The following is a 57,281-nucleotide window of genomic DNA, read 5'->3' as shown; positions in this document are numbered from 1 at the left end:
TCATCACTGCGCTGGAACGGTTCTTCAACGGCGATCACCGACTCGAGCGCCGCATGATCCTCGACGTGGCCGCCAACGGCGTGGTGCGCCGCGCGCTCAACGAGGCCGTGCTCGAGAAGACCACGAGCGGCCACACCGTGCATCTCGGGCTCACCATCGACGGCGAGCCGCTGGTCACCTACGCCGCTGACGGGTTGATCGTGGCGACGCCGACGGGCTCCACGGCGTACAACCTGTCAGTGCGCGGCCCGATCTGCTCGCCGACGCATCGCGGCATCGTGGTGACGCCCGTGTCCGCGCACATGCTGTTCGACCGCTCGTTGGTGCTCGACGCGGATCAGGTCGTCGGGGTCGAAGTGCTCGAGGGACGCGAGGCACGCCTCGTGGTCGACGGCCAGGTAGTCGGCTTGGTGACGTCGTCGCAGCGAGTGGAGTTGTCGGCGTCGAAGATCGACGCCGCCCTCGTGCGCTTCGGGCCGCCGGACTTCAACCGCGTGCTGCGCTCCAAGTTCGGGTTGGCCGATCGCTGATGCTCGTCGAGCTGCGCGTCCGCAACCTCGGCGTGATCGCCGACCTCGAGTTGGTGCTCGGGCCGGGCATGACGGCGGTGACCGGCGAGACGGGCGCGGGCAAGACCCTGGTCGTCGATGCCATCGAGCTCCTCGTCGGCGGGCGCGCGGACGCCTCGATGGTGCGCGCCGGCGAAGGCGAGGCGGTGGTCGAAGGCCGGTTCGTGCGCGGCGACGAAGAAGTCGTCGTGCGGCGCGTCGTCTCCGCGCAGGGCCGCTCCCGGGCCTACGTCAACGGGGCCATGGCGACGGTGGGCGAACTGGCGGCACTCGGCGCCGAGTTCGTCGACCTGCATGGTCAGCACGCCCACCAGTCGCTGCTCAGTGCCGCGGCGCAGCGCGACGCGTTGGACGCGTTCGCCGGCATCGACTTGTCGGCGCTACGCGCGGCGCGGGCCGAGCGAGCGCAGCTGCGGGCGCGGCTCGACGAGCTCGGGGGCGATCCGCACGCGCGAGCGCGCGAGATCGACTTGCTGGCGTTCCAGGTCGACGAGATCGCCCAAGCGGCCCTCGACGACCCGAACGAGGAGGCGGCGCTGGAAGCGGCCGAGGATCGTCTGGCCAACACGGTGGCGTTGCGTGAGGCGGCGGCTACCGCCTACGCCGAATTGCGCGACGACGGCGCTGCGGGCGACCGAGTGCGCGCCGCACTGAGCGCGCTGGGCCATCACGCCACCTTCGCCGGCGTGCGGTCGCGTCTCGAAGGATTGGTGGCGGAACTGGACGACGCCGCCGCCGAGCTGCGCACCACGGCCGAGGATGTCGAAGACGATCCGGCTGCACTCGCCGAGGTGCGCGCCCGGCGCCAGCTGCTCGTCGAGTTGCGCCGCAAGTACGGCGACACCGTCGAGGAGGTGATGGTCTTCGGCCAGCGCGCCGAGAGCCGCTTGGCGGAGTTGCGCGGGCGCGACGCCGAAACGGCCACGCTGGCCGTGCAACTCGACGACGCGGCGAAGGCCGAGCGGCGGGCGGCCTTGGCCGTGGCGAAGGCGCGGCGCGCCGCAGCGGCGCCGGCGGGGGCAGCCATCGAGTCGCATCTGCACGCGCTCGCCCTGCCCCGCGCCGAACTGTCGATCTCGGTGGAAGGGGATGCGCCGGCGGACGACGTCGCCTTCGTGTTCGCTGCCAATCCGGGCGAGCAGGCGCTGCCGCTGCGCAAGGTGGCCTCGGGCGGTGAGTTGGCGCGCGTGATGCTGGCGCTACGGCTCGTGCTCACGTCGGGCCCGCCGACGATGGTGTTCGACGAGGTCGACGCGGGCATCGGCGGCGAGGCGGCAATCGCCGTGGGACAGGCGTTGGCGTCGCTGGGTGAGCAGCGCCAGGTATTGGTGGTGACGCACTTGCCGCAGGTCGCGGCGTTCGCCGACGCGCAGGTGCAGGTGGTCAAACAGGACGCCGGTGATCGAGTCGTCGCCGCCGCCAGCCGGTTGGACGACGCCGATCGCGTGGTGGAGCTGTCGCGCATGCTCGCGGGCGACTCGGAGAGCGCGGCGGCGCGCAAGCACGCCAAGGAGCTCCTGGAGTCGGCGCGCAAGCGGAGGGCGGGATGAAAGCGCGCGCCCTGCCACGTGATCCGGTCGTGACCGGTCCGGCGCGCCTCGGGCCCCGGACCAAGCTGCTCACGCCGCACCTGCAGCCGGGCGAGGTGGCGGTGATCAACCACGAGGACCTCGACCGCGTCGCCGCGGAGGGACTCGTCGAGGCCAACCCGGCGGCGATTGTGAACGCGGCGCGTTCGATCTCGGGCAAGTACCCGAACGTCGGCCCGCTCCTCATCGCCGCGGCCGGCATCCCGCTCGTCGACGGTGTCGGCGAAGAGGTCATGACGCGGTTGCACGACGGCAGCGTGCTGCGCATCGACGACGGCGAAGTATTCGCCAATGGTGAGCACGTCGCCACGGGCACGCGCCAGACGCTGCAGTCGCTCGAAGCGGAATATGAAGCCGCCAAGGTGACCGTCGGCGAGGAGCTCGAACGGTTCGCCGAGAACACGCTCGAGTTCATGCGCCGCGAACGTCAGCTGTTGTTCGAGACGCCAGCACTGCCGGACCTCAAGGTCGACATGCGTGACCGCCAGGCCATTGTCGTCGTGCGCGGTGCCGACTACCGCAGCGACTTGGCGACGCTGGGCGAGTACATCCGCGAGATGCGACCGGTCGTCATCGCCGTCGACGGCGGTGCCGACGCGTTGCGAGACCAAGGCCACCGGCCCGACCTCATCGTCGGCGACTTCGACTCGGTGTCCGATGCTTCGTTGCGCAGTGGAGCGCAGTTGATCGTGCACGCGTATCCCGACGGGCGTGCCCCCGGTGCCGCGCGGCTCGAAGCACTCGGGTTGTCGTATTCAACGATCGCGTTCGCCGGCACGAGCGAAGACGTCGCGCTGTTGCTGGCCTACGAGAAGGGCGCGGAGCTCATCGTCGCCGTCGGGCTGCACGGCTCGATGGTGGACTTCCTCGACAAGGGACGCCCGGGCATGGCCTCGACCTTCCTCGTGCGGCTCAAGGTCGGCCCGATCCTCATGGACGCCAAGGGCGTGAGCAAGCTGTACGAGCGGCGGCTGCGCAAACGCGACATCGCGCTGTTCCTGCTCGCCGTCGCGGTCGCGTTCCTCGTGGCGGGCTATACCGTGCGCGACTTCCTCGCCGAAGTGCTGCGGTCCCTCTTGCCATGATCTCGTTTCGCTTTCACATCGTCTCGCTCGCCGCCGTCTTCATGGGCCTGGCGCTCGGCATCGTGCTCGGGACCGCGTTCATCAACGACGCCACCATCAACCGCCTGGAGACGAGCATCAAGCGGTATCGCGCCGAGCGCGACGACGCGCAGCACAACGTGGGCGTCTGGTCGAAATTCGCCGACGACGCCGAGGCGTCCTTGGTGGCGGGCCGCCTCGACGGTGAGCGCGTGTTCACCATCGTGCCGGAAGGATTGAGCGGGTCGCTGACCGACAAGATGCACGCGCTGCTCACGACCGCGGGCGCGGTCGACGCCGGGCGCCTCACGCTGGCCAATGCGTGGGCCGACGATCCGGCACCCACCGACGACATCGCCAAGGCGCTCGACATCGTGGGTCCGAGCAACATCGATTCGGTGACCGACGCCGCCGCCGAGCGGTTGGCCCGCGAGTTCGCCGCCGGCGGCGGGCCGACCCTGCCGGCCCTGGTCGACGCCAACCTGGCTCGCCTCGACGCCGGTGACGCGGCCAGCGCGCCCGGTCTCCAGGCGCGGTTCCTCGTCATCGACGACGGCGCGCCCGCAGGCCTGCTCGAACCCTTGACGCGCGCCCTGGCGGCGCAGATCCCCAAGAGCGTGCTGGTGGCCGACGCCAGCCCCGACGACACCATCAGCCAGTCAATGGTGGTGGCCATGCGCAACAAGCCCGAGTCGGCGCTGTTCAGCACCGTCGATCATCTGGACACAGTGCCGGGCCGCCTGGCCGCGATCCTGGCGCTGCGCGACTTCGACCGCGGCGCCACCGGCGATTACGGCAGCGGACCCGGCCACGACCGCGCCGCTCCCGCGCCCGGCTGACGTGACCACTGTCGCGCTCGTCGCGGCGAAGGACGCGTCGGCGTCGATCGCCGCGACCGTCGAAGCACTGCTCGGCCTGCGCGGTGTCGGCGAGGTGTGGGTCGTCGACGACGGGTCGACCGACGACACCGCGACGCGCGCCGCGGGCGTTGGAGCGCACGTCGTCCGGTTGGAGGTCAATCGGGGCAAGGGCGGCGCGCTGGCCGCGGGTGTGGCGGCGACGCCGCACGCCGAGCGCTACCTCCTCGCAGACGCTGATCTCGGCGCCACCGCCACCGGACTCGCGCCGCTGCTCGACGGAGACGCAGCGTTCGTGGTCGGGGCCCTCCCGTCGGCCGGGGGACGCGGCGGGTTCGGGACGGTGAAGCGACTGGCCGCGGCGGGCATCCGGCGGGCGACGGGCGTCACCGCCGCCGCGCCACTGTCGGGCCAGCGCGTCGTCGACGGGCCGAGCCTACGGTCGCTGGTGCTCGCTCGACGCTTCGGCGTCGAGGTCGGCATGACGATCGATCTCGTGCGGTCCGGCGTCGCCCTCCACGAGGTCGCGGTCGACGTCGAGCACGATCACCGCGGGCGATCGGTCGGCGGGTTCGTTCATCGTGCTCGCCAGGGCATCGACATCGCCGCCGCGCTGACGACGCGGCTGTGGACGCAGCGCCAGCGGGTCGTGGCCGTCGTGCTCGCCGGGATGACTGCTTTCGCGGTGCTGAGCGCCATCGCCTACGTCCGGCGGCCTCCAGCCGGCGTGGCGATTCCGACGACGTCGCGCGTCGAGCTGTTCGCCTACGACGGCTTGCGGCTGTCGGATTTGGATGCCGCCGACCGTCCGGCGTTGCGGGCGGTAGCGCGGCGCGGCGCCGTCGGCGCGCTGAGCGTGCGGACTTCGGATCGGCGCAGCCTCAGCCGACGGTCCAACAGCGACCGCCCGGCGCCTGCCGATGCCTACGCCTCGCTGGGGGCATCGGCGCGCGTGCGCGCCGGCGCCGACATGGTCGCCAGTCGCAGCCTGGCGCGACGCGACCACGCTGACTCGCTGCCCGGCACGCTGGGCGATGCCCTGCGCGCCGCCGGGAAGCCGCCGACGGTGCTGACCCCTGACCGGGCGGCGTGGTTGGCGGTGGCCGATCGAACCGGCCACGTCGACGCCGGCTCGGACGGCGCCGTGGTGCTCGAAGCCCCGACAGCCGATCCCGATGCCGCGCTGGCGCGCGCGGTGCAGCGTCTCGGCCCCCACGATCTGCTCGTCGTCTTCTCACCGACACCTCCGGGCCGGGACTGGGAACTCACACCGATTGTGCTGGTGGGCGACGGCATCACCCGCGGGTCGATCCAGTCCGCCACGACGCATCGGGCCGCCCTCGCGGGCCTCGTCGACATTGCTCCGACGGTGCTGCGCGCCTTGGGGGTCGATCCGCCGGCGTCGATGACGGGCGCGGCGTTGCGAGTGAGCACGCATCCGGCGCACCTGGCCCCGTACGAGCGCCTCGAGGTCGACGGCGCGGCGCGCAATCGCTTCTTCCTGCCGGCATCGGTTGCGTACACGGTCGCCGCCATCGCGTTCTACCTCGGGCTCTTGGCGGCGCTGCGATGGGATGGCGGCCACCGCTGGCGCGGCCTGTTGCGTGTCGGCGCGTGTATCGCCGCGGCGTTTCCGTTCGCGCTGCTCGTGACGGGGGCGATGCAGCACTGGCTGCGGTTTGGCGGTGAGTCGCCCCTGCTGCTGGTCGCCGTGACCGTCGGACTCGGCGCCGCCGCGGCGCGCCTGCGTGGCCTCGCGCCTGTTTACGCCCTCGCCTGGGCGTGCCTGGTGGTGATCAGCCTCGACGTGGCGGCCACGGGCCCGCTGCACGCTGCGAGCCTGCTCGGCTACACCATCCAGACGACCGGTCGGTATTACGGCCTGCCGAACGCGTCGTTCTCGATCTACGCCTCGAGCTTGTTCCTCGTCGCCGCGGCGCTCGCCGGTTGGGAGCCGACGCCGACGAGCGCCAGCGCGGCCGCGACGGTGATGGCCGTTGGCACGGCCTTCCTGGCTGCGCCCTGGCTGGGTAACGACGTCGGCGGGTTCCTGACGTTGTTGCCGGTGAGCGCGGCTGCCGCGTGGGCGCTCTTCGGCGGTCGGTTCACCCGCCGGACGCTGATCGTCGGGGCGATCGTCGTCGGCGTGCTGTTCGTCGCGGTCGCCTTCGTGGAAGCGCGTACCGGCGGGTCCCATCTGAGCCGCGCCGCGTCGGAAACGGCGTCGAATCGCTCCGGGCTGCGCAACACGCTGACCCGTCGGGTCGACGCCAACCTCGGGTTGCTCGTCGATCAGTGGTGGGGCTTCGGGTCGATCGCGCTGGCTCTCGTCGGCATCGCGCTCCTGGCGCGGGCGCAGCGGTTCGCCAATTACCTGGCGCCGCGGTCGGGACTGCGCGTCGCGGCATTCGCCGTGTTGGTGACGAGCATCGTCGGCTTCCTCGTCAACGACTCGGGGCCGGTCGTGAACGTGCTGTGCCTCGTCGTGTTGGCGCCAGCCCTTGCGCTTACGGCGTTGGCCGGGCCGCGTACCGCGTCTGTTGGCGTGTGAGCACTTTGAAGATCCACGTGGTGCGGCCTTCGGAAACAAACGTGTGGATGGTGGCGAACCCGTCCCGGGAGTGGTCGCGGCCGTCCATCAGCGGCAGCAGATCGCGGCGCCACAGCTGCGTCGTCGGGTCGTAGACGAAATACGTGACGTTCTGGTACCGGGCGTAACGCCACACCTGCTCGAGCGTCCCCACCGGCGGCACGATGAGCTTGTTGTGCGGCAAGTAATACGGGAGCGCCGTGCTGCGCGTCATGACGCGCGCGGACGGCGGAATGTGTTGTTGGCGCAGCCACCGCGCCGCGATCTGGAGATCGGCGCGCTCGCGCACGATCTGGGGACCGTGCGGGCCTTCGAAGTAGGTGCAGATCGACATGATCGACGCCACGATGCCGATGGTCACCCAGATGCGCCGCTGGCGCTCGGGCAACTCCGCGAGTCCAACGGCGGCGAGCACGGCGAGCGCGGCGACGACCGGCGGCAGGTAGCGGTTGAGCACGAAGAAGCCGATGACGATAGCCAGGGTCACGAGAAGCACGCCGAACACCGCGACGACCGTCGCCTGCGTGCGGTGCCTCCACAACGCCCACAGCGCAAACGGGAAGAGCGGCAGCGCGAACAGCCGCCAGCCCGGCATCGTCGTGGTGTTGAACGACAGCAGCGACTTGTAGAGCTGGCGGAGGTTCTCGCCGACGATGTCGAGGTACTGCCGCGGGTTCTGGCGCGCCAGCACCGTAAGCGGGTACGTCTTGTGCTCGGTCGAGTGTCCGGACGGATCGAGCTTGTACAGGTACGTGTCGCGAGTCACGCGGTCCTGCGCCGCGAGGGCTCGCCACGCCTGGATGTTGACGTCGACCGACTTGGCGGTGAGCTCCCAGTGACCCGACTTCGCGTGCAGGAAGGCGACGTACGGCCCGGCGAGCACGCCGACGCCCACGAGGCACGCGGCAGCCACCGCGGCGAAGCGGCGGAGACGGGCGGCGGTGAACGCCTCGCGGTTGAGCCGGCCGCCGAGCGCCCGCAACCCGAGGATGAAGCCGAAGAAGGCAGACACGAGAATGCCTTCGGGGCGCAGGAGGTAGGCGGCACCGATCAACAGACCGACCGAGAGCGAACGCAGCAGCGAAGGCGGTTCGTCCCAGGTGCCGCGACGGCCGACGCACACGAGCGCGGCGCCGCACAGCAGCGCCGCGTAGATCGCCTCCGATCCGCCGGTGCCCCGCGCCAGGTTGACGCCGATGCCCGGTGACAGCGCGGCGATCCACAGCGCCAGGATCCCGGCGGTCCGCCCGCCGATGCGCCAGGCCAGCGCTCCGAGGATGCCGAGCAGCACGCAGCTCGACACGAACGTGACGATGACCGTGGCGTGGTGCGGCTCAGGGGTGAGCTTGGCCAGGCCGCCGAGGATGATCGGCAGCAGCGGCGGGAAGTGCAGTTCGGGGCCGTTCTGATAGGTGATGCCGAGGCCGCGCCAGATATTGCGCCCCGTGCCGAGGTAGGCGGCTTCGTCCGGGCCGACGACGTTGTCGGTATAGGCAGCGACGAGGCGCAGGAGGACGCCGACCGCAATCGGCACGGCGACGGCCATCGGTACCTCGCGGGACCCCACGCGCACCGAGCGCGCCATGAACGCTTTCAACTGCGGACGCGGCCTCGGATCATCGTCCAGGGCACTGGCCGCAGCACTTCCTCGACGTCGATGGCTTCACCCACGAGGCGGGTGAAGCCGCGGCGGGTGAAGTGCTGGATGTGGCCCGGGGTGTTGCCCAACGCGGACACGTAGCGGCCCCGCGCCAGATTGCCGAGACGCCACACCGGCTCCCACGGCACTGACAAGACCACGGCTCCCGACGCGACACGCGCGATCTCGCGCAGGGCCTGCCGCGGATCCGGCAGGTGCTCGAGCACCTCGATGGCCAAGACGAGGTCGAAGCTGCGGTCGGCGAAGGGGAGGGCGAGCGCCGAGCCCTGCACCATTCGCGACTCGACGCCGTCCCACGCTTCCATCAGTTCGACGTCGGGCAGGTCGAGGCCCACGAGTTCCGCGCCCGGGAAGCGACCGCCGATGGCGGTGAGCTGGCGGCCTTCGCCGCAGCCCACCTCGAGAACGCGCTGAGCCGTTGCCGGCAGGCAGCGCTGGAGCGCGGCGCTGAACCCGTCGACCATGCGGCGCTCGATCGGATTCTTGGTCGCCTCTTTGTGGACGACGTTGCCGGTGGGAACCGCGGTCATACGCCGCCGTCGGAGCCATGGCGCGTGCGGGCCACGACGAGGTCGGCGAGCAGAGCCAGCACCACGATCTGGAAGCCGGCGAACAGCAACAGCATTGTGTCGATCGCGATCCGGAACGGGTGCGCGACGAGGTCGTAGACGACTTTGGCGCCGCCGAGCCCGAGCAGGGTGAGCCCGACGGGCATGAACACGGTGAGCGGGTTGAAGAACGTCACCATCCGCAGGATCTGCATGATGTACACGTAGGTGTCGCGGATCGGATGAAACTTCGACCGGCCCGTGCGCTGCGCGTAGTCGATCGGCGTGTAGATCACGCGCTTGCCGTCCATCAGCATCGTGAGCGTGATGGTGGACACGTGCGAGAAGCCGCTCGGCAGCAATGGCAGGTACGGCAACGCCGCCTCGCGACGGAAGGCGCGGAAGCCGGTGTTGAGGTCGTGGATCTCGCTCTTGGTCAGGATGCTGGCGAACTTCTTGATCACCCACTTCACCGGCTTGCGCAGCAGGCGCATCGTGCCCTCTTCGGTCCGGCGGGCGCCGATGACCTGGTCGGCGTCGCCGAGCGCGTCCACGAGCTGCGCCAGTTCGTGATTGGGATAGGTCATGTCGGCGTCGGTCCACACGACGATGTCGCCCTTGGCTTCCTGCGAGCCGACGCGGCGCGCCGCGCCCGGGCCCCGGTTCACCGGGAAAGTGATGCGCCGGATCCACGGGAACTTGTCGGCGATCTTGGGTGAGTCGTCGGTGGACGCGTCGTCGACGAGCACCAGCTCCCACGTGTACTTCGACGCGTCCAGTCCCTCCTTGATGCGGAGAATCTCCTGCTCGATGCACGCCTCCTCGTTGTACATCGGGAGGACGACGCTGATATCGGGTGCCACGGACACTGAGTCTCGCAGGTCGTTACCGCGAGCGGCGAGTCATCCACAGCGCGCCGAGGGCAGCGCCGGCGCCGTCGGCGACGACGAACGCGAGGCGGGCAAGGAGGGCGGCGGCGGCCGCGTCGTGGGCCGCCATGCCGCTGGTGAGCACGAAGATCGACTCGCGCACGCCGATGCCGCCCGGCGCCGGAATCGCCAGGAAACCGGCGCACCAGGCCACGGCGCTGGCGAAGGCCACGTGCGCGATCGGAGCGTGCATCCCCAGCGCGCGTACGCAGAGCCACTGCGCTACCCCGACGCCGATCCACGCGGGGAGGTACCCGACGACGAGGCCGACGCCGTCGCGCCAGGACGGAACGATGACGTCGACTTTGCGTCGGGCGACGCGCTCGATGAGCGCGATAGCCCGGCTGATGACCGCCGGATGCAGGGCCGCCACGCCCACGACGAGGAAGGCGATCACACCGAGGACCGCGCCGGCGCCCTTGGCCCCGGCGGCCGCGGGCAGCAACACGACGGCGGCGAGGGCGCCGGCGAGGTACAGCCCCGCCAGCGACGCCGCCACCGACGCGTAGGCGGCGGAGCGGGCGACGCCGTTGCGTACTGCCAACTCACCGCGGCCCACGACGGCCCACACCGCGCCCGGCAGGTACTTGCCGACCTCGCCCTGGTAGTAGAGCGGAACCGCGTCACCGACGGGGAGTTCGGCACCGACGAGCGTCGCGGCGGCCGACCAGCGCGCCGCCACGTAGGTCATCGTTGCGATGGCGACCGCCCCGCCGGCCCCGACCCAGCCGGCGCTGAGGTGGTGAAACGAGCCGTCGTGGATGCCCTGTGCGAGGGCGCGACCGACGAAGGCCAAGCCGGCGGCGACGAACACCAGCCGTAAGACGAGGCGCCCACCGCTAGGAATGCGGCTGATCTTAAGAAACGCGAGCGAAGATCTAGGGATGCAGGAGGCGATCTGGGCGATCGGTTGTGCGTTGCTCGCCGGTGTGGCCGCCGTGGCGTTGACGCCGACCCTGCGCGTCCCGCCGTTGTTGCGCACCAACTACGCGGGCCGTGATGTACCGACCGCCGGCGGCATCTGTGTACTGCTCGCCTTCGGCGCCATCGTCGCCGTCGCCATCGCCTGGAACCCGACGCGCAATTGGTACTTCGTACCGCCGCTGCTGGCGCTGGCGTTCGGCTTCGGGCTCCTCGGTCTCTTCGACGACGTGGTCGGCACTCACGCGGCGCGCGGCTGGCGCGGCCACTACCGCGCCCTGCAGGAAGGACAACTCAGCTCCGGTGCGGTGAAATTGATCGGCGGCGTGCTCCTGGCGTGGGCCGTCAGCTTTCCCTTCTCGGAGTCGTTGTTCGGTCGCCTCGTGTGCGTGGTGATCGTCGCCGGGTGCGCCAACGCCGCCAACCTGCTCGACCTTGCGCCGGCGCGCACGACCAAGGTGGCGGCGCTTGTCGTCGTCGTCACCGCTCTGTTGCGCGGTGGCCTCTACGCCGGGCACCCCGCGCTGTGGTTCGTGGCCGGTGCCGTCGGTCTTGCCCCTTTCGAACTGCGCGAGCAACTGATGCTGGGCGACACCGGCGCCAACGCCCTGGGAGCCGTCGTGGGCTTCGAGCTGCTCTTCACGTCTCCGGGCGTCCGATTGATCATCGCTGCGATCGTGATCGCGTTGAACGTGGCCGGTGAGCTCGTGAGTTTCTCCACGGTCATCGAGCGGGTGGCGCCGCTGCGCGCCCTCGACCGCCTCGGGCGCCGCCTGTGAGGTTCGTGCGCGCCGTGGTCGTACTCGTGGTCGTGCTGGTCGTTTTCGCGGTGCTCTTCGCCAAGGTGACCTCGGACAACGGGACACGCGTGGCTACACCGCGGCTCGGCAAGGGGATCGAGGCCCTCGACGTCGGCACAAGCACGAAAGTGCGGTTGTCGCCGGACGGGTCGCGTATCGCGGTGGTCGAAGACGGCGCGGTGACCGTCGTCGGACTCGACGATGCCCACATCGTGACCCGTGCCGGTAACGACGTCGTCGACGCGACGTGGATGCCGGACGGCACGCGTCTTCTGGTCGTCGAAGGTCCCATCCCGACGGGGCAGGTCGACACCATCGACCTGCGCGGACATGTCGACGGTGTCGCCACGCTCGACCCGTCGATCGGCTTCGGCAACGGCGACGGCGTGGCGGTGAACGATCGCGGGACCGAGGCCGCGGTGATCGCGGTCAGCCGCGACGCCATCGGCGGCACCACCCACACCGACCTCGCCACGGTCGAACTCCAAACCGGCAAGGTGCGCGTGTATCGCACGACGCGCGACGAAGCCCGTCCGGTGTTCCTCGACGACGACACGGTGGCGGTGGCGTCGCAGGGCCCCACGGGTCCGGCGCGCCTCGACACCGTGGACTTGGTGTCCGGCGGGGTGCAGGCCGGCCGGCCGATCGTCGACGGACCGTACGGGCGCACGTTCGGCGGCGACGCCGTCGTGGCCCGGCGGGCGGCGCAGGGTGCCTACCGCCTGCTCGCCGTCGCGGCGGACGGGCACGAAGCCACGCTCCACGTGACGAAGCCCCACCGCCACGTCGTCGCCGTCAACCGCGAAGTCACTCGCTGCCTGGTGCGCGTCGTCGATCCGGGCGGCAGCGCCCACCTCGCGATCGAAGGCTTCGACTAAGGATCCCTGGATGGGGCCGGCCGCGAGATACGATGGCCTCCCGTGGCGAAGCACATCTTTGTGACGGGTGGCGTGTCGAGTTCGCTGGGCAAGGGTCTTACGGCCGCTTCGCTCGGCCGACTGCTCAAGCAGCGGGGCCTGCGGGTCACTATGCAGAAACTCGACCCGTATCTGAACGTCGACCCGGGGACGATGAACCCCGACGAACACGGCGAGGTATTCGTCACCGACGACGGCGGCGAAACCGACCTCGACCTCGGCCACTACGAACGGTTCATCGACGAGTCGCTCAAGCGCGAGTCCAACGCCACCACGGGTTCGATCTACTCGACCGTCATCGCGAACGAACGCCGCGGCGCCTTTCTCGGCAAGACCGTGCAGGTCATCCCGCACATCACCGACGAGATCAAGAACCGCATCAAGCGCCTCGCCACCGACGACGTCGACATCGTCATCACCGAAGTCGGCGGCACCGTCGGCGACATCGAGATCCTGCCGTTCCTCGAGGCGATCCGGCAGTTCCGCAAGGACGTCGGCCGCGACAACGTGCTGTACCTCCACGTCACCCTGATCCCTTATCTCGACCCGTCGGGTGAGCTCAAGACCAAGCCGACACAGCACTCCGTGACCGAGTTGCGCAGCCGCGGCATCCAGCCCGACGTGATCGTGCTGCGGGCCGACCGGCCGGTGTCCGACGGCCTCAAACGCAAGATCTCGAATCTGTGCGACGTGCCGATCGAAGCGGTGGCGTGCGCCATCGACGCCCCATCGCTCTACGAGATCCCGCTGGCGCTGCACGAAGAAGGCCTCGACGATTACGTGTGCCGCATGCTGCGTTTCGAAACGCCGCTGCCCGACTTGCGGGCCTGGAACGCACTGGTCGAGCGCGTCGAGAGCGCTACGACGCCGGTGCGGATCGGCCTGATCGCCAAGTACTACCTGCCCGACGCCTACCTGTCGGTGGTGGAGTCGCTGCGTCACGCCGGCTACGCCCACGGCGCCAAAGTCGAGATCGAGTGGATCCAGGCGGAGGAAGTGTCGGGGCTGCTCGCCGAGGAGCGCCTCACGGGGCTCGACGGCATCGTCATCCCGGGTGGGTTCGGCGAGCGCGGCCTCGAAGGCAAGATCACCGCCGCCAACGTCGCGCGCGAGCACGCCATCCCGTGCCTTGGCTTGTGTCTCGGTCTCCAGATGATGGTGATCGAATTCGCCCGCAACGTCTGCGGGATGGCCGGCGCCCACTCCGCCGAAGTCGACCAGGCGACGCCGTACCCGGTCATCGCCTTGATGGACGAACAGCGCGACGTCGTCGACATGGGTGGCACGATGCGCCTCGGTGCCTACGTCGCGAAGCTGCTGCCCGGCTCACAGGTGGCCGAGCTCTATGGCGAGAACGTCGTGTCGGAACGCCACCGGCATCGCTACGAGGTCAATGCCCGGCTGCGCAGCCGCATCGAAGAGCACGGGCTCGTGTGCTCGGGCGAGTCGCCTGACGGTCGTCTCGTCGAGTTCATCGAACTGCCGACGCACCCGTTCTGGGTCGGGACGCAGGCGCACCCCGAGTTCAAGAGCCGGCCTGACCGGCCGCATCCGTTGTTCCACGGGCTCGTCGGCGCCGCCCTCGAGCGCGCCAACTCGCGGACGCCGCGGCTGATCCAACTTGACGAACCTGTCTCCGAAATTTCACAAGCGCTCTGAGCGCCAGCTGCACCGTGGCGCGCTGATCAGCCTCGGTGAAGGGACCTTCGTCGGGCCCGAAGGCGACGAGTTCGTGCGCGACCTCGTCCACCATCCGGGCGCAGTCTCGGTTGTCCCCTACGAAGCCGACGGCACCGTGCTGCTGGTGCGGCAGTACCGCGCGGCGGTCGAGCGCGAGCTCCTCGAGATCCCCGCGGGCAAGCGCGACGTGGCCGACGAGCCCCCGGAGCTCACCGCCCATCGTGAGCTGGCCGAAGAGGTCGGCCGCCGGGCCGGACGGCTCGAGTTGCTGGGCACCTTCTACAACTCGCCCGGGTTCTGCGACGAGTACTCCTACACGTACCTCGCCCGCGAGCTGACCGAGGTGCCGATCGAGGCGCACTCAGTAGAGGAGGCGGCGATGACAATCGAGCGATTGCCGCTCGTCGAAGCCCTGGCGCTGATTGCGACGGGCGACATCGTCGACGCCAAGACGATCGTCGGTCTGCTCCTGGCCAAGGAGCGCGTCGGGTGATCGTCGGTGTTCCGCGAGAGATCAAGACGGCGGAGAACCGCGTCGCCCTCACCCCCGACGGCGTCACCGAACTGCGGGCCCATGACCACGAGGTGCTCGTCGAGCGCGGCGCGGGCGACGGTTCGTCGATCCACGACGACGACTACGCGGCGGCGGGCGCGCGGCTCGTCGACGGCGCCGAGGCGTGGGGCGCGCAACTCGTCGTCAAGGTAAAAGAACCGCAGGCGAGCGAGTTCGCCTACCTGCGCCGCGACCAGATCCTCTTCACCTACCTGCACCTGGCCGCGTATCCAAAGGTGGCCGATGCCCTGCTGGGGGCCGGCACGACGGCGGTGGCCTACGAGACCGTGCAGCTGGCCAACCACGCGTTGCCGCTGCTGGCGCCGATGAGCGAAGTTGCCGGTCGGATGGCAACACAGGTCGGCGCTCACTTCCTCGAGCGCGCTCACGGAGGACGCGGGGTCCTGCTCGGCGGCGCGCCCGGTGTGCGCCCGGCGCGCGTCGTCGTGCTCGGCGCGGGGAACGTCGGGTGGAACGCCGCGTGGATCGCGCAAGGCATGGAGGCCGAGGTGTTGCTGCTCGACCGCGACCTCGACCGGCTGCGCTGGGTCGACCAGATTCACCAAGGCCGGATCATGACGCTGGCGTCGAACCGCGCCGCGGTCGAACGTGCCGTGTCCGAAGCCGACCTCGTGATCGGCGCCGTGCTCGTGGCCGGCGGACGCGCGCCGCAGGTCGTCACCGAGCCGATGGTGCGGGCCATGCAGAAGGGTGCGGTGATCGTCGACGTGGCCGTCGACCAAGGCGGCTGCGTCGCCACCACGCACGAGACGACCCACGACAACCCCGTCTACGAAATCGACGGCGTGCTGCACTACGCGGTGGGCAACATGCCCGGTGCCGTGCCGCACACCTCGACCTACGCGCTGACCAACGCCACGCTGCCCTATGTGGTGGCGATCGCCAACGACGGGTTGACCGGCGCGATGCACGCCCACACCGAACTTGTCGGCGGGGTGACGATCGTCGGCGGACACGTGACGCAGCCCGCCGTGGCCGAGGCGCTGGCGCGTGCCGTCGTCGACCCCTTCACCGCCCTTGGCTGACCTCGCCCAGGAGTTCGCCGACTGGCTCGCAGCCGAAGGCCGCGCCACCAACACGGTGGCCGCCTACCGCCGCGACGTCGCGGCGTACCTCAAGTGGCGGGCGGCGACGGAGGGCGAGCTAGGCGACTACGTCGAGCACGTGCGCGCCACTCGAGCGCGCAGCTCGGCTGATCGGGCAGTGGTCGCGTTACGCATCTTTCATCGCTGGCGCGATGACACCACGCCCACTCCGGAGCTCGTGGGACTCCCGCGGCCAGCGCCACCGAGTGACGAGCCGCTGCTGTCCGAGGACGATGTCGCCCGCTTGCTTCGTGCCGCCGAGGGCGAGACGGCGGAGCGCCGGCGTGACGCCGTCACCGTCGCACTGCTGTATTTCGGTGGGCTCAAGGCGACGGAGGCAATCTCGCTCGACGTCGCGGACGTGGCCGCCGACGCCCTGGTCCTCACCGTCGACCGCGACGGGCCCCACGAACGGCTGCTGCCCGTCGTGCCGGCGTTGCGCGCGGTCCTGGTCCGCTGGCTCGACGGGCGCGGTCGCACACGGCTGCGCCCGTCCACGTCAGCGGTCCTGCTGAACCGACGCGGGCAACGCCTGACCCGTCAGGGGTTGTGGCTGCTGACGAGCGCCGTCGGCCGGCGCGCCGCGTTGCTCGACGCGCTGTCGCCCAACGACCTGCGACGGGCGTGCGGTGCCCATCTCGGCGCCCGCGGCGTGCCCGCGACGTCCGTGGGCGCCTTTTTGGGGCATTCCCGCGGCCCGATGCCAACTTCGGGAATGCTGAACGAAATTGGATGGGGGAGTTGTAACCTCTCGTTATGAGCGAAGTTACCTCCGTCGCGGCTCGCGCCCTCTTGGAAGCCGAGCGCGATTCTTTGCGCGCGGAGCTGGCGGATCTGGGCGGTCTCGACTACGACGCCAACTTCGCCGACACCAGCCAGGTGACGGCGGAGCGCGGCGAGACCGAGGCGCTGGCCAGCACGCTCCAGGAGTCGCTCGACGAGGTCGAGCGGGCGTTAGCCAAGCTCGAGGACGGCTCGTACGGCAAGTGCGAGGTGTGCGGCGAAGACATCGCCGCGGCGCGTCTCGAAGCCATGCCCGCGGCGCGGTACTGCATCACGCACGCCTCGACGCGTCGGTAGATGACCGACGCGGCGCAAAAGCCGCCGACGACACCCGTCTCGCCGCGCGTGGCGCGTGAGCGCCTGATCGTCGTCGCGCTTCTGGTCGGCCTCGCCGTGCTGGCGATCAGCCGGGGTGCGATCGACCGGGACTCGGTCATCTTCATCGCGGTGATCGTGCCTTCGGTGATCCTGCACGAGATCTCGCACGGCGCGGTGGCGTATCTGTTCGGTGACGACACCGCCAAACGCGCCGGGCGCTTGACGCTGAACCCGTTGGTGCACATCGACCCGATGGGAACAATCGTGATGCCGACGCTGCTGGCGCTGGCGCACGCCACCCCCTTCGGCTTCGCCAAGCCGGTGCCCGTAAACGTGGGCAAGCTGCGGCATCCGCGCAACGAGAGCCTCCTCGTCAGCCTGGCCGGGCCGGCGACCAACTACACGCTGGCGCTGCTGGCCGCGGCGGCATGGCGCTTCGGCAATCCGCACGGCGAGATCATGGGGACGTTCCTGCTCGAACTCGGGATCGGCAACGTGTTCCTGGGCACGTTCAACCTGCTGCCGGTGCCGCCTCTCGACGGCTCCGGGTTGCTCGAGCGGATCCTCCCCGAGAGCATGTGGCCGGGATACTTGCAGTTCCGGCGCTACTCGATGGTGCTCGTGTTCTTCGTGGTGTTCGGGTTTCCCGGCGTGATCGAGAAGGTGGCCAACCCCGTCTACCGGGTGTGGTTGCATCTCGCCGGCCTGCACTTCTCGCTGTGAAGGCGGCACACCTCGCCAAGCGGTTCTTCACGTCGCTGTGGCCCGGCGGCCCGACCGCCGCGGACGACGCCTGGGCGCTGCATTACCTCAACGCGGGCGAGACGATGCTGTGGCGGCGCATGGCGGGCTTCGACCGCCGTCACGCTGTCGGCGTTGCCCGACGTGTGTGCGCGGCGTTGGGCGACGACGCCACGCGCCCGGTGGTGGCCGCGGCGTTGCTGCACGACGTGGGCAAGATCGAGAGTGGTTTCGGGGTGTGGCGCCGCGTCGGTGCCACGGTGTTGACCGCGGTGCGCGGGCGCGACCGTGTCACCGGGCGCGTGGCCACCTACGTGAACCATCCGGCGCTCGGCGCCGCGTTGCTGCGCGAGGCCGCTGCCGATCCCGTGACGGCGGCGTGGGCGCAAGAGCACCACCTGCCGCCGGAGCGCTGGACGCTCGACGCGCCCATCGCTGCTGCGCTGAAGAACGCCGACGACGACTAGCGCAGGAGGCCGATGGCGTCGGCGGCCGCCTGATACGTGACCGCGGCAACGGCGCGTGCCTTCTCGGCGCCGTCCTGCAACACGCCGCGCACGTAGCCCGGGTCCTGCACCAGCTCGTCGAAGCGCTGGCGGACGGGACGCACGTATTCGACCCATGCCGCGGCGGTGTCGGCCTTGAGGGCGCCGTAGGTGTCGTACTTGGCCGCCAGCTCGGCGGGGGGCGTGCCCGTGGCCACCGACAGCAGTTCGAGCAGGTTCGACACGCCCGGCTTCTTCGCCGGGTCGTAGCGCACTTCGGTCTCGTTGTCGGTGACAGCGCGCTTGATCTTCTTGGAGACGACCTCGGGCGGCTCCATCAGCAGCACTTTGCCCTGGGGTGAGCTGCGCGACTTGCTCATCTTGATCGTTGGGTCCTGGAGATCCATGACCCGGGCGCCGACGTGGGGAATGGCGGCTTCGGGCACGACGAATGTCTCGCCGTAGCGCGTGTTGAAGCGCTCGGCGATGTCGCGCGCGAGCTCGAGGTGCTGGCGCTGGTCGTCGCCGACGGGGACGCGGTCGGCTTGGTACAGCAGGATGTCCGCGGCCATGAGCACGGGATAGGTGAACAGTCCGACGCGGGCTGCGCCCTCGCCGCCCTCGGCCGTCTTGTCCTTGAACTGCGTCATGCGTCGTAGCTCGCCGAAGGCCGCGATGCACTCGAGGATCCAGCTGAGACGGGTGTGTTCGGCCACCTGGCTCTGCAGGAAGATCGGGGCCACGTTGGGGTCGATGCCGACCGCGAGCAACACGGCAGCGGCGTCGAGCGTCGAGGCCCGCAGTTCAGCCGGGTCGTGGTCACCCAGCGTCAGCGCGTGCAGGTCGACGACGCAGTAGAACGACTCGTGGTCGTGCTGGTCGGCGGCCCAGTGCCGGAGCGCGCCCACGTAGTTGCCTACATGCACCTCTCCGCTGGGCTGAATGCCCGACAGCACGCGTGTCATGCGAAGAATCTACGGGACGAGGCGCGCCACCACGTCGTTGATATCGAGCTGATGCACGATGCCGGCGCGCCGATCGCGCACTTCGACGGTTCCCTCGGCGAGACCGCGACCGATCACGACGATGGTCGGCACGCCGAGCAACTCGGCGTCTTTGAGCCTCACGCCCGCCGACAGGTCGACGCGGTCGTCGTAGAGCACGCGCACGTTGCGATCGTTGAGCGCGTCGACAAGCTGCTCGGCGAAGGCGTCGGCGTCGTCTCCCTTGGCGATGCGCACCACGTGGACGTCGGCCGGCGCGATCTCTCGCGGCCAGCAGAGACCGAGCTCGTCGTGGGTCGCCTCGGCGATGGCGGCGACGGCGCGGGACACGCCGATGCCGTACGAGCCCATGGTCACGACGACTTCGTTGCCTTCGGCGTCCTGGACGGTGAGGTCGAGCGCCTCGGCGTATTTGCGGCCCAGCTGGAAGATGTGACCGATCTCGATGCCGCGCTCGAGCGTGAGCCCGGCACCGCAGCGGGGGCAGGGGTCTCCGGCGCGCACCTCGGCGGCGTCGACGACGCCGTCGGCGCGAAAGTCGCGGCCGGCTACGAGATCCACGACGTGCTTGCCGTTCGCGTTGGCCCCCGTCACCCAGGCGGTGCCGTCGACGACGCGCGGGTCGACGAGATAGCGGACGCCGTGGACGGCGCCGAGGGCGGCGGGGCCGATGTAGCCCTTGACCAGCTGCGGGTGGGCGGCGAAATCCTCGTCGGTGAACGGTGCGACTGTGCCGGGCGCGACGACAGCCTCGAGGCGGCGCAGGTCCAGCTCGCGGTCGCCGGGCAGACCGACGGCGAGGGGCGTGCGCGTGCCGTCGGCGGCGCTCAGCATGACGACGACATTCTTGAGCGTGTCCGCCGCGTGCCAGGTACGGTCCGGGAACCGCTGGCGCAGCAACTCGACCAAGGAGTCGATGGTCGGTGTGTCCGGGGTGTCCTCGACGTGGGCCGCCGGCGGGTCGTCGTCGGGCGCCTGCGGGGGCGCGATCGTGACCGCCTCGACGTTGGCGGCGTAGAGGCAGGCCGGGCACTGGGCGAAGGTGTCCTCGCCGGCGGGCAGCGGCGCGAGAAACTCCTCGCTGGCCGAGCCACCCATCGCGCCCGAGGTCGCCGCCACGATCACGTAGGGCAGGCCGAGGCGTTCGAACGTGCGGATATAGGCGGCGCGGTGGGCGGCGTAGGACGCGTGCAGGCCGTCGTCGTCGAGGTCGAACGAGTACGAGTCCTTCATCACGAACTCGCGGCCACGCAGCAGGCCGGCGCGCGGACGTGCCTCGTCGCGGTACTTCGTCTGGATCTGAAACAGGCAGACCGGCAGGTCCTTGTACGACGCGCAGATGTCCTTCACCAGCAGGGTGAACATCTCCTCGTGCGTGGGGCCGAGGAGGTAGTCGGCGCCGCGGCGGTCCTGGAGCCGAAACAGGTTGTCGCCGTACTCCGTCCACCGGCCGGTCGCCTCGTAGGGCTCCCGCGGCAACAGGGCGGGGAAGTGCACTTCCTGGAACCCGGCGCGCTCCATTTCTTCGCGAATGACGCGTTCTACGTTGCGCAGGACCATCCAACCGAGCGGTAGCCATGAGTACACGCCGGGGGCGGCGCGACGCACGTATCCGGCGCGCACGAGGAGGCGGTGACTCGCCACATCCGCGTCGGCGGGATCGTCACGCAACGTACGCAGGAACAACGTCGACATCCGCAGGATCGCCACGCCGCCAAAGTAGATTGGCTCGGTGTCCTATGAGGTTTCGACGCCGGTTTTCACGGGCCCGTTCGACCTGCTGCTGCATCTCATCACCAAGGACGAAGTCGAGCTGTGGGAGATCAACCTCAGCGAAATCGTCGATGCGTTCGTCGCCGAGATCGAGCAACTTCAGGCGCTCGACCTCGACGTGGCGACCGAATTCCTGCTTACCGCCGCGGTCCTCGTCGAGCTGAAGACGCGCCGCCTGCTGCCGGGTCGGGCCGACGTCGACCTGGACGAGGAGCTGGCGCTGTGGGAAGAGCGCGACCTGCTGATCGCCCGGCTGCTCGAATGCAAGACCTTCAAGGACGCGGCCCAGGCGCTCGACCGCCTCGCTGATCGGGCCGGCCTGGCTCTGCCGCGGACCGCCGGCATGGAAGAGGCGTTTCTCGGCGTGGCGCCGGATCTGCTCGCCGGTGTCACCCCGGACCAACTGGCGGTCGCCTTCGGCCGCGCCTCGACGCCCAAGCCGGTGCCGATGGTCGACCTGAACCACGTAGCGCCGATTCGGGCGTCGGTGGCCGACGTCGTCGGTGAGCTGGTGGCCAAGCTGCCGCGCCTTGGCCCCACGACGTTCCGGCAACTCGCCGCCAGCGCGCCGAGCCGACTCGACGTGATCATCACGTTCCTGGCGTTGCTCGAGATGTTCAAGCAAGGCCTGATCGACCTCGATCAATCGGAGCGTTTCGCCACGCTGCGCGTCGCTTGGGTCGGGGGCGACGATCCCGACGCCGTGGCCGATCTGCTCGTGGAGGACTACCAAGGATGACCGTCAGTACCGAGACCCGGCGCGCCTTCGAGGCGCTGCTCATGGTGGCGGAGGAGCCGATCTCGGGGTCGCTGTGTGCGCAGCTGCTCGAAATCAGCCAGGCGACCGTCGACGAACTCGCCGAGGCCTTGATGGCGGAATACGAGGCGGCCGATCGCGGCTTCGTCCTGCGACGGGTCGCCGGCGGTTACCGGCTCTACAGCCACCCCGACATGGCGGCCTACGTCGAGCGCTTCGTGCTCGAAGGCCAGACGGCGCGGCTGTCCAACGCCGCACTGGAAACGCTCGCCATTGTCGCCTACAAGCAACCGATCTCGCGCGGCCAGGTCGCGGAGATCCGCGGGGTCAACGTGGACTCGACGCTGCGCACGCTCGTGATCCGCGGCTACGTCGCCGAGGTCGGACGCGACCCGGGGCCGGGTCAGGCACTGATGTACGGCACGACGCCGATGTTCCTCGAAAAGCTCGGCCTCAACGATCTCAGTGAGTTGCCGCCGCTGGCCGACTTCGTGCCCGGGCCCGAGGTGATGGCCGGTCTCGAGAGCAGCCTGCAGGCGACGGCGGCGGAACCGGCACCCGACGCCGAGGCTGCGGCCGCGCCCTCCGAGGCGTGAACCAGGACGGCGAGCGCGTCCAGAAGACGCTCGCCCGGCTCGGGTTCGGTAGCCGACGCGTCTGCGAGAACCTCGTCGCGGAGGGACGCGTCTCCGTGAACGGAGAGGTGGCCGAGTTGGGGCGGCGCATCGACCTCGAACACGATGCGGTTGCGGTCGACGGTGTCCCGGTCGGGGTGCGTCCCGACCTCGTGTACTACCTGCTCCACAAGCCCGCGGGCGTCGTCACGACGGCGGTCGACACCCACGGACGCGAAACGGTGATCGAGCTCGTGCCGGCCGAGCCGCGCGTGTTTCCCGTCGGGCGCCTCGACAAGGACACCGAAGGCTTGCTGCTGCTGACCAACGACGGCGAGCTGGCGCACCGGCTCACGCATCCGTCCTTCGGGGTGGAGAAGGAGTACCTGGCCCACGTCGAGGGCGTCCCCAACGCCAGCGCGCTGGCGCGGCTGCGCAAGGGCGTCGAGCTCGACGACGGCGTGACGGCGCCGGCGAAGGTGGCGCAGCTGGATCCGTCGCTGCTGCGCATCGTGATCCACGAGGGGCGCAACCGACAGGTGCGACGCATGTGCGACGCAGTCGGCCACCCGGTGATCCGGTTGGTGCGCACCCGCATCGGTCCGATCACCGACACCAAGCTCAAGGCGGGGCACTGGCGGGCGTTAACGAACGAAGAGGTCATCGCTCTATCTCGTAGCGTTGGGTGAATGGCGCGACGGGCATCGATCGTCGGCACCGGCCTCATCGGTGCATCGGTGGCGCTGGCGTTGCGCGCCCACGGTTGGCACGTGAGCGGCGTCGATCGTGACGAAGCTCACGCGGCCGACGCACTGGCGGCGGGCGTCGTCGATGCGATCGGTCTCGACCCCGACAGCGAACTGGTCGTCGTCGCCGTGCCGGTCTCGTCGGTCGCCGACGCCGTACGCGACGCGCTCGCCGCGTGCCCGCGGGCGACGGTGACCGACGTCGGTTCGGTGAAGGCGCCGATCGTGGCGGCCGTCGCCGACGATCGCTTCGTCGGAGGCCACCCGATGGCGGGCTCCGAACAGGACGGGCTCAAAGGCGCCGACGCCAACTTGTTCAACGGCGCCACGTGGGTGCTCACGCCGACGGACGGCACTGATCCTGAGCGCTACGCCGACCTGCGTGCCACCGTCAGCAGCATCGGCGCCGACGTCGTGGAGCTCCGGCCCGAGCGCCACGACGCGCTGGTCGCGCTGGTGTCGCACGTGCCGCACCTCACGGCCGCCACGTTGATGGGGATCGCGGCGTCGCGCGCCGAGGAGCACGCCACGCTGCTGCGCCTGGCGGCGGGCGGCTTCCGTGACATGACGCGCATCGCGGCGGGCCATCCGGCGATCTGGCCCGACATCTGCGCCGAGAACCGCGACGCCATCCTCGACGGACTCGACGCGCTGACCGCCGCCCTCGCACAGGTGCGGGCGACGGTCGCCGGTGGTGATCGTGCCGGTCTGCTGGAGCGCCTCGAAGTGGCGCGGGCGGCGCGCATCAACTTGCCGGCGCGCATCGCGACGGCCGACGCGCTGGTCGAGGTCCGCATCCCGGTGCCCGACCGCCCGGGTGTGCTCGCCGAGGTGACAACCCTGGCCGGCGAGCTCGACGTCAACATCGTCGACCTCGAGATCGCCCACTCCGCCGAGGGCGACCGCGGCGTGCTCATCGTCACCATCGACGCCCGCGCCGCCGACCGTGTGTGCGACGAGTTGCGGGCGCGCGGCTATCACCCCGCGGCCACCCCCGTCCTCCTATGACGACGCGGGTCATCACGCCCGTGGCCGGGCCGGTGCGCGGCCGCGTCGTCGTGCCGGGATCGAAGAGCATCACCAACCGCGCGCTGTTGGTCGCGGCCCTGGCCGAAGGAACCTCCACGCTGACCGGCGCGCTGGTGGCTGACGACTCGACGGCGATGATCGAAGCGGTGCGGGCCCTCGGCGCATCAGTGGACGCGCGCGACGGCGGGCGCACGCTCGGCGTGGACGGCATCGGGGGCCGCCTGCCGCGGTCAGCTACCGCGCTGTACGCCCACCAGGCGGCGACGGTGGGCCGGTTCGTGGCCGCCGTCGCGGCGGCGTCGCCGGTGGCCATCACCATCGACGCCGACCCGCAGTTGCGGGCGCGGCCGATGGCCCCGCTGTTCGAGGCGCTGCGGGCGCTGGGCGCCGACGTGCGCGACACCGACGGCTTCCTGCCGGCGACGATTTTCGGCCCGGCCAAGGGCGGATCGGTCACCGTGGCGGCGGGCATCTCGAGCCAGTTCATTTCGGCGCTACTCATTGCCGGCCCGCTGTTCCCCAAGGGTGTGCAGGTGACGCTCGACGGGGCCCGGGTGTCGGAGGGCTACGTCGCCATGACCTCTGCGGTGATGGCGCAATTCGGGATTCGCCCGGCGATCTACCCCTCGACCTGTGCCGTCGGTCCGGGCGTGTACCGCGCCGCCGACTACGCCATCGAGCCCGACGCCAGCGCCGCGTCGTACTTCTACGCGGCGGCGGCCGTGACCGGCGGCGCGGTCGAGGTTGAGGGGCTGGAGCGCGGCAGCAACCTGCAGTCGGACTGGCGGGTGATGGAGATCATGCAGAGCATGGGACCGGAGCTGCGCGGCGTTGACGTCGACATGTCCGACTGCTCCGACATGGTGCCCACGCTCGCCGTCGTCGCCGCCTGCGGGTCGTCGCCGACGCGAATTCACAATGTCGAGTTCATCCGGCGCAAGGAGACCGACCGCGTCGCCGTGACGGTGCGCGAGCTGCGGCGCTGCGGTGTGGAGGTCGAAGAGCACCCAGACGGGATGACGATCCACCCCGGCGCCCGCCATGGCGCGGTGATCGACCCCGCCGGCGATCATCGGATGGCGATGGCCTTCGCCGTCCTCGGTCTCGTCACGCCGGGTATCGAGATCAGCGACGCCGAATGCGTCTCCAAGACGTTCCCGGATTTCTTCGACGTGCTGGATAGGTTGACCGCCGCATGAATGGAACAGTCATCGCCATCGACGGCCCGGCGGGCAGTGGGAAGTCGACCGTGGCGCGTGCCGTCGCGCAGCGGCTCGGCCTCGCCCACCTCGACACCGGCGCCATGTACCGCTCCGTAGCGGTGGCGGCCCTGCGCGACGGCGTCGACACCGCGGATCTCGACGCGGTCGCCGAGTTGGCGAAGCGCACCGAGATCGTGGTCGGCCCTGACGGCGTCTTCGTCGACGGCGTCGACGCCACCGAAGCCATCCGGACCGAAGCCGTCACCAAGGCCGTCACCGCGGTCGCGTCCAACGCCAAGGTGCGCGAAGTAATGGTGGAGCGCCAACGCGGTTGGATCGCCGACAACGGCGGCGGCGTGCTCGAGGGCCGAGACATCGGCACCGTTGTGTGTCCCGACGCCACGCTCAAGGTGTACTTGGTGGCCGACCCCGAGGTGCGGGCGCAGCGGCGCGCCGCCGAGCACGGCGACGCCGTCGCCCAGGACATGCGCCGGCGCGACCAGGCGGACTCGACGCGCAACGTGTCGCCGCTGATGCGCGCCGACGACGCCGTCGAGATCGACACAACGCACCTGTCGATCGACGGCGTGGTGGACGTCGTGATGGGCCTGGTGCCGTGAGCTACGTCGATCCGGGGATCGCGCGGCGCACCCGTCTCCAGCGCATCACCTATTCGTTCGTACGGGCGGTGCTGACGGCGTTCGTCAAGGTGTTCTGGCGTCCCACCATCAACGGGGTCGAACACATCCCGGCCGAGGGCGGGTTCATCGTCGCCCCGGTGCACCGATCGAACATCGACACGTTTCCCATGGTGGGCATGACGCGGCGGCGCATGTCGTTCCTGGGCAAGGACTCACTGTGGAAGAACAAAGTGGGCGCCTTCTTCTTCGATGCGATGGGCGGCTATCCGGTCCACCGCGGTACGGCCGATCGCGAGGCGCTGCGGCGCTGCATCGAGGTCGTCTCGCGCGGCGAGGGCCTGGTCTTGTTCCCCGAGGGCACGCGCCAGAGCGGTCCCAAGGTATGTGACCTCTTCGAAGGCGCGGCGTACGTCGCCTCGAAGGCGAACGTGCCGATCATCCCCATCGGCATCGGCGGCACCGAAGCGGCGATGCCCAAAGGTTCGAAGATGATTCACCCGGTGAAGCTGCACTACGAGATCGGCCCGCCGATTCCCGCACCCGTCGGCGAGGACGGCGGCCGCGCCTCACGTGAGCAGCTGCACGCGACGACCAAGGCGCTGCACGAAGAACTCCAGCGCGTCTTCGACATCGCCCGCGCCAAGGCGGGTGTGAAGGACTAGCTGCTAGCTGTTGGCTTGGATCGTCTGGTGCATGAACACCCGGCGCACCATCGGCTCGAAGTGCTCGAGCGGATACGTCTCGCCGTTGGGGTCGAAGGCGACCTGGTCCCACTCGTCGGCGAACTGCTCACCGAGTGAGAACCACGGCTCGTCCCGGTACTGCTCGCGGGCGTTCGGATCCATGCCGAGGTACTCGTAGTAGTGGCGGCCCTGGAAGTCCTGGTGCGTGCGGATGACGTTGTAGACGTCAGGCCGCACATAGGACTTGAGGATCTCGGCGGCGATGGCACCGTGGTTGGAGACGGTCACGGCCTTGCCGATGTCGTGGCAGAGCGACGCGACGATCATCTCCTCGTCGGCACCCGCCTTCTCGGCGAGGGTCGCGGTCTGGAGGCAGTGCGTGAGCTGATCCGTCGAGAAGCCGTCGACGATCTCCCCGAGCGACCGGAGCATGCCGAGGATCCGCTCGGGCACGCGGCCGGCGTTCTTGCCGTGCTCGCCCACGATCTCCATCCAGTGCTCGCGGGTGCCCTCGTCCATGCGGGTGAACTGCTCGGTGCCTCTATCCGTGATGACGGTCATGCCGTCCAGTCTACGGCCGCTCTCCAGCCTGTGTGCTGTGGCACACGATCGGGGTGCGTGAGCACACAAGTTGCGATCTAGGACGACAGGGAGTTCAACGCGTCGGTGGCGGACACATTGCGGTCGCCGACGAGGAGGTCGGTGTCGCGCAGGAGGTCGCGCAGTTCGCGCGGCGGCGGGAAGTACTCGTCTTCCTCGGTGACGTGCACCTCTTCGACGCCCTCGACCGGTGCGAGACGGGCGATGACGGCTTCGACCAGGTCCTCGGGTGCCGACGCCCCGGCGGTGACGCCGACTGTGCCGGTGAGATCCGTCGGCACTTCGTCGGGCGAGTTGACCCGGAACACCCGCGGGCACAGCGTCGACGCCACCCGCTCGAGGGCGACGGTGTTCGACGAGTTGGCCGAACCCACGACCAGCACCGCGTCGGACTTCGCCGCGATCGCCCGCAGCGCCGTCTGGCGGTTGGTGGTGGCGAAGCACAGGTCGCTGCGTCCCGGCTGCCACACGTCGGGCCAGCGTTCGTGCACCGTCTCTTTCACGTCGGACCACTCGTCGTGACTGAGCGTGGTTTGGGCCAGGAGGGCGACGGGTTGGTGGAAGTCCGGGAGGGCGGCCACGTCGTCGGCCGACTGCACCAGCGCCACCGACTCCGGGGCGACCGCCATCGTGCCGATGGCCTCGTCGTGGCCTGCGTGACCGACGTAGACGACGGTGTAGCCCTTGCCGGCGCGGGTGCGGACCTCGTGATGCACCTTGGTGACGAGCGGGCACACGGCGTCGACCACCACGCCACCGGTGGCCCTCGCCGCGGCGACGACCTCGGGCGCGGACCCATGCGCGCTGAGCATGATGGGGGCACCCGGCGGCACCTCGGAGATGTCGTTGACGAACACGACGCCCTGCTCTTTGAAGCGCTCGACCACGACCTGGTTGTGGACGATCTCGTGGTAGCAGTACACCGGCTCGTCGAAGGTGCGCACCATCCACGCCAGCGCCTTGATCGCCATCTCGACGCCCGCGCAGAAACCGCGCGGCGCGGCCAAGAGAACGCGATCGACTGCCATGGACACCAGGCTACGGCCTGCGGGCAGGTACCCTTGAAGCCATGTCAGCGCCCGTAGTGGTCGCTGTCGACCCCGAGTCGCCAGCGGCACGGGCCGGGTTGGCGCCGGGCGACGAGATCGTCGCCATCGCCGGTCAGGTTCCTCGCGACATCATCGAATACCGCCTGCTCACCGACGACGCCGATCCCACGATCGAGTTGCGCCGCGGCGGGCTCGAGCGCGCGGTCACGGTGGCTAAGGACGCCGGCGTCCCGCTGGGCGTCGAGGTGTCGAGCGCGCTGTTCGATCAAGTGCGCACGTGCGACAACCACTGCGAGTTCTGCTTCATCTACCAACTGCCCAAGGGCCTGCGACCGAGCCTCTACGTGAAAGACGACGACTACCGCCTGTCGTTCCTGTACGGGAACTTCACGACGCTGACGCGCTTCACCGAGTCCGACCTCGAGCGCGTGATCGACGAAGGCCTCGCGCCGCTCTATGTCAGCATCCACGCCACCAATCCCGAGCTACGCGCCCGCATGCTGCGCAACCGCCGCGGCGCGACGAGCCTGCGCTGGCTGCGCGCCTTGCTCGACGCCGGCGTCGAGGTCCACGGCCAGATCGTCGTGTGTCCAGGCGTCAACGACGGCGCTGCGTTCGTGGACACGCTGACCGGTCTTCTCGACGAGTATCCCGACATCGCGTCGTGCGCGGCGGTACCGCTTGGCATCAGCCGGTTCTCCACCGAGACGTCGTTGCGACCGCACACGCGCGCCGAGGCGGCCTTCGTCGTGGACGCCGTCGCCGACGCGCAGCGCGACTTTCTCGCGGCGACGGGCCGCCGCGTCGTGTACGCGGCGGACGAGTACTACGTGCTCGCCGGCCGACCGTTCCCGACGGCGGACGACTACGACGACTTCTCGCAGCACGAGAACGGCATCGGGATGGCGGCGCGCTTCGCCGAGGAGTGGCATGGGCGGGTAGCGCCGCTGACGACCACTGGCTTCTTCCAGTCCGTCGACGGCTCGGAGTTCGAGGCGTACCGCGGGCCGCGTCTGCCCCGCGCCCACGAAGCCGGCGCCGTGCAATTCCGCGCCCGGCGCGACGCGCCGGTCACCGTGCTCACGGGCGCGTACGGCGAGCACGTCCTGCGGCCCCTTGTCGGCGACGACGTCGACGTGCGCGTGGTGCCCAACGACTACTTCGGCGGCAACATCGGCGTCGCCGGCCTCATCGCCGGTGCGGACGTGGCGAAAGCGATCGCCGGCGACGCTCCCGGCCGCCGCTACCTCTTGCCCGATGCCTGCCTGTCGAACGGTAAGTTCCTCGACGGCGTCGCGCTGTCGGACTTGCCGGCGAGCATCGACGTCGTGGCCGCCGACGGCGCAGCCTTGCGCGCCGCCCTGGGACGGGCGTCATGAGCCAGCCGGTCATCGCCATCGTCGGGCGGCCCAACGTGGGCAAGTCCACCCTCATTAACCGGATCGTCGGGCGGCGCGAGACGATCGTCGAGGAGCGTCCCGGCGTCACCCGCGACCGCAAGTACGTCGACGCCGAGTGGAACGGCATCCCGTTCACGCTCATCGACACCGGCGGCTGGCTGGCGCGGGGCGACGCCCTGGATCTGAAGGTCAGCAAGGAGGCGGAGAAGGCCGTCGACCAAGCCGATCTCGTCCTCTTCGTCGTCGACGTGACGACCGGCATCACCGCCGAGGACGAAGCTGTCGCCGAGTGGCTCCGACGCCACCGCACCCCGGTCGCCCTGGTCGCCAACAAAGTCGACGGTGAGAATCGCCAGAACGAGATCTGGGAGTTCATGAACCTCGGTCTCGGCGAGCCGCTGCCGATCAGCGCGCTGCACGGGCGCGGCAGCGGCGACATGCTCGACGAAGTTCTGTCGCGCCTCGACGTGACCTACGAGGACGTGCCGGCGCCGTTGGTCGAAGAGGACGACGACGGCCTGATGTCGGTGGCCATCGTCGGGCGGCCCAACGTCGGCAAGTCGACCCTGTTCAACCGCCTCGCCGGCGACGAGCGCTCGATCGTGCACGACATGCCGGGCACGACCCGCGACGCCATCGACACGGTCATCGAAACCGACGAAGGCCCGCTGCGCCTCGTCGACACCGCCGGGATGCGCCGCAAGAGTCGCATCGACGAGGGCAGCGAGTACTTCTCGATGACGCGTTCGCTCGCGGCGATCGACCGCGCCGATGTCGCCATCCTCTTGATCGACGCCAAAGAGGGCGTGACCAATCAAGACCAGCGGCTCGCCGAACGCGTCGACGCCGCCGGTTGCGCGGTGGTCATCGTGCTCAACAAGTGGGAGCAGCTCAACGCCGAGCAACGCGCCGAGGTGATGGGCCAAGTACAGAGCAAGCTGCACTTCCTCACGTACGCCCCGACGCTGAAGATCAGCGCGCTGACCGGTCTCGGGGCGCACAAGCTCGTGCCGGCGCTGCACGAAGCCATCGAGGCGTATCACCGCCGCGTGCCGACGCGTGAGTTGAACCTCGTCATCCAGGGGGCACAGGCGGCGCACCCGCAGCCCGGCGTGCGCATCCTCTACGCCACGCAGGGTGCCAGCGACCCGCCGACCTTCACGTTGTTCACGAACAAGACGGTGCCGGCGCCGTACCTGCGTTATCTCGAACGCAAGATCCGTGAGCATTTCAACTTCGGGCCCGCACCCCTCAAGCTGCGCGTGCGGCGCCGCGGGGCATGATCTAGTCGTGGCACACGACCCGATCGCCGCCAAGGCCGACGCGCTGCAGAGCAACCTCGCCACCGGTGGCGCCGAGAAGCTCGAACGCGACAAGAAGATGTTCGTGCGCGATCGCGTCGCACTGTTGCTCGACGAAGGGACCTTCGTCGAAGACGCGCTGCTGGCCAACGCGTCTGCGGGCAACCTGGCGGCCGACGGCGTCGTCACCGGCGTCGGCCGCGTCGACGGCCGGCCCGTGGTCGTCATCGCCAACGACCCGTTGGTCAAGGCGGGTTCCTGGGGGGCGCGTACCGTCGAAAAGATCATCCGCGCCACCGAGTACGCGCTCGATCACTCGTTTCCGGTGGTGTGGCTCGTCGACTCGGCCGGGGCGCGCATCACCGATCAGGTTGAGCTGTTCCCCGGGCGCCGTGGCGCCGGGCGCATCTTCTACAACCAGGTGAAGCTGTCGGGAAAAGTGCCGCAGGTCTGCTGCCTGCACGGTCCGAGCGCCGCCGGTGGTGCGTACATCCCGGCCTTCTGCGACATCGTGATCATGGTCGAGGGCAACGCCTCGATGTATTTGGGTTCGCCCCGGCTCGCCGAGATGGTGGTGGGGGAGAAGGCCACGCTCGAGGAGATGGGCGGCGCCCGCATGCACGCGACGGTCTCGGGTTGCGGCGACCAGCTCGCCGTCGACGACGCCGACGCGATCGCCCAGGCGCGCCTGTACCTCAGCTACCTGCCGGTGAACTGCTTCGACGACCCGCCGGTGTACGAACCCGTCGCCCCGGAAACGCCGTTCACGGCGGACGCGATCCCGGACAAGGAAAGCGCCGGCTACGACGTGCGCGCGGTGATCAACGGTCTGGTCGACGCCGGCTCCTTCTTCGAGGTGAAGCCGCTGTTCGCCCCCGAGCTCGTCATCGGCTTCGCCCGCCTTGACGGCCAGACCATCGGCATCGTCGGCAACAATCCGGCGGTGAAGGGCGGCGTGCTCTTCGTCGACTCAGCCGACAAGGCGGCCCGCTTCATCTGGAACTGCGACGCGTTCAACATCCCGCTGCTGTTCCTCGCCGACATCCCCGGCTTCATGGTGGGCACGCAGGTGGAACGCCAGGGCATCATTCGCCATGGCGCCAAGATGATTACCGCCGTGTCCGAAGCCACGGTGCCGAAGATCTGCGTCATCCTCCGCAAGGCGTACGGCGCCGGCCTGTACGCCATGGCCGGCCCGGCGTTCAACCCTGAGGCGGTGCTTGCCCTGCCCACGGCCAACATCGCCGTAATGGGCCCCGAGGCGGCGGTCAACGCCGTGTACGCCAACAAGATCGCCGAAATCGACGACGCCGCCGAGCGCGAGGCGTTCATCGCGGCGCGCCGCGCGGAGTACGTGGAAGACGTCGACTTGTTGCGCCTCGCCAGCGAACTGGTGATGGACGCGGTGATCGAGCCCGAGAACCTGCGGTCCGAGCTCATTGCCCGTTTCGCCAATGCCCGCGGCCGCGACCGTCACTTCTCCGATCGCCATCACGGCGTGCCGCCGGTATGAGCGAGCGTGCGAGCGGATCGAGGATGCGGTGAGCACGTTTCCGCGGGAGGTGGCGATCCGCGAAGTCGGTCCGCGTGACGGGTTACAGGCCGAATCGCCCGTCTCGATCGAGACGCGCGTCGCTCTCATCGACGCATTGAGCACGACGGGCCTGCGCACCATCGAAGCGGTGTCGTTCGTCTCGGAGAAAGCGGTGCCGGCGATGGCGGGCGCGGCTGAGGTGATGGCCAAGATCACGCGGGTCGACGGCGTCGCCTACATCGGCCTTGTGCCCAACCTGCGCGGCGCGCAGGCGGCGTTCGACGCCGGCATCGACGGATTGACGGTGATCATGTCGGCGTCGGAGATCTACAGCCAGAAGAACACGAAGCGGACGATCGACGAGTCGTTGGACGCCGCGACCGCGATCAGCGACTTCGTCGACGAACGGGTATCCGTCGACGTCGTCATCAGCTGCGCGTTCGGTTCGCCGTACGAAGGCGACATCGCACCCGAGGCGGTGGCCGACATCGTGCGCCGCGCCTGGGATACGGGCGCGACCGCTGTCACCCTCGCCGACACCACGGGTATGGCCACGCCGCGCCGCATTGACGACGTGCTCGACGAGGTGGGCACCGACGTCGGACTCCACTTGCACGAGACGCGTGGGACCGCGCTGGTCAACGCCTACGCGGCCCTCGAACGCGGGGTGGCGCGCTTCGACACGTCGGTCGGTGGCTTGGGTGGTTCGCCCTTTGCCGCCGGCGCCGCCGGCAACCTGGCGACCGAAGACTTCGTCCACCTGCTCGACGACCTCGGCATCCGCAGCGGTGTGGAGCTCGCCGCGCTCCTTGCCGTCGACGAGACGCTGGCGGCGGCCATCGGCCACCCGGTGGCGAGCAACATCGCCCGCGCGGGACCGCGTAATGCCCTGGTGTGACGAATGCGCCCGATTCTTCAATCCGCCCTCACTGGGCAAAGGCGGCGAATGCCCGACATGCGGACGAGTCATCGGGCAAGCGCCCGCCGCGCCGTGGCACTTCAAGCTTTTGATCGTCGCCGCCACGCTGTATTTGGGCTTTCGGGCGGTTCAGGGCGTGGAGTGGTTGGTCCATCACCTCAGATAATTGAGTTTAGGGACCAAAGTCCCTAGGAAAATTGGGCTGCCCTGCCGATGTGCGCACGTGAGCGTGGGCGAACCGAGACGATTGACGGTCGGCGGCTACATCGCCGTCGGATTCAGTGTGGCAATCCTGGCCCTCGGGCTCGTACTGGTCACCACTACGACCACGAGTTTCCGGCGCGAGCGCGTCAAGGCGGTTGCCGAGTTGCGCGTCGCCGCGCAGTACACCGCCGATAGCGAGGAATCATCGATCCCGCAGACGGCGCAGTCGCTCAACGGTGTTGCCGGCGACGCCTCGATCGCGTCGTTCAATCCACAGCGCTGCGCCGCGACGATGTCAGGTTTCGCTGGCTTCGCATCGCAAGCCGGCGTGTTCGTGCTCGACCCCGCCGGCCACCTCGTGTGCTCGCTCGGTGACTCCTACGCGTTGCCGGCCGGTGACTGGGTCGCCCGCACCCGGGCACAGTCGACCACCGTCGTGACCGACACGCTGTTGGATCCGAAGACGTCGCACCCGACGACGCTCTACGCCATGCCGATCCCGCCGGGTTCGACCGACGGTGGCGCGCTCGTCGTGCTGTGGGACAGTTCGGCGCGGTCGCTGCCGGTGCCGGCAAACATGAGCCACGGGATCTCGGTGTTCGAGCTCGACAAGGCCCGCTCCATGATCGTCGCCGCGTCGGCCAACTCGCCCCACAAACCGGGCATCGTTTCGGCGAAGTCGTGGCTGCGCTTGCCTCTCGGTGACGCCACCGCCCGCAAAGACGTCGACGGCGTCGAGCGCATCTACCAAGAAGTGCACATGGACGGCACCGGCACGTGGGTTCTCGCCGCCATCCCGAAGAGCGTGGCCATGGCGGAGCCGCGCGCCGAGCTGCGCAACAACCTCATCGTTGGCGCCGCCGTCGTGCTGCTCGTGATCGTCCTCGGCTTCCTCATGCAGCGGCGTATCGCCCGCCCGATCAAGACGCTCAAGGACGTGATCGTGGCGTCGGCTGAGGATCACATTGTCAACGCCGTGCCGGAGGGGCCGGCGGAGGTTGCCGCCGTCGCGCGCGCCTTCAACACCACGATGCACGAGCGGCGCGAACTCGAGTCCGATCTCGCCGACGCCCTGAAGCAGGCCCAGCGGGCGTCGCAGCTCAAATCCGAATTCCTGGCGAACATGAGCCACGAGATCCGCACACCGATGAACGGCGTGCTCGGGATGCTCAGCTTGCTCGAAGACGCCGAGGTCACCACCGACGTGCGTGACTGCCTCGTGACGATGAGCGATTCGGCGAAGTCGCTGATGGCGATCCTCAACGAACTGCTCGACTTCTCGAAGCTCGAAGCCGGAATGATGAGCACCGAGCGCGCCGAGTTCAGCGTGCGCGAGGTCCTGCGCGGTGCGGTCAGCCCGTGGGTTGGTATCGCCGGCCGCAAGAACGTGCCGTTGGTGGCGACGGTCGACCAAGACCTGCCCGACGAGCTGATCGGCGACCCGACGCGCGTGCGCCAGATTCTGTCGAACTTGATCGACAACGCCGTGAAGTTCACGACGCGCGGTCGCATCACTGTCACCGCGACCAAGCAACCCGGCGACGTCGTGCGCTTCGCCGTCACCGATTCCGGCATCGGCATCACCGAAGAAGGCCGCGCCCACCTGTTCGAGCCCTTTGTTCAAGCCGACGGTTCGACGACCCGGCGCTTCGGCGGTACGGGCCTGGGCCTTGCCATCTGCAAACAGCTCGCGGAGTTCATGGGCGGAAGGATCGGCGTCGACAGCGTGTTCGGCGAAGGCAGCACCTTCTGGTTCGAACTGCCCCTTCCTGTCGCGCGCGGCTTCGCCGAGGACAGCGCTGTCGAGGCGGTCGCCGACGAGCCCACCCCCGCCGTGGTCGACGATGTGTGTGGGCTGCGCGTCCTCGTGGTCGACGACAACCTGGTCAACCAGAAGGTGGCCGTGCAGATGCTGCGCAAGCTCGGGTACGACGTCTCGGTGGCCGGCGACGGGGTCGCGGCGCTGCGCGCCATCGACGCCGGCGTCTTTGACATCGTCCTCATGGACGTGCAGATGCCGGTGATGGACGGTTGGGAGGCGACGACCGAACTGCGTCGTCGCGGTCGCACCATTCCCATCGTCGCGATGACCGCCTCGGCACTCGAGGAGGACCGCCAGCGCTGCGCGGCGGTCGGGATGGACGGCTACGTCGTCAAACCGATGAACCTCGACTCCCTCCACGGCGAGATCACACGCGTGCTCGCGCACGCCGCCGATATCGAGCCGGCCGTTTCCGCGTAACATCGCGCCGCGGTGCGCGACGCTCTCGAACGCGACGCAGCCGCCACCACGCTGTAGCCTGACCCTCTTCACATAGCGGGCTGTGGCGCAGCTTGGTTAGCGCGCCTGACTGGGGGTCAGGAGGCCGGAGGTTCAAATCCTCTCAGCCCGACCAAACACATCGGTGACGAGGGGGGAACCGGTTATGAAAGTTGATCCGGACGGCGCGGGGCTGGACGCCAAGCAGTTGGCGCGCATCGGTGAGCACTTGCAGGCGCGCTACATCGAGCCGGGGAAGATCACCGGTTGTCAGGTGACGGTGGCGCGCCAGGGCGTCGTCGGGTACTTCGAGTCGTTCGGTGAGATGGACCGCGAGGCGGCCAAGCCGACGGCCGACGACACCATCTACCGGCTCTTCTCCATGACCAAGCCGATCGCCGGCGTGGCGTTGATGAAGCTCTACGAGCAGGGCCACTTCCAACTGGGCGACCCCGTGCATCGCTGGATCCCGGAGTGGAAGAACCTCAAGGTCAAGACGCCCGACGGCCTCGTCGACCAGGTGCGCCCGATGTCGGTCAAGGACTGCCTGATGCACACCACCGGCCTCGGTTGGGGCATCGACGGCGAGCTCACGATGGACAAGTTCCTGCCGGCGATGACGGCGTTGCGCGGCGGTGACAAGGGGACGCTCGAGGGCCTCACCGAACAGCTGGCGCGGTTTCCCCTCGAGTTCCAGCCCGGCACGAAGTGGCTTTACGGCCTGTCGACCGACATCTGTGGCCGGCTCGTCGAGTGCATGTCGGGCCTGCGCTTCGACGAGTTCCTCAAGCAGGAGATCTTCGAGCCCCTGGGCATGGTCGACACCGACTTCTACGTTCCGGTCGACAAGCGCGACCGGCTGGCGGCCAACTACATCCGCACGGGCAAGAAGGAGCTGCGTCAACTCGATGGGCAGTTCGCGGCGGTGAACACGTCGACGCCGAGCTTCCTATCCGGTGGCGGCGGCCTGCTCGGCACGAGCGCTGACTACCTGCGCTTCGCCCAGATGCTGTGCAACGGCGGCGAGCTCGACGGCGTGCGCATCCTCGGCCGTAAGACCGTCGAGCTAATGACGCAGAACCACATCCCCGGCGGTGGCGATCTGCAGAGCTTCCACGTCGACGGCAGCTACGGCGAGACGGGCTTCGAGGGCGTCGGCTTCGGCCTCACCATGGCGGTCGGCCTCGGTCCGGTGGCGACGGCGAGCATCGGCTCCGCCGGTGACTTCTACTGGGGCGGCGCGGCCTCGACGATCTTCTGGGTCGACCCCGCGGAGGAACTCGTGGTCGTGTTCATGACCCAGATGATGCCTTCGGGCACGTTCAACTTCCGCGGCCAGCTGAAGTCGCTCGTCTACCCGGCGATCCTCTAGTGGTTTATTGACGAACGATAAGTGGCGTCCTTATCGGTTGTCGATATGAGGCCACGTGTGAAGGTGCGCATTCCGAAACATGACGCCGGCACACGCCTGCTTGTCACGCTTGGTGGCCTCGTGCGCCGACTTCGCATTCGGGCGGCAACGCTCGTGGGGTTCCCGATCGCTTCTCGGCACTTGAGTCGTTGTGCGCCGCCCTCGAGTGCCAACCCGGCGACATCCTGTCGTGGAACAAGGAGAGCTGACCCGCGCCCGACTTTGGAGCACCATTACCGGTGTCGCGAACGCCCAACACGCGGCCGTGGACCCCGTTAACGGTGCTCGAAACCGTTGGCGGCCCCGAGGCCGGGCGGCGCCACGCGGTGCGGGATCCTCTAGGCGATTATCTCGACGGGCGTCCCGACGGGCGCCAAGCCGGCGACTCGGGTGATGTCGCCGTTGCGCATGCGCACGCAGCCGTTGCTCGCCGCCGTGCCCATGACCGCGGTGTTGGACCAACCGTGCATCGCCACCTGGCCCCGGCCGCCCTCGAACGTCTTTAGGGCGTCGGAGAAGCCGGCGATGCTGAGGAGATAGGCGCCGTACGGGCTACCCGGGTTCGGCATCCAGATGTCGATGTAGAAGCGGCCGAGCGGGGTGGGCGTGCGCGGCTTGCCGACGGCGACATTCGTCTCGTACAGCACCTGGTCGTTGTGGTCGAGCACGCGCAGCATGCGTGTGCCAACGCTGACGACGACGCGATTGTCGACGGGCGTGAGTTGGACTTCACTGGCGCGGATCCAGCCCATCGACCCGTTCGGACGCTCGGGCAACCGGACGTAGTACCAGTCGCTGCCCTGCTGGTCGACGGCGAGCATCGCCAACGTGACGCCCTCGGCGGTCGGATTCGCCAGGGTCTGCACCGGCGTCGCCGCGCTGGGAGCGCTGAACACGTGGACCGACGGGCCCGTGGCCAAGGCGGCGATCGCGATCTTCGTCTGCGGGGGTAAGCCCGGGATGACGGGAACCTGCGCCGCGGCAGGGGCGGGCGCCGCAGTGGTGGTCGGTGGTTCGGGCACGAACGCCTCTTCGTGGCTCGGCCCCTTGCACGCGGCGCCGAGCGCGCCGACGAGCACAAGGCCCAGTACAGCTGCGATTCCCCGGCGCCCTGTCACCACCGAAATGGTATTGGTCCGCGCCGCGAAAACCGAGTCGCGCTACGGGCAGGGCAGCAGGCCGCCGCCGTCCTGTGTGGATCGGGTGGAATGGAGGCCCGCGCGAGACCCGAGGTCGCGGATGACGTCGCCGAGGCAGGGCAGGTTGGGCAGCAGCGTGGTCGACGTCGTCGTGGTGGCTTCTGCGGGCGCGTTGCTCGCCGCGGCCGCCGTGCTCGGGGTGACGGAAGTCGTCGCCACCCCGCCCGCAATCTGCGACGGTGCCGCCACCGAAGACGGCGGGGGAGCAGTGGCGGCCACGCCCTCGGCCCGGTTGGCCGCGACGTTGCGTCCAGTGACGGCGGCTTGCGGCACGAACTGCGTCGCGCCCGCGATCACGGCGACGCCGGCGGCCACGCTGGCGGCGACGACAGGGATCCGGCGGCGCCACGACGGCAGCGCCACCACGGCGGCGACGGGTTCAGCCGGAACCGCGGCCCGCGGCACCAGCGGCGTCACCGAGGCGAGCGGTACGTCGGCGGTCGGCGCTTCGGCCTCGCTCGGCCGCAGGTGACGCGCCAGGACGTCCATGGCCGCCTCGGTCATTCCCGCGGGGCCGTGGTGACGGGCGAAGTTCTGGATCTCCCAGCCCGAATACGTGCGGCGGATGACGTCGATGCGTTCGAGCCACTCATAGCCCTCGAGGCACGCATCGATGCCCAGCCGATCCTCGGTCGCCATGAGGTCGTTGTCGAGCGCGACGGCGCCGTGCTCGTCGGCGAGGTCGATCAGGGCGGAGAGCAGGCCGAGCGTTTCGACCCGCCGCTGAGGCGCGACACCGAGCGCCCGCAGTCCGAAGGACGCTGCGCTAATCGGGTCGTCGGGTTGGTCGGCGGTGGTCATGCCTTGGTGGCCCAGCTTTCTTTTCTCTCCAACGCGTAAGAACGTCACTTCTCGCGGGGTTCTTGAGCCCTAACGTCTGGTCTGTGGAAGAACACGGCAGCTCGGCGATCCTCACCGTGCCCAATGTGATCTCACTTGTCCGATTGCTGTGCGTTCCGCTGTTCGTCTACCTGCTGTTCGGCCGCCATGAGCGCGCCTACGCCGCCTACCTGCTGGCTGCCCTGGGGGCGACCGATTGGGTCGACGGGTACATCGCGCGGCATTTCGGGCAAGTGTCCGAGCTGGGAAAAGTGCTCGATCCGACCGCCGACCGCGCCGTGCTCATCGTGGGCATCGGCTGTATCGCCATCGACCACGCCGCTCCTTACTGGCTCATCGGCCTCGCCGTGTTCCGCGAGGTCGCCATCGCCATCGCCGCGCTGGCGATCGCCGCGGCGGGGGCCCGGCGCATGGACGTGCGGTGGTTCGGCAAGGCGGGCACGTTCGGGCTCCTCGTCGCCTTCCCGCTGTTTCTCGGCGTGCGGGCTCACGTGAGCTGGGAGGATCAGGCGCGCCTCTGCGCGTGGATCGCGGCGATTCCCGGCCTCATCTTCGGGTACATCGCAGCTGTTCTGTACATCCCGGACGCCCGTCGGGCGATCCAAGAGGGGCGCGCCGCGCGCGACGCCCAGGAGGTTTCCGCATGAAGGCGGTGATCATGGCGGGCGGCGAAGGCACCCGGCTTCGTCCGCTGACGCTGTCGACGCCCAAGCCGATGTTGCCCATTGCGAACGTGCCGATGATGGAACACATCGTCGGGCTGTTGCGCGAGCACGGCTTCGACGACATCGTCGTCACCGTCGCGTTCTTGGCCCAGAACATCCGGACGTACTTCGGTGACGGCTCCGAGTTCGGCGTGCGCATCCGCTACGCCACCGAAGACTCCCCGATGGGGACGGCCGGCTCGGTGCGCAACGCCCGGGCCGAACTCGACGAGCGCTTTCTGGTCATCTCGGGCGACGTCCTGACCGACATCGATCTCGGCGCGGTGGTGGCCGAGCACGACCGGCGCGGCGCGATGGCCACGATTGCCCTCAAGGCGATGGAGAACCCGGTCGACTTCGGCATCGTCATCACCGATGGCGAAGGTCGCATCGAGCGGTTCCTCGAGAAGCCGACGTGGGGCGAGGTGTTCTCGGACACGATCAACACCGGCATCTACGTCCTGGAACCGTCGATCTTCGACTACATCGGCGAGGGCCAGGTCGACTTCTCCTCCGACGTGTTCCCGAAGCTGCTCGAGGAAGGCAAGCCGCTCTACGGCGCCGTGGTCGACGGCTACTGGGAGGACGTCGGCACCCTGGAGTCCTACATCAGCGCCCACCGCGACGCCCTCGACAGCAAGGTCGCCATCCAGCTGCCGGGCTTCGAGATGGCCGACCGCATCTGGGTGGGCGAGGGCGCCGACGTGCACCCCGCGGCGCGCATCGACGGGCCTTGCATCATCGGCCACGACTGCCGCGTCGAAGCCGGGGCGCACCTCGCGCCCTACACGGTGCTCGGCGACAACGTCCGCGTCGGCCCCGACTGCTACATCGAGCGTTCCGTCGTGCACGACAACAGTCACCTCGGCCGCGCCGTGCGCCTGCGCGGCACGATCGTGGGTCGCCGCGGCGACCTGCGCTACGGCGCCCGCTGCGAAGAAGACGTCGTGCTCGGCGACGAGTGCTTCGTCGGCGAGCACGCCGTCATCAACCAGGGCGTGAAGGTGTATCCGTTCAAGACGGTCGAGCCGGGCGCCGTCGTCAACGCGTCCCTGGTGTGGGAGTCGCGGGGCGCGCGCGGGCTGTTCGGGCGCGAAGGCGTCACCGGTCTGGCCAACGTCGACCTGTCACCCGAGCTGGCCCTGCGGGTGGCGATGGCCTTCGCGACCGGCTTCAAGAAGGGGGCGTGGGTGACCACGTCGCGCGATTCAAGTCGCGCCGCCCGCGTGCTCAAACGCGCCGTGATGGTCGGGCTGAACGCGGCCGGCCTCAACGTCGACGACCTCGAGCTGGCCACCGCGCCGCTGACGCGGTTCCACGCCCGCAACCACCGCCACGCCGGGTCGATCACCGTGCGGCTGGCGCCGGACGATCCGGAGAAGGTGACGATGCGCTTCTACGACAGCGAGGGCATCGACCTGGCCGAGGCCGATCAACGCAAGATCGAGCGGCTCTATCACCGCGAGGACTTCCGGCGTGTCGTGGCCGGTGAGATCGGCGACATCGGCTTCGCCCCCCGCGCCATCGAGCACTACACCGCCGCGCTCATCGACAAGGTCGACTGGGGGGCGATTGCCCAGCGCCAGCTCAAGATCGTGCTCGACCTGGCGTACGGCGCCACCAGCCTCGTGCTGCCCAGCGTGCTGGCCAAGGTGGGCGGCGACGTGCTCGTCGTCAATCCCTACACCCGCACCTCGGCGGCGGCGACCTTCGACGCCACGGCACACGCGGCCAACGTCGCCAACCTCGTGCGGTCGTCGGGCGCCGACCTGGGGGCCGTGCTGTCACCCGACGGTGAGCGCATCGTTCTCGTCGACGACCTCGGCCACGTGCTGTCGGGAGAGCAGACCCAGTTGGCCTTCGTGACGATGGCCGCCGAGCGCGGCGGAGGGCCGATCGCGGTCCCCGTCGATTCGCCGGCCGAGGCGGCGACGATCGCGGCCAAAGGGGGCGTCGAGGTCGTGTGGACCAAGCGTTCCAACGCCAGTCTGCTGGAGACGGCCCACACCGATGGGGCGACGATCGCCGCCGACCGCCGTGGTGGCGTGGCCTTCCCGAACTTCCTGCCGGCCTTCGACGGCGTCGCCGCGCTCCTGCACGTCATGGACCATGTCGTGCGTGTGGGCGAGTCGCTCTCGACGTTGCGCGCCTCGACGGGAACGCCCGCCATCGCCGAGGAGACGGTGGTCACGCCGTGGGAGCGCAAGGGCGCAGTCATGCGCGAAATGGTCGAGCGCAACGCCGATCGCTCGCTCGATCTGATCGACGGCGTCAAGGTCTTGCTCGACGACGGGTGGGTGCTGGTCCTGCCCGATCCTGAGGAACCCGCCACCCTCGTAATGGCCGAAGCCCCGCGCGAATCCGAGGCTGTCGCCCGCGCCCAGGAGTACGCGCGTCGCATTCGTCAGTTGCTTCGCTAACTTTTCCCGCGTGCCCCGCACAACTTCCCCGGCACTGGTTCTGGTCCTCGCGCTCTTGGGCTTCGGCATCGTCACCGCCGCGCAGTCGGCGACGGCGACGAAAAAGGCCGAGCAGCCCGGCAAGGAACGGTTGATCGCGCTCATCCAGCAGCGGCGCTCGCAGATCGGCGACCTCGACCAGGCCGTCGGCAAGCTGCGCAGCCAGCTCGCCGACGAGCAGCGCCGCGTCAGTCAGGTCAATCACGCGACAGCGGCGAACACCCGCGCCGAAGCGACCCTCGCCGCCCAGGCCGGCACGTCGGCCGTCAAGGGCTCGGGGCTGCGGGTCAAAGTGTCCGACGCCGACACCATTCCCGACGACGCCAAGGATTCCGAGGCGTATCGCATCTCCGACCTCGACCTGCAGTTGCTGGTCAACGCACTGTGGGGTGCCGGCGCCGAGGCAGTCGCCATCAACGGCAACCGCGTCGTGGCCACGACGTCGATCCGCCAAGCCGGCGAGACGATCGTGGTCAACTTCCGTCCGCTGTCGCCGCCGTATCGCATCGACGCCATCGGCGCCGACGCCACCCGTTTCAGCCGCAGCGACATCGCCCAGCGGATGCGCCATTGGCACACGTTGTTCGGCCTCGGCTTCTCGGCCGGTCGCGTCGACTCGATGACCCTTCCCGCGTTTGCCGGCCGGGTCGGCATCGACGTCGCCACGCCCAAGGAGAGCTCCTAAGTGTTCGCGCTGCTGGGACTGCTCGTCGGCGCCCTTATCGCCATCGCCGTCCACCCGACGGTGAGCCAGGAACTCGGCCGCTACGTCGCCATGGCCGTGGTTGCGGCGCTCGACGCGTCGCTCGGCGGTGTGCGGGCGTACCTCGAGCACACCTTCAACGACCGCATCTTCGTGGTGGCCTTCGCCGCCAACGCCCTCGTGGCGATCGTGCTCGTGTGGCTGGGCGACCAGCTCGGCGTCGACCTCGTGACCGCCATCGTGGTCGTGTTCGGCGTGCGCATCTTCCAGAACGTCGCCGCCCTGCGCCGCCGGGTATTCGGAGGCTGACCCGGTGACCGCCACCACCGCACCCGTCGGCGACGAACCGGTTGCCGGCCCGACGCGGTGGACGGCGAGCCGGATCGGCTCGGTGCTCCTCGTGCTGGGCGTCACCGCCCTCGTGGGGTTCCTCGCCGTTGGGCAGTTGCGCGGATCAGAGGCGTTCAAGCAGCGGCTCGAGGCCGAAAACGAAGGCGACCTGACCCGCATCCTCGCCGGTCTTACGACGGAGGCCGACGCCCTGCGCGACGAGATCTCCAGTCTCAAGCTTCAGCTGTTGCAGCTCCAGAACAGCAACGCGGCCGACAGCGCCTCGACGGCGGCCGCCGAGGCGCAGCTGCGGGCCCTCCAGGTGCTCGCCGGCACGGTGCCGGTGTCGGGACCGGGACTCACCATCAAGATCGAGGACCCCGACGGCGCCATCCAGTACGACACCTTCATCGACGTCGCCGCCGAGTTGCGCGACGCCGGGGCCGAGGCGCTGGCCCTGAACAACCGGCGCATCGGGGCGGGCTCGGCGTTCGGAGAGTCCGACGGCAAGGTGACCGTCGACGGCATCGCGATCAGCGCGCCGTACACCCTGGTTGCCATCGGCCCGGCGTCCACGCTGGAAGGTGGCCTCAAGATCCCCGGCGGCGCCCTCGACGTCCTCAACTCGCTGCGCGGCGTCGCCGTGGACCTCCAGCGTTCGTCGAAGCTGGACGTCCCAGCACTCAGCAACCCACCAAGGTTTCGCGTAGGAAAGCCGGCGTCCTAGAGTCGCCGCTCGTGAACGTTCCCGAAGATCTTCTGTACACGTCGGACCATGAGTGGGTGCGCGTCGAGGGCGACCGCGCCCGGGTGGGCATCACCGACTTCGCGCAGGACGCGCTGGGCGACGTCGTCTACGTCGGGCTGCCGGACGTGGGCGCCCAAGTCACGGCCGGCGCAGTGTGCGGCGAGGTCGAGTCCACCAAGTCCGTCTCGGAGATCTACGCGCCGCTGTCAGGTGTCGTCGTGGAAGTGAACGGGGCGGTGGCCGACAATCCCGAGACGGTCAACGCCGACCCGTACGGCGACGGGTGGATGTTCGTGATCCAACCGGCCAGTCCCGATACCGGCGAGCTGTTGTCTCCGGCGGCGTACACCGAAGTCACCTCCACTTGAGGTTGAGGGTTCGCGTTACGCTGCCGGCGTGGTCTGCCCGCACTGTGGACACCGCAATCCCGAGGGGGGCGCGTTCTGCGCGTCCTGCGGCGGCAAGCTGACTGAGGCGCGCGCCGACGAGACGACGGCGACGATCATCGCGCCGGTCACTCCGACCGAGCAGGCCGAAGACGACGACATCGCGTTGGCGGCGAGCGACCTCGAAGCCGGCTCGGCTGTCCTCGTGGTGCGACGGGGGCCAAATGTCGGGGAGCGCTACCTGCTCGACCGTGAAGTCACCCGTGCCGGGCGCCACCCTGACAGCGACATCTTTCTCGACGACATCACGGTGTCGCGTCGCCACGCCGAAGTGCACCGACTCGACGGTCGCTACACCCTGCGCGACACCGGGTCGCTCAACGGCACGTACCTCAACCGCGAGCGCATCGACGATGCGCCGCTGGTGTCAGGCGACGAAGTGCAGATCGGCAAGTACCGGCTTGTATTTCTGTCCGCCCAATGAGTGATCGGTCGTATCTGTCGATCGGTGAAGTGCTGTCGCTCCTGACAGCCGAGTTTCCCGACGTCACCATTTCGAAGATTCGCTTCCTCGAAAGCCAGGGCTTGATCGACCCGGAGCGCACGCCTTCGGGTTACCGGAAGTTCTACGAGCACGATGTCGAGCGCCTGAAGTGGATCCTGCGCCAGCAGCGCGAGAACTTTCTGCCGCTCAAGGTGATCCGCGGTCGCCTGGGCGACGAGCCGGAGGGCGCCGCCGACACCGCGGCCGCTGAGGCCGAGTCGAAGCAGACGCACCCGACGAACGCGGGGCCGTCGATCGCAGAGGCGGCGAGCGCGGTGACGACCGAAGCGCCGGCGGTGCGTCCGCCCCTGCATCCGGTCGAGGAGCCGACGCCGATCACGAAGGTGCGCCGCTCACCGGTGTCCGCGTCGCCGACGGCCGAGTTGAAGCCGGCGGCGACGCCGCGGCCCGCACCCACGCCTGAGCCCGAACCCGACCACGACGCACACGAGGTCGCCCTTACCGTCGAGGAACTCGCGGCGGCGACCGGCCTCAGCGAAGCCCGCGTGCTCGAACTCGCCAAGTTCGGTCTGATTGCACCGCGCACCCTCGGCGGCACGGACTACTTCGACGCCGACGCCCTGGCCGTCACGCAGGCGGCGGCGGGTTTCCTCCAGTTCGGCATCGAGGCGCGTCACCTCAAGCAATTCAAGAGCGCGGCTGATCGCGAAGCCGGCTTGTTCGAACAGATCGTGCTGCCGCTGCTGAAGCAGCGGAACCCGGCCGCCCGTCGCCAGGCGGCCGAATCGCTCGAACAACTCGGTCGTCTCGGCGAGGGATTGCGCGCCGCGCTGGTGCGCCAAGCCGTTCGCGACATCACGGGCTAGCCGCCTCGCTACGCTCGCGGTATGTCGCGGGTGCGAATCTCCGGCGTACGGATTGAGATGCCAGGCAACACGCCGGTCATGTTTCTCACCGAGACCGAAGGTGCCGGGCGCACGCTGCCGATCTACATCGGCGACACCGAGGCCCAGGCGATCGTCAACGCCATGGAGGGACGCGAGCCAGGACGGCCGCTGACCCACGACCTGTTCCGCGACACGCTGGCGGCGCTGGGCGCCACCCTCGAACGCGTGGCCATCGTCGCCCTGCGCAACCAGACGTACTTCGCCGAGTTGCGTCTCAACCTCAACGGTCAACCGGTCACGGTGTCGGCCCGGCCGTCGGACGCGGTGGCGCTCGCGGTGCGCACCGGCTCCGAGATCGACATCGACACCGAACTGCTCGACCGCCTCGAAGCCGAAGGCACGACCGTCGAATGGGCCGAGGAGAGCGACGACGAGGATCTGGAGCCGGAGGAGCTCGTCGACGAGTTCCGGGAGTTCCTCGAGGGCCTGAACCCGGAAGACTTTTCCTAAATCGGCTTATTGACGCCGCGCACCGCTGTGTTTATGGTGCGAAGTACACGGACGTAGTTCGTTACTGCGTTGTAGTGGTGCTGCGTCCCAGAGAGAGGTTCCGATGGCTACTTCCCCCGCGCCTGAACAAATCGGTTTCCGCGGGCCCCAGGTCTGCAAGTTGGTGGGCATCACCTACCGCCAGCTCGACTACTGGGCGCGTACCGATCTGCTGCGCCCGTCGCTGGCCGACGCCGCTGGCAGCGGCACCCAGCGGCTGTACTCGTATCACGACGTCCTCAGCCTCAAGGTCATCAAGAAGTTCCTCGACGCCGGTCTCGCCCTCCCCGCCGCCCGCCGGGCGGTCGAGGCGCTGCGCTCCGGCGGCGACGACGTCGCCTCGGCCAACATCGTCCTCTCCGATGCCACCTCGGTTCTCGCCATGAACGGCGAGGAACTCGTCGACCTGGTGAAGGGCGGCCAAGGGGTGCTCAACATCTTCCCGTTGGCCGGTGTGGTCGACGAACTCGACGCCGCCATCGTGGATCTCGGCGGTTCCGAGGCACCGACGAAGGTCGCGGCGAACCAGTAACTGCCAATAACGCTGGGGAAGACCGTCGCGCGGCGCCGCGACCTCTAGAGTCGGCAGCGCGATGGCAGACGGGCTCCGACACGCAGCACTCGAAGACACGCACCGCGCGCTGGGGGCGAAGCTCGTCGAATTCGGCGGCTGGCTCATGCCGGTGGCCTATCCGGCGGGCACGCTGCACGAGCACCGCGCCTGCCGCACCTCGGCGGTGGTGTTCGACGTCAGCCACCTCGGCACCGTGCGCGTCGAGGGCGACGCCGCCTTCGACCACCTCCAGCACGCGCTGACCAACGACCTGCGCAGGGTGGCGCCGGGTCGGGCGCAGTACACCCACCTCCTCGACGAGGAGGGCTCGGTCCTCGACGACATCATCGTGTGGTGGGTCGGCGACACGACCTTCGACGTCATGCCGAACGCATCCAACACCGACCGGGTCGTCGCCGCCATCGGTGGCACCGACACGACGGCGTCGCGCTGCATCCTGGCGGTGCAGGGTCCCGAGGCGCGCCAGCGCGTCGCCAAGGTGAGTGAGGCGGCCGCAGCGGTGAAGCGGTTCCGCGTCGAGCGGGTCGAGGTCGCCGGTGCCGACTGCACCGTGGCCGGCACCGGCTACACGGGCGAGGATGGCGTCGAGATCGCGGTCCCCGTCGACGCGGCCGCCAGTGTGTGGGACGCGCTCATGTCGGCCGGCGTCGAGCCTGCGGGCCTCGGAGCGCGCGACACGCTGCGGCTGGAAGCCGGCCTGCCGCTGCACGGGCACGAACTGGGCGTCGGCATCACCCCGCTCCAAGCCGGGCTGGGCTGGGTCGTGGGTTGGGACAAGGACGACTTCACCGGCAAGGCGGCCCTCGTCGCCGAGCGCGCCGCCGGCCCGGCCCGTCTGCTGCGCGGCATGGTGATCGACGGCCGCCAACCGGCGCGTGACGGCTCGATCGTGTCGAGCGCCGAGGGCGAGCGCATCGGCGTGGTTACCAGCGGCAACTTCTCACCGATGCTCGAAAAGGCGATCGCGCTCGGATTCCTCGAGTCGCACGCCCAGGTGGGCGACCCCGTCACCTTCGACGTCCGGGGCCGCACGCTGACCGGCAGCATCGTCAAGACCCCGTTCGTGGAGAAAAGGCTCTAACCGTTGGCGCACTACGTCCCGCACACTGACCGCGAGATCGCGTCGATGCTCGACTTCGTCGGGCTGTCGTCGCTCGACGAGTTGTTCGACTGCGTGCCCGAGGCGCTGCGCCTCGCCGGCGGCCTCGACATTCCCGCCGGCTTGAGCGAGTTCGAGACCGCGGCGGAGATGGAGCGCCTGGCCGGGCTCAACACCGGCGCCGATCTGGTGTGCTTCGCCGGCGGCGGCGCCTACGACCACGACATCCCCGCCGCGGTGCGTCGCCTCGCTGGGCGGACCGAGTTCGTGACGGCGTACACGCCGTACCAGCCGGAGGTCGCTCAGGGCGTCCTCCAGGCGCTCTTCGAGTACCAGACGATGGTCGCCCGCCTCAGTGGCCTCGAGATCGCCAACGCGTCGCTCTACGACGGCGCCACGGCCCTGGTGGAGGCCGTCAATCTCGCCGTGGCGGCCAGCGGGCGCCAGCAGGTCGAGATGAGCGACGGTGTGCACCGGTTGTGGCAGGACGTGGTCACGACCTTCGCCGCGGGCACCGGCCACGACATCGTGCGCGTCCCGCTGCGTGACGGCGTGACCGACTGGTCGCAGGTGCGCGACGCGGGCGCTGTGGTCGTGCAGTACCCGAACCGGCTCGGGGTGCTCGACGACGTTGCCGCCGCCGCGGAAGTCGCCCGCAACACGGGGGCCATGCTCGTGATGGTGTTCGATCCCGTTGCGGCGGCGGTCCTGAAATCGGCGGGGGAGTGGGGCGCCGACATCGCGGTGGGCGAAGGCCAACCCTTCGGCACCCCGATGTCGTTCGGTGGGCCCTACCTCGGCCTCTTCGCCGCCAAGCTCGAGCATGTGCGGCGGATCCCCGGCCGCCTCGTCGGCGAAACGGCCGATCCGCAGGGGCGCCGGGCGTTCACCACGACGTTGCGCACCCGCGAGCAGGACATCCGGCGGGAGAAGGCGTCGTCGAACGTGTGCACCAACCAGACGCTCATCGCGGTGACGGCCATGATCCAGATGGGGTGGCTGGGCAAGCAAGGCCTGGTCGACGTGGCGACGCAGTGCGCCCGCGGCACGCGGTATGCCCGCGACGCGCTGGCGGCGATCGATGGCGTGACGCCGCTGGTCGACGCGCCGGTGCTGCGTGAGTTCGCGGTCGCGACCCCCGTCGCCCCCGACGTGCTGGTCGAGCGGTTGGCGGACGAGGGCTTCCTCGCCGGCACACCGACCGACGACGGCGCCGGCCAGGAGGGCCTGCTGATCGCGGTGACGGAGAAGCGCACGAAGGCGGAGATCGATGCCTTCGTCGCTGCGTTCGAGAAGGCGGTGCGGTAATGGCCATCGGAGCGGGTCGCGCCTCGTCGGCGCCGGTGGTCGGACGCGACGTCGAACCCACGATCTTCGAGTTGTCGGTCGAGGGCCGGCGCGCCGGCGGGCTGCGGATGACGAACACGCCGGAGTGGTCGCTTGACGAACTCGTGCCGCAGGAGCACCGTCGCATCGAGGCCGCGGGGTTCCCGGAGGTGTCCGAGCGCGACCTCGTGGCCCACACGACGCGGCTGACGCACCGGCAGTACTCCGTCGACCTCGGCGCCTACCCGCTCGGCTCGTGCACCATGAAGTACAACCCGAAGCTGTGCGACGAGGCCGCCGGCCTGCGGGGCTTCGGCAACGTGCACCCAGCCACGCCCGCCGCGTACGCGCAGGGCTGGCTCGAACTGTTGGGCACGCTGGGTGAGTCGCTGTGTGCCATCACCGGGATGGCGGCGGTCACGCTGGCGCCACCGGCGGGCGCCGCCGGTGAGCTCACCGGTCTGCTGCTCATGCGGGCGTATCACGAAGGCGTCGGCCGCCAGCGGACGAAGATCATCATCCCCGACTCTGCCCACGGCACGAACCCGGCCTCGGTGACCCTCGGCGGCTACGAGACGGTCACGATCCCATCCGACGCCCGCGGCTGCGTCGACCTCGACGCCCTGCGGGCACAGCTCGACGACGACGTCGCCGGCATCATGCTCACCAACCCGAACACGCTCGGCCTCTTCGAAGAGGACATCGCGGAGATCGCCGCAGAAGTCCACAAGGTCGGCGCGCTCCTGTATTACGACGGCGCCAACCTCAACGCCATCCTCGGCGTGACCCGTCCCGGCGACATGGGCTTCGACATCGTGCACATGAACCTGCACAAGACCTTCGCCGTGCCCCACGGCGGCGGCGGCCCCGGCGCCGGACCGGTGGCGGTCGGGCCACGGGTCGCCGAGTTCCTGCCCGGCCCGTTGCCGGCCCGCAGCGACGACGGCACCTGGACGTGGGTCACTCCTGAGCGTTCGATCGGGCGGGTCCACGGCTGGTACGGCAACGCCCTCGCCCTCGTGCGCGCCTACAGCTACATCGTGGCCAACGGGTCCGACGGGCTGCGCCGCGTCGCCGAGGGCGCGGTACTGAACGCCAACTGGCTGCGCCACCGCCTGCGGGGCACCTTCGACATTCCCTACGACCGGCCGAACATGCACGAGTTCGTGGCGGCGGCCACCAACCTCAAGGCGAACGGGATCAAGGCGTTCGACATCGCCAAGGGTCTCCTCGACGAAGGCTTCCACGCCCCGACGATGTACTTCCCGCTGATCGTGGCCGAAGCGCTGATGATCGAGCCGACCGAGACCGAGTCGCTCGAAACCCTCGAGGAGCTGGCGCAGGCCTTCGAACGCGTGGCGGCGATGTCAGCGGACCACCTCACCCACGCGCCCTACAACACCCCCGTCGGCCGGGTCGACGAAGCCCAAGCGGCGCGCAAACTCATTGCCACGGAGGACATGCGCCCGTAGCCAGCGCTTTTGGTGATGCTGAGGGAGAAAGACCCTGCCTCAGCATCACCAGTTGGATCAGGCTTGCGCTTTGGCGGCCTTCTCGGCGTTGTGGTCCTGGAAGGCCTTCATGACGGCGGTGGTGGCGGCGCCGATGAACTCGGGGCGGTTGGTGGCGGCCCAGTCGCGGGAGCCGACGGCGCGCTCCATCTGGCCCTGGAAGTGCGGCATGACCTCGCGGGCGAACAGTTCGTAGCTCGCCAGCGTGCGCTCGCGGTTGGCCCACTCGTGCGCCATGAAGAGGAACGTGCCGAACCCGCCGGACTGGTCGATGAGGCGCTGGATCTGGGCGATCGCCTGTTCGGGCGTGCCGATCACCGACATCCCCGAGTTGTTCATCGACTCCACCATCGACTCGGTGTCGTTCGCCTCCGGCGCCAGCGGTAACGCGGCGACGCGGCGGAAGTAGTCCATCCATTCAGCCAGGCCAAACTCGACGTCCTTACGCGCCTGCTCCTCCGTCTCGGCGATGTGCATCGGCCCGACGAGGCGCCAGCCGCGCCGGTCGGCCACGGTGCCGAACTCGGCGGCGCGCTCTTCCATGACGGTCCAGTGCGATCCGAGGACGTCGAAGCCGCCCTGCGTCGTCGCCCCGATGGACAGCAGGTTGAAGCCCATCTTGCCGGCGAGGCGCGGCCCCGACGGCGACACCTGCGCCGCCACCGCAATCTCGAAGTGCGGATGGGTGTAGGGCCGCAGCTGGAGACGGGCGTCGCGCAGCGTGAACCAGTCGGTCTGGATGTTGACGGGCTCGTCGCTGGTGAGCAGCGCCACGATCGCCTCGAGCGACTCTTCCATCATCTCGCGCTGACGACTCGTGTCGATGCCCATCATGAACGCGTCCGACGGCAGCGCGCCCGGCCCGACGCCGAACATGATGCGACCCCGCGTGAGGTGGTCGAGCAGCACCATGCGGTCGGCCAGGATCAGCGGGTGGTGATACGGCAGCGAGGACACGCCCGTGCCGAGCCGAATGTTCTTGGTCCGCTGCGACGCCACCGCCATGAACAGCTCAGGGCTGGCGATGATCTCGTAGCCCGCCGAGTGATGCTCGCCGATCCACGCCTCGTCGTAGCCGAGCGCGTCGAGGCGCTGGATCAGTTCGAGGTCACGCTCGAGAGCCAGCGTCGGGTTCTGGCCCACTGGATGGAACGGTGCGAGGAAGATGCCGAACTTCAGGGGCCAGTTCATGCCGCTGTTCTAGTCGTCGTCGACGATCGTGCCCACGCCGGTGTCGTCGACGATGTGCGCGTTGCTCGACGGGTTCGTGATCACGAGGCTGAACGCGCGGTTCGACTGCGGCGTCGTGTTACCGAGAATGCGTACCCGCACGGCGCCGACTTTCGCCCCCGCGGGGATCGTCAGATGCCCAGACGTGGCCACGTAGTCGACACCCGCGATCGCGGTGCCGTCGGTTGTATGGAAGTCGACGTTGACATCCTCGGCCGCGACGTCCGAGAGCCGCACCACGAACTTCTCGTAGTGCGCCTTGGCGCCTTCGGTGAAGCTGCGGTCGGGGACCTTCACCCGTACCGGCGTTGTGGTCGCGGGCGCGGCGTAGGCAATGACGACTTGCGGTGTCGCACCGAGCGCGGCCAGCGTGTACGAGCCACCCGCCGGCACCAACGACTGCCCGCCACCCCCACCGCCGCCGGCGGTCGGGCCCGAGTCCGCGGCGCTGCACGAGGTCGACGACGCGTTGTTGCCGCCGCCACCTCCGTAGAAGCCGCCACCACCGCCGCCACCGCAATAGCCACCGTCGCCACCCTGGCCGTGCGTGCCGGCCGTAGCGCCGCCATCGGATGCACCGGCGCCGGGTGCGCTCGTCCCCGTTGGAAAACCCGCCGCTCCACCCGAATTGGGTGAACCGAACCCGGCGGCGCCCGGGGAGTCGGCGTCGCCGCCCGCGCCTCCACTACCGCCGAGCCCGCCGGCGCCACCGCCGCCAGCGGCGATAACGAGGCGTGGGTCGGGCGACAAGCCCGCGCTTGCGGGAGCGGTGCGGATATCGCTCGCCCCGCCACCGCCGCCGGCGACTCCGGCGGTTCGGCCGCGGCCGCCGCCGTTCGCGCCACCGTTGAGACCGCTCGAATCCGTCTCGGTATTCGCGAGCCCGCGGCCGCCCACTTCGACATACAGCGTTGTGCCTGGAGTCACCGGCTGGGACGGCACGGCAACGATCGCCGCGCGACCACCGGTTTGATCGACGGTCGTCCCAGTGAGAAACGAACCACCGGCACCGCCGGTCGCGGTGAAGCTCGCCTGCGTGACGCCGGTCGGTACGACGAACGTGTGCTCGCCTGTTGTCGAATACGTGCAGGTGATGACGCCACCAGACGTGACGCACTCGGGCGGCAACGTGTCAGCCCCGGCAGGCGTAGTGAAGGCGAGTCCCGCCACAAGCATGAGGCCCGGAACAGCAAGAGGAACAAAAGAACGAATTCGATGCAGCACGCGATTCTCCGAAGATGTTTTGTTTCTGAGGTCCGTGCGTGACATCACGACACGGTGGGGCGCCTGGAGGTGCGGAATTACTTCGGCGAATCCCCAGCGCACTATCGAGGTTACCAAGCCTCGAACTGGTAGCTGGCCGTCGTGATCAGCCGGTCGTCGTTGCCCTCGTCGAACAGCTGGGCGCGCGCCGCGTGGGCGCCGACGGGGTCGACCTCGACCCGGAACGGGCCGACCTTGCCGCGGGCGAGGAACATCACGTGGGACGACACCGCTTGGGCTCCCGGCGGGACGGCGGCGTGTTCGAGCACCACGAACTGCGGGCCGATGTGAAGGGCGGCGTCGGGCGACGCGAACTCGTCGGTGAGCGCCGGCAACGCCCACCGCCCGTCGTTGCGTTGGTGAGCGCCGAACACCCGCCACAACGGGGGCAGATCGTCGCTGTCGACGATGTCGAGCGGCTCGGTGTCGATGCGCATGAGCCCCTCGGGCGGCGCGCCGATGCTGACGCCTTCGCCTGCGGTCAACGCCAGCACGCGCGCGGGGTTGTCGGCGTCGAGGATGCGTGAGCGGCTGAAGCTCATCTGGCGGCCGCGCTTGAGTACCTCGGTCACGACCTCGATGCGGTGCACGTCGCGGCCCGGGTCGAGCAGCTGGCACGAGTGGACGACCGGATTGGGGACGGCGTCGAGGTCGCTCATGCCGCCGCCCTCGGGCGCGGCGATGGCGAGCACGGAGAGGAGAAGCCCGCCCGACGCGTTACGCATGTCGCGGCGCAGCACGACGGTGTTGTCGACCGGCCCCGCGTCGAGGGCTGGGTGGCGCCGGCCGATATAGCGGTAGCTGAGCAGCCCGCCCCACCGCCTCCGCAGCTCCGTGGCATAGGCATCTGGGTCGTCGCGCAGCTCGCGGATGTCACGGGGCATCAGCATTCTGTAGCGTTTCGGGCGTGGGTGTGCACGGGCTAACCGACAGCGACCTCGCCGCCGTCATGCGAGTCACGCCCGAACTGGCGCCCGTGGCCTTCCGCATCGGCGACACCGTGGCCAATTACCGCTTCCTTCCCGGCGAGGGTGTGGCCGTCGACGACGGACCGGTCGACCCGACGGCGAGCGTCGTGGTGTCGCTGTCGCCCGTGGCGTGGAGCGACCTCATCACCCAGGTGCGCACCCTGGTCAACCTGCACCTCGCCAGCGAGCTGACGTACGAGCGCGGGAACTTCGTCCAACTGGCGGACTGGGGGCCGCTCCTCACGTTGGTCCACTGCGGCGTCCCGCTCTACGACCCGGCGCGTGTGGACCTCAGCGGCGTCGACCTCACCCGGTCCTTCACCCTCGACGACTCCGACGACGACCTGCGCGCGTACCTCGAGACGACGGGCTACCTCCACGTGCGCGGCGTGTTCAGCCCCGACGAGATCGCGGCGATGAACGCCGAGGTCGACCGCCTCGCGGCGCTCGCCCGCCGCGGTGACGACGAGTCGTGGTGGGTCACCGACGAGGACGGCAACGACGTGCTGTGCCGCCTCGTTTACACGGGCATGCGCTCCGACGTCATCAACGAAGTGGAGTACGACGCCCGGGTGACGCGCCTCGGAACGCTCCTGCGCGCCGACCTCAAGCCCTCGCACGACCGGATGGAGGGCGCGGCGGTTCTGCTGAAGGTGCCGGGCAAGACGCAGGGCCTATCGAACATCCCGTGGCATCAGGATTGCGGCATGGGCGGCCACGCCATCTACTGCCCGTCGGTGGGCGTGGGCATCCAGCTCACGGGTTCGAACGCCGAAGTCGGCAACATCACCTTCGTCCCCGGCAGCCACGGCCAGTCGCTGCACAACGGGTGGCAGCAGCGCTTTGCCGACGTTCCCGTCGTCGCCATCGACACCGAACCGGGCGACGTGACCGTGCACATCAAAGACGTAATGCACGCGTCGCCGCGCCCGACAGGGCCGAAGGAGACGCAGGGGTGGCGCCGCACGCTGTACGTGTCGCACTTCCCACCCTCCATGTGGGAGCACGTGGGTGCGGGTCAGGCGTTCAACGACCTGGTGCGCAACCGCACCGAAGAGGTCGCTGCGCTCTAGCGCCGCACGACGACGGTGCGGGCGATCTGGTCGTGCCAGGTCTGGCGCCGCGGGCTCCAGATCGGTCGCAGCAGGTTCACGATTGCCGGGATGCTGAGCAGGAAGCCGCTCACGAAATTGATGCCGAGGAGAGCGACGGCGCGCGTGAACGCGACCGCGGCCGTCACCGGCGACCCGTCATCGCGCAGCAGCATGGTTCCGGTGGCGATCTTGCCGATGGTGGCGCCGCGCCAAGCGTGCATCCCGGTGAAGTAGAGGATCTGCGCGGTGATGCTGACGACGAGGATCGTCCGCACCTCGCCGCCGGTGAAGGTGGCCCTCGTCGGGTCCGACGCGTTGAGCGCGTGACTCAGCGCCGGCGACAGGAACGGCAGGGTGATGACGCCGAGCACGAGCCCGTCGATGATCGACGAGGCGATGCGCCGCGGCCATCGGGCGTACTCGTAGGGCGTGATCGTCTGCGGCAGCGGTTCGTCGTAGTACTGCACCGGATGAGTCCACCACATGGGTGCGAAAATCGACGACATGGCTCTTGGGAACGCCCGCACCCTCGCCGAGGTCTACCGCCACTTCGGTGAGGTCGACGTGGTCGACAGCTCACCGCTGTACGAACGGGTGGCGGTGGCCATCAGCGAGTCACCCGAAGCTCTCGCCGCCATCGAGGAAGCGCCGCCGCCGAAGCGGCACCCGACGGTGATCCTCGCCGCCCTGCACGACCTCGCAATTCAGGGGCGGGCGCCGGCGTTGGCCGACGCCTACGCGCAGCGCGACCTCGCGGCCGCGCCGGCGGCGGCGGTCGACGCCCTTCTCACGCTGACGCCTGACGTCGTCGCCATCGCGACGCAGCGTCAGACCCAGACGAACGAGACGGGGCGCATCGCCGTCCTCTATCCCGCCATCGGCGAGGCGGCCCGCCGGGTCGGCGCGGCGCGCATCGGCCTGATCGACGTGGGTTGCTCGGCCGGGCTCAACCTGAACCTCGATCGCGCCGGCATTACGTACTCCGACGGAACCGTTCTCGGCGACCCGGCCTCATCGCTCCAGTTGACCTGCGACGTCGTCGGGGAGGGGCGCGTGCCCGCCGGCGCGGTGCCGCCCGTCGCCGCCCGCATCGGCGTCGACCTCAATCCGGTCGACGCCGCCGATCCGGCGGACGCCCGGTGGTTGCGCGCCTGCCTGTGGCCTGATCAGCCCGAACGGGTGGCGCGCCTCGACGCCGCCATCGCGCTGGCGGCAGGCTCACCGCCGACGCTGCTCCAGGGCGATGCGGTGGAGGTGCTGCCCGACGCGTTCGCTCGCGTGCCGGCCGACGCTCTGCCCGTCGTCACCACGACGTGGGCGCTGTCGTACTTCTCGCTGGAGAGCCGGCTGCGGTTCCTGCGCCGCCTCGACGAAGCGGCGTCAACGCGGACAGTGGCGTGGGTGTCGGCCGAAGGCGTCGGGATCGCGCCTGCCATCCCCACCCGCGGCGACAGCCGCGCCTCGGCCCACAGCCTGGTCGGGCTGGCCGTCTTCGGACGCGACACACTGCGCGCCGAGTCGGTTGGTCGGTGCCACCCGCACGGGCGGTGGCTGGAGTGGCTCGCCTAGCGAGCGACTACTTGCCGGCGCCGCAGTGCTGCTGGAAGTACGAGTCGATGTGCTGCACCGC

56 protein-coding genes and 1 tRNA gene (1 of these 57 running past the window's edge) are annotated in these 57,281 nt (G+C 69.4%); 43 read left to right on the top strand and 14 right to left on the bottom strand.

Annotated features, from left to right (window positions below; genetic code table 11):
* The 5 genes in view from VHC63_03140 to VHC63_03120 are tightly spaced (at most 1 nt apart) and all read left to right on the top strand, a layout consistent with a single transcriptional unit that may run on beyond the window.
* On the top strand, positions 1 to 530 hold the 3' portion of the coding sequence (locus VHC63_03140) for an NAD(+)/NADH kinase (protein HVV35572.1). Its footprint begins 268 nt before the window's first position; the window shows 530 of its 798 coding nt (coding positions 269-798); its start codon lies off the left edge, out of view; its stop codon occupies positions 528 to 530.
* Positions 530 to 2,119, top strand: a complete 1,590-nt coding sequence (locus tag VHC63_03135; protein ID HVV35571.1) for a DNA repair protein RecN — start codon at positions 530 to 532, stop codon at positions 2,117 to 2,119. Before VHC63_03140 ends, VHC63_03135 begins: the two co-directional genes overlap by 1 nt.
* Positions 2,116 to 3,243 (top strand): putative cytokinetic ring protein SteA, encoded by a 1,128-nt coding sequence (gene steA / locus VHC63_03130; protein HVV35570.1) that lies wholly within the window; start codon positions 2,116 to 2,118, stop codon positions 3,241 to 3,243. The genes VHC63_03135 and steA overlap by 4 nt, the downstream gene beginning before the upstream one ends.
* Positions 3,240 to 4,100, top strand: coding sequence for a copper transporter (locus tag VHC63_03125; GenBank protein HVV35569.1), 861 nt, complete (start codon positions 3,240 to 3,242; stop codon positions 4,098 to 4,100). Before steA ends, VHC63_03125 begins: the two co-directional genes overlap by 4 nt.
* 1 nt (position 4,101) lies before the next feature.
* On the top strand, positions 4,102 to 6,669 hold the full coding sequence (locus VHC63_03120; GenBank protein ID HVV35568.1) for a glycosyltransferase: 2,568 nt from the start codon (positions 4,102 to 4,104) through the stop codon (positions 6,667 to 6,669).
* Here the strand turns inward: VHC63_03120 and VHC63_03115 are convergent.
* From VHC63_03115 to VHC63_03100, 4 genes are read right to left on the bottom strand one after another with little or no spacing between them, the layout of a single operon-like run.
* Positions 6,626 to 8,293 carry a hypothetical protein gene (locus VHC63_03115; protein HVV35567.1) on the bottom strand — a complete coding sequence of 556 codons (1,668 nt, stop codon included), beginning with the start codon at positions 8,291 to 8,293 and terminating at the stop codon, positions 6,626 to 6,628. The two genes, VHC63_03120 and VHC63_03115, sit on opposite strands and share 44 nt — an antisense overlap.
* A gap of 8 nt (positions 8,294 to 8,301) precedes the next feature.
* Positions 8,302 to 8,898 carry a class I SAM-dependent methyltransferase gene (locus VHC63_03110; GenBank protein ID HVV35566.1) on the bottom strand — a complete coding sequence of 199 codons (597 nt, stop codon included), beginning with the start codon at positions 8,896 to 8,898 and terminating at the stop codon, positions 8,302 to 8,304.
* Positions 8,895 to 9,779, bottom strand: coding sequence for a glycosyltransferase family 2 protein (locus tag VHC63_03105; protein HVV35565.1), 885 nt, complete (start codon positions 9,777 to 9,779; stop codon positions 8,895 to 8,897). Before VHC63_03105 ends, VHC63_03110 begins: the two co-directional genes overlap by 4 nt.
* 22 nt (positions 9,780 to 9,801) lie before the next feature.
* On the bottom strand, positions 9,802 to 10,659 hold the full coding sequence (locus VHC63_03100; GenBank protein HVV35564.1) for a lysylphosphatidylglycerol synthase domain-containing protein: 858 nt from the start codon (positions 10,657 to 10,659) through the stop codon (positions 9,802 to 9,804).
* Between the two features lie 70 nt (positions 10,660 to 10,729).
* Here VHC63_03100 and VHC63_03095 point away from each other — a divergent pair, with 70 nt between their 5' ends.
* Genes VHC63_03095 through VHC63_03055 form a run of 9 tightly spaced genes read left to right on the top strand, consistent with a single transcriptional unit; the run spans position 10,730 to position 18,131 of the window.
* Positions 10,730 to 11,545 carry a hypothetical protein gene (locus VHC63_03095; GenBank protein ID HVV35563.1) on the top strand — a complete coding sequence of 272 codons (816 nt, stop codon included), beginning with the start codon at positions 10,730 to 10,732 and terminating at the stop codon, positions 11,543 to 11,545.
* Complete coding sequence (locus VHC63_03090) at positions 11,542 to 12,444, top strand: hypothetical protein (protein ID HVV35562.1); 903 nt, start codon at positions 11,542 to 11,544, stop codon at positions 12,442 to 12,444. Before VHC63_03095 ends, VHC63_03090 begins: the two co-directional genes overlap by 4 nt.
* A 42-nt stretch (positions 12,445 to 12,486) precedes the next feature.
* Positions 12,487 to 14,142 (top strand): CTP synthase, encoded by a 1,656-nt coding sequence (locus VHC63_03085; protein HVV35561.1) that lies wholly within the window; start codon positions 12,487 to 12,489, stop codon positions 14,140 to 14,142.
* The gene (locus VHC63_03080) at positions 14,105 to 14,656 is read left to right on the top strand and encodes an NUDIX hydrolase (GenBank protein ID HVV35560.1); all 552 of its coding nucleotides are present in this window, start codon (positions 14,105 to 14,107) and stop codon (positions 14,654 to 14,656) included. The genes VHC63_03085 and VHC63_03080 overlap by 38 nt, the downstream gene beginning before the upstream one ends.
* Positions 14,653 to 15,762, top strand: coding sequence for an alanine dehydrogenase (gene ald, locus VHC63_03075; protein HVV35559.1), 1,110 nt, complete (start codon positions 14,653 to 14,655; stop codon positions 15,760 to 15,762). Before VHC63_03080 ends, ald begins: the two co-directional genes overlap by 4 nt.
* The gene (locus VHC63_03070; protein HVV35558.1) at positions 15,755 to 16,582 is read left to right on the top strand and encodes a tyrosine-type recombinase/integrase; all 828 of its coding nucleotides are present in this window, start codon (positions 15,755 to 15,757) and stop codon (positions 16,580 to 16,582) included. Before ald ends, VHC63_03070 begins: the two co-directional genes overlap by 8 nt.
* A complete protein-coding gene (locus VHC63_03065) occupies positions 16,579 to 16,902 on the top strand; it encodes a TraR/DksA C4-type zinc finger protein (protein ID HVV35557.1) in 324 nt (107 codons plus the stop codon). Before VHC63_03070 ends, VHC63_03065 begins: the two co-directional genes overlap by 4 nt.
* Positions 16,903 to 17,646: a site-2 protease family protein gene (locus tag VHC63_03060; GenBank protein ID HVV35556.1), complete on the top strand. Its 744-nt coding sequence runs from the start codon at positions 16,903 to 16,905 to the stop codon at positions 17,644 to 17,646.
* Positions 17,643 to 18,131, top strand: coding sequence for an HD domain-containing protein (locus tag VHC63_03055; GenBank protein ID HVV35555.1), 489 nt, complete (start codon positions 17,643 to 17,645; stop codon positions 18,129 to 18,131). Before VHC63_03060 ends, VHC63_03055 begins: the two co-directional genes overlap by 4 nt.
* Here VHC63_03055 and trpS read toward each other — a convergent pair.
* Positions 18,128 to 19,114 (bottom strand): tryptophan--tRNA ligase, encoded by a 987-nt coding sequence (trpS, locus tag VHC63_03050; GenBank protein HVV35554.1) that lies wholly within the window; start codon positions 19,112 to 19,114, stop codon positions 18,128 to 18,130. The genes VHC63_03055 and trpS overlap by 4 nt on opposite strands.
* A gap of 9 nt (positions 19,115 to 19,123) precedes the next feature.
* On the bottom strand, positions 19,124 to 20,863 hold the full coding sequence (locus tag VHC63_03045; GenBank protein HVV35553.1) for a proline--tRNA ligase: 1,740 nt from the start codon (positions 20,861 to 20,863) through the stop codon (positions 19,124 to 19,126).
* A gap of 22 nt (positions 20,864 to 20,885) precedes the next feature.
* On the opposite strand from VHC63_03045, the gene VHC63_03040 reads away from it, so the two are divergent.
* Genes VHC63_03040 through VHC63_03010 form a run of 7 tightly spaced genes read left to right on the top strand, consistent with a single transcriptional unit; the run spans position 20,886 to position 26,577 of the window.
* Positions 20,886 to 21,665, top strand: a complete 780-nt coding sequence (locus VHC63_03040; protein ID HVV35552.1) for a ScpA family protein — start codon at positions 20,886 to 20,888, stop codon at positions 21,663 to 21,665.
* Entirely contained in the window at positions 21,662 to 22,279 is a 618-nt protein-coding gene (gene scpB, locus VHC63_03035; GenBank protein ID HVV35551.1) for an SMC-Scp complex subunit ScpB, read from the top strand. Before VHC63_03040 ends, scpB begins: the two co-directional genes overlap by 4 nt.
* Positions 22,276 to 22,986 carry a pseudouridine synthase gene (locus VHC63_03030; GenBank protein ID HVV35550.1) on the top strand — a complete coding sequence of 237 codons (711 nt, stop codon included), beginning with the start codon at positions 22,276 to 22,278 and terminating at the stop codon, positions 22,984 to 22,986. Before scpB ends, VHC63_03030 begins: the two co-directional genes overlap by 4 nt.
* Positions 22,987 to 24,051: a prephenate dehydrogenase/arogenate dehydrogenase family protein gene (locus VHC63_03025; GenBank protein ID HVV35549.1), complete on the top strand. Its 1,065-nt coding sequence runs from the start codon at positions 22,987 to 22,989 to the stop codon at positions 24,049 to 24,051.
* A complete protein-coding gene (aroA, locus tag VHC63_03020) occupies positions 24,048 to 25,271 on the top strand; it encodes a 3-phosphoshikimate 1-carboxyvinyltransferase (GenBank protein ID HVV35548.1) in 1,224 nt (407 codons plus the stop codon). The genes VHC63_03025 and aroA overlap by 4 nt, the downstream gene beginning before the upstream one ends.
* The gene (gene cmk / locus VHC63_03015; GenBank protein HVV35547.1) at positions 25,268 to 25,894 is read left to right on the top strand and encodes a (d)CMP kinase; all 627 of its coding nucleotides are present in this window, start codon (positions 25,268 to 25,270) and stop codon (positions 25,892 to 25,894) included. Before aroA ends, cmk begins: the two co-directional genes overlap by 4 nt.
* Complete coding sequence (locus tag VHC63_03010) at positions 25,891 to 26,577, top strand: lysophospholipid acyltransferase family protein (GenBank protein HVV35546.1); 687 nt, start codon at positions 25,891 to 25,893, stop codon at positions 26,575 to 26,577. The genes cmk and VHC63_03010 overlap by 4 nt, the downstream gene beginning before the upstream one ends.
* A gap of 3 nt (positions 26,578 to 26,580) precedes the next feature.
* On the opposite strand, the gene VHC63_03005 is transcribed toward VHC63_03010, so the two are convergent.
* Complete coding sequence (locus VHC63_03005) at positions 26,581 to 27,159, bottom strand: HD domain-containing protein (GenBank protein ID HVV35545.1); 579 nt, start codon at positions 27,157 to 27,159, stop codon at positions 26,581 to 26,583.
* A gap of 77 nt (positions 27,160 to 27,236) precedes the next feature.
* Positions 27,237 to 28,226, bottom strand: a complete 990-nt coding sequence (gene ispH, locus VHC63_03000; GenBank protein HVV35544.1) for a 4-hydroxy-3-methylbut-2-enyl diphosphate reductase — start codon at positions 28,224 to 28,226, stop codon at positions 27,237 to 27,239.
* A 41-nt stretch (positions 28,227 to 28,267) separates the two neighbouring features.
* Here ispH and VHC63_02995 point away from each other — a divergent pair, with 41 nt between their 5' ends.
* The 7 genes from VHC63_02995 to VHC63_02965 all read left to right on the top strand — a co-directional run bounded on the left by VHC63_02995 (position 28,268) and on the right by VHC63_02965 (position 37,237).
* Positions 28,268 to 29,626: a DUF512 domain-containing protein gene (locus VHC63_02995; GenBank protein HVV35543.1), complete on the top strand. Its 1,359-nt coding sequence runs from the start codon at positions 28,268 to 28,270 to the stop codon at positions 29,624 to 29,626.
* Positions 29,623 to 30,930, top strand: coding sequence for a ribosome biogenesis GTPase Der (gene der / locus VHC63_02990; GenBank protein ID HVV35542.1), 1,308 nt, complete (start codon positions 29,623 to 29,625; stop codon positions 30,928 to 30,930). Before VHC63_02995 ends, der begins: the two co-directional genes overlap by 4 nt.
* Positions 30,931 to 30,937: 7 nt before the next feature.
* Positions 30,938 to 32,461 carry an acyl-CoA carboxylase subunit beta gene (locus tag VHC63_02985; protein HVV35541.1) on the top strand — a complete coding sequence of 508 codons (1,524 nt, stop codon included), beginning with the start codon at positions 30,938 to 30,940 and terminating at the stop codon, positions 32,459 to 32,461.
* Between the two features lie 28 nt (positions 32,462 to 32,489).
* Positions 32,490 to 33,380: a hydroxymethylglutaryl-CoA lyase gene (locus VHC63_02980; GenBank protein HVV35540.1), complete on the top strand. Its 891-nt coding sequence runs from the start codon at positions 32,490 to 32,492 to the stop codon at positions 33,378 to 33,380.
* A 244-nt stretch (positions 33,381 to 33,624) separates the two neighbouring features.
* Positions 33,625 to 35,847, top strand: coding sequence for an ATP-binding protein (locus VHC63_02975; protein HVV35539.1), 2,223 nt, complete (start codon positions 33,625 to 33,627; stop codon positions 35,845 to 35,847).
* 76 nt (positions 35,848 to 35,923) lie between these two features.
* A tRNA-Pro gene (locus VHC63_02970) sits at positions 35,924 to 36,001 on the top strand.
* Between the two features lie 30 nt (positions 36,002 to 36,031).
* On the top strand, positions 36,032 to 37,237 hold the full coding sequence (locus VHC63_02965) for a serine hydrolase domain-containing protein (GenBank protein ID HVV35538.1): 1,206 nt from the start codon (positions 36,032 to 36,034) through the stop codon (positions 37,235 to 37,237).
* A gap of 377 nt (positions 37,238 to 37,614) precedes the next feature.
* Here VHC63_02965 and VHC63_02960 read toward each other — a convergent pair whose 3' ends face one another.
* Together VHC63_02960 and VHC63_02955 are read right to left on the bottom strand one after the other, a co-directional pair.
* A complete protein-coding gene (locus tag VHC63_02960) occupies positions 37,615 to 38,394 on the bottom strand; it encodes a L,D-transpeptidase (GenBank protein ID HVV35537.1) in 780 nt (259 codons plus the stop codon).
* 42 nt (positions 38,395 to 38,436) lie between these two features.
* Positions 38,437 to 39,276: a hypothetical protein gene (locus tag VHC63_02955; GenBank protein HVV35536.1), complete on the bottom strand. Its 840-nt coding sequence runs from the start codon at positions 39,274 to 39,276 to the stop codon at positions 38,437 to 38,439.
* Between the two features lie 83 nt (positions 39,277 to 39,359).
* Here VHC63_02955 and VHC63_02950 point away from each other — a divergent pair, with 83 nt between their 5' ends.
* The 13 genes from VHC63_02950 to gcvPB all read left to right on the top strand — a co-directional run bounded on the left by VHC63_02950 (position 39,360) and on the right by gcvPB (position 51,057).
* Positions 39,360 to 39,962 carry a CDP-alcohol phosphatidyltransferase family protein gene (locus tag VHC63_02950; GenBank protein HVV35535.1) on the top strand — a complete coding sequence of 201 codons (603 nt, stop codon included), beginning with the start codon at positions 39,360 to 39,362 and terminating at the stop codon, positions 39,960 to 39,962.
* On the top strand, positions 39,959 to 42,439 hold the full coding sequence (locus VHC63_02945; GenBank protein ID HVV35534.1) for a sugar phosphate nucleotidyltransferase: 2,481 nt from the start codon (positions 39,959 to 39,961) through the stop codon (positions 42,437 to 42,439). The genes VHC63_02950 and VHC63_02945 overlap by 4 nt, the downstream gene beginning before the upstream one ends.
* Before the next feature lie 10 nt (positions 42,440 to 42,449).
* Positions 42,450 to 43,163, top strand: coding sequence for a DUF881 domain-containing protein (locus tag VHC63_02940; protein HVV35533.1), 714 nt, complete (start codon positions 42,450 to 42,452; stop codon positions 43,161 to 43,163).
* On the top strand, positions 43,164 to 43,490 hold the full coding sequence (locus VHC63_02935) for a small basic family protein (GenBank protein ID HVV35532.1): 327 nt from the start codon (positions 43,164 to 43,166) through the stop codon (positions 43,488 to 43,490).
* A 4-nt stretch (positions 43,491 to 43,494) separates the two neighbouring features.
* Positions 43,495 to 44,238, top strand: a complete 744-nt coding sequence (locus VHC63_02930) for a DUF881 domain-containing protein (GenBank protein HVV35531.1) — start codon at positions 43,495 to 43,497, stop codon at positions 44,236 to 44,238.
* An 11-nt stretch (positions 44,239 to 44,249) separates the two neighbouring features.
* A complete protein-coding gene (gene gcvH / locus VHC63_02925) occupies positions 44,250 to 44,627 on the top strand; it encodes a glycine cleavage system protein GcvH (protein ID HVV35530.1) in 378 nt (125 codons plus the stop codon).
* 28 nt (positions 44,628 to 44,655) lie between these two features.
* Positions 44,656 to 45,129: an FHA domain-containing protein gene (locus VHC63_02920; protein HVV35529.1), complete on the top strand. Its 474-nt coding sequence runs from the start codon at positions 44,656 to 44,658 to the stop codon at positions 45,127 to 45,129.
* A complete protein-coding gene (locus VHC63_02915) occupies positions 45,126 to 46,016 on the top strand; it encodes a MerR family transcriptional regulator (protein ID HVV35528.1) in 891 nt (296 codons plus the stop codon). Before VHC63_02920 ends, VHC63_02915 begins: the two co-directional genes overlap by 4 nt.
* Positions 46,017 to 46,037: 21 nt before the next feature.
* On the top strand, positions 46,038 to 46,547 hold the full coding sequence (locus tag VHC63_02910) for a bifunctional nuclease family protein (GenBank protein ID HVV35527.1): 510 nt from the start codon (positions 46,038 to 46,040) through the stop codon (positions 46,545 to 46,547).
* Between the two features lie 103 nt (positions 46,548 to 46,650).
* Complete coding sequence (locus VHC63_02905) at positions 46,651 to 47,118, top strand: MerR family transcriptional regulator (GenBank protein ID HVV35526.1); 468 nt, start codon at positions 46,651 to 46,653, stop codon at positions 47,116 to 47,118.
* A gap of 61 nt (positions 47,119 to 47,179) precedes the next feature.
* Positions 47,180 to 48,241, top strand: a complete 1,062-nt coding sequence (gene gcvT, locus VHC63_02900; GenBank protein ID HVV35525.1) for a glycine cleavage system aminomethyltransferase GcvT — start codon at positions 47,180 to 47,182, stop codon at positions 48,239 to 48,241.
* 3 nt (positions 48,242 to 48,244) lie between these two features.
* The gene (gene gcvPA, locus VHC63_02895; GenBank protein ID HVV35524.1) at positions 48,245 to 49,567 is read left to right on the top strand and encodes an aminomethyl-transferring glycine dehydrogenase subunit GcvPA; all 1,323 of its coding nucleotides are present in this window, start codon (positions 48,245 to 48,247) and stop codon (positions 49,565 to 49,567) included.
* On the top strand, positions 49,567 to 51,057 hold the full coding sequence (gene gcvPB, locus VHC63_02890; protein ID HVV35523.1) for an aminomethyl-transferring glycine dehydrogenase subunit GcvPB: 1,491 nt from the start codon (positions 49,567 to 49,569) through the stop codon (positions 51,055 to 51,057). Before gcvPA ends, gcvPB begins: the two co-directional genes overlap by 1 nt.
* A gap of 57 nt (positions 51,058 to 51,114) precedes the next feature.
* On the opposite strand, the gene VHC63_02885 is transcribed toward gcvPB, so the two are convergent.
* The 3 genes from VHC63_02885 to VHC63_02875 all read right to left on the bottom strand — a co-directional run bounded on the left by VHC63_02885 (position 51,115) and on the right by VHC63_02875 (position 54,473).
* Complete coding sequence (locus tag VHC63_02885) at positions 51,115 to 52,287, bottom strand: LLM class flavin-dependent oxidoreductase (GenBank protein HVV35522.1); 1,173 nt, start codon at positions 52,285 to 52,287, stop codon at positions 51,115 to 51,117.
* A 9-nt stretch (positions 52,288 to 52,296) separates the two neighbouring features.
* Positions 52,297 to 53,502: a Calx-beta domain-containing protein gene (locus VHC63_02880; protein ID HVV35521.1), complete on the bottom strand. Its 1,206-nt coding sequence runs from the start codon at positions 53,500 to 53,502 to the stop codon at positions 52,297 to 52,299.
* A 158-nt stretch (positions 53,503 to 53,660) separates the two neighbouring features.
* Positions 53,661 to 54,473, bottom strand: coding sequence for a hypothetical protein (locus VHC63_02875; protein ID HVV35520.1), 813 nt, complete (start codon positions 54,471 to 54,473; stop codon positions 53,661 to 53,663).
* A gap of 23 nt (positions 54,474 to 54,496) precedes the next feature.
* Between VHC63_02875 and VHC63_02870 the strand changes: the two genes are divergently transcribed.
* Positions 54,497 to 55,630, top strand: coding sequence for a phytanoyl-CoA dioxygenase family protein (locus tag VHC63_02870; protein HVV35519.1), 1,134 nt, complete (start codon positions 54,497 to 54,499; stop codon positions 55,628 to 55,630).
* On the opposite strand, the gene VHC63_02865 is transcribed toward VHC63_02870, so the two are convergent.
* On the bottom strand, positions 55,627 to 56,136 hold the full coding sequence (locus tag VHC63_02865; protein HVV35518.1) for an RDD family protein: 510 nt from the start codon (positions 56,134 to 56,136) through the stop codon (positions 55,627 to 55,629). The two genes, VHC63_02870 and VHC63_02865, sit on opposite strands and share 4 nt — an antisense overlap.
* 19 nt (positions 56,137 to 56,155) lie before the next feature.
* Here VHC63_02865 and VHC63_02860 point away from each other — a divergent pair, with 19 nt between their 5' ends.
* The gene (locus VHC63_02860) at positions 56,156 to 57,220 is read left to right on the top strand and encodes a DUF2332 domain-containing protein (protein HVV35517.1); all 1,065 of its coding nucleotides are present in this window, start codon (positions 56,156 to 56,158) and stop codon (positions 57,218 to 57,220) included.
* Positions 57,221 to 57,281: the final 61 nt, after the last annotated feature.

The organism is Acidimicrobiales bacterium (assembly GCA_035546775.1).
GTDB lineage: Bacteria > Actinomycetota > Acidimicrobiia > Acidimicrobiales > JACCXE01 > JACCXE01.
The sequence above is the reverse complement of the archived record's forward strand: the minus strand, read 5'-3'. Positions and strand labels throughout refer to the sequence as shown.

Excerpts from the sequence above, each read along its gene's own strand:
- VHC63_03135 (HVV35571.1), top strand. The coding sequence starts at position 530 with ATGCTCGTCGAGCTGCGCGTCCGCAACCTCGGCGTGATCGCCGACCTC.
- steA (HVV35570.1), top strand. The coding sequence starts at position 2,116 with ATGAAAGCGCGCGCCCTGCCACGTGATCCGGTCGTGACCGGTCCGGCG.
- VHC63_03125 (HVV35569.1), top strand. The coding sequence starts at position 3,240 with ATGATCTCGTTTCGCTTTCACATCGTCTCGCTCGCCGCCGTCTTCATG.
- VHC63_03115 (HVV35567.1), bottom strand. The coding sequence starts at position 8,293 with ATGGCGCGCTCGGTGCGCGTGGGGTCCCGCGAGGTACCGATGGCCGTC.
- VHC63_03110 (HVV35566.1), bottom strand. The coding sequence starts at position 8,898 with ATGACCGCGGTTCCCACCGGCAACGTCGTCCACAAAGAGGCGACCAAG.
- VHC63_03095 (HVV35563.1), top strand. The coding sequence starts at position 10,730 with ATGCAGGAGGCGATCTGGGCGATCGGTTGTGCGTTGCTCGCCGGTGTG.
- VHC63_03065 (HVV35557.1), top strand. The coding sequence starts at position 16,579 with ATGAGCGAAGTTACCTCCGTCGCGGCTCGCGCCCTCTTGGAAGCCGAG.
- VHC63_03060 (HVV35556.1), top strand. The coding sequence starts at position 16,903 with ATGACCGACGCGGCGCAAAAGCCGCCGACGACACCCGTCTCGCCGCGC.
- trpS (HVV35554.1), bottom strand. The coding sequence starts at position 19,114 with ATGACACGCGTGCTGTCGGGCATTCAGCCCAGCGGAGAGGTGCATGTA.
- scpB (HVV35551.1), top strand. The coding sequence starts at position 21,662 with ATGACCGTCAGTACCGAGACCCGGCGCGCCTTCGAGGCGCTGCTCATG.
- VHC63_03025 (HVV35549.1), top strand. The coding sequence starts at position 22,987 with ATGGCGCGACGGGCATCGATCGTCGGCACCGGCCTCATCGGTGCATCG.
- aroA (HVV35548.1), top strand. The coding sequence starts at position 24,048 with ATGACGACGCGGGTCATCACGCCCGTGGCCGGGCCGGTGCGCGGCCGC.
- cmk (HVV35547.1), top strand. The coding sequence starts at position 25,268 with ATGAATGGAACAGTCATCGCCATCGACGGCCCGGCGGGCAGTGGGAAG.
- VHC63_03005 (HVV35545.1), bottom strand. The coding sequence starts at position 27,159 with ATGACCGTCATCACGGATAGAGGCACCGAGCAGTTCACCCGCATGGAC.
- ispH (HVV35544.1), bottom strand. The coding sequence starts at position 28,226 with ATGGCAGTCGATCGCGTTCTCTTGGCCGCGCCGCGCGGTTTCTGCGCG.
- VHC63_02995 (HVV35543.1), top strand. The coding sequence starts at position 28,268 with ATGTCAGCGCCCGTAGTGGTCGCTGTCGACCCCGAGTCGCCAGCGGCA.
- der (HVV35542.1), top strand. The coding sequence starts at position 29,623 with ATGAGCCAGCCGGTCATCGCCATCGTCGGGCGGCCCAACGTGGGCAAG.
- VHC63_02965 (HVV35538.1), top strand. The coding sequence starts at position 36,032 with ATGAAAGTTGATCCGGACGGCGCGGGGCTGGACGCCAAGCAGTTGGCG.
- VHC63_02955 (HVV35536.1), bottom strand. The coding sequence starts at position 39,276 with ATGACCACCGCCGACCAACCCGACGACCCGATTAGCGCAGCGTCCTTC.
- VHC63_02945 (HVV35534.1), top strand. The coding sequence starts at position 39,959 with ATGAAGGCGGTGATCATGGCGGGCGGCGAAGGCACCCGGCTTCGTCCG.
- VHC63_02915 (HVV35528.1), top strand. The coding sequence starts at position 45,126 with ATGAGTGATCGGTCGTATCTGTCGATCGGTGAAGTGCTGTCGCTCCTG.
- VHC63_02910 (HVV35527.1), top strand. The coding sequence starts at position 46,038 with ATGTCGCGGGTGCGAATCTCCGGCGTACGGATTGAGATGCCAGGCAAC.
- VHC63_02905 (HVV35526.1), top strand. The coding sequence starts at position 46,651 with ATGGCTACTTCCCCCGCGCCTGAACAAATCGGTTTCCGCGGGCCCCAG.
- gcvT (HVV35525.1), top strand. The coding sequence starts at position 47,180 with ATGGCAGACGGGCTCCGACACGCAGCACTCGAAGACACGCACCGCGCG.
- gcvPB (HVV35523.1), top strand. The coding sequence starts at position 49,567 with ATGGCCATCGGAGCGGGTCGCGCCTCGTCGGCGCCGGTGGTCGGACGC.
- VHC63_02885 (HVV35522.1), bottom strand. The coding sequence starts at position 52,287 with ATGAACTGGCCCCTGAAGTTCGGCATCTTCCTCGCACCGTTCCATCCA.
- VHC63_02880 (HVV35521.1), bottom strand. The coding sequence starts at position 53,502 with ATGCTTGTGGCGGGACTCGCCTTCACTACGCCTGCCGGGGCTGACACG.
- VHC63_02875 (HVV35520.1), bottom strand. The coding sequence starts at position 54,473 with ATGCCCCGTGACATCCGCGAGCTGCGCGACGACCCAGATGCCTATGCC.
- VHC63_02865 (HVV35518.1), bottom strand. The coding sequence starts at position 56,136 with ATGTGGTGGACTCATCCGGTGCAGTACTACGACGAACCGCTGCCGCAG.
- VHC63_02860 (HVV35517.1), top strand. The coding sequence starts at position 56,156 with ATGGCTCTTGGGAACGCCCGCACCCTCGCCGAGGTCTACCGCCACTTC.